At 43.8% G+C, this 57,448-nt stretch carries 65 protein-coding genes (1 of these 65 cut by a window edge); 5 read left to right on the top strand and 60 right to left on the bottom strand.

Annotated elements, in window-relative coordinates:
* The 35 genes from eno to DW205_RS03860 form a co-directional block, all read right to left on the bottom strand.
* On the bottom strand, window positions 1-528 hold the 5' portion of the coding sequence (eno, locus tag DW205_RS04030) for a phosphopyruvate hydratase (protein ID WP_005867129.1). 756 nt of this gene lie to the left of the window's left edge; the window shows 528 of its 1,284 coding nt (coding positions 1-528); the start codon lies at window positions 526-528; its stop codon lies beyond the left edge, outside the window.
* A 180-nt stretch (window positions 529-708) separates the two neighbouring features.
* Window positions 709-1,194, bottom strand: coding sequence for a 50S ribosomal protein L17 (rplQ, locus tag DW205_RS04025; protein WP_005867127.1), 486 nt, complete (start codon window positions 1,192-1,194; stop codon window positions 709-711).
* Window positions 1,195-1,201: 7 nt separating this feature from the next.
* A complete protein-coding gene (locus tag DW205_RS04020) occupies window positions 1,202-2,194 on the bottom strand; it encodes a DNA-directed RNA polymerase subunit alpha (protein ID WP_005867125.1) in 993 nt (330 codons plus the stop codon).
* Between the two features lie 12 nt (window positions 2,195-2,206).
* Window positions 2,207-2,812, bottom strand: a complete 606-nt coding sequence (rpsD, locus tag DW205_RS04015; RefSeq protein ID WP_005867123.1) for a 30S ribosomal protein S4 — start codon at window positions 2,810-2,812, stop codon at window positions 2,207-2,209.
* A 123-nt stretch (window positions 2,813-2,935) separates the two neighbouring features.
* A complete protein-coding gene (rpsK, locus tag DW205_RS04010; protein ID WP_005634781.1) occupies window positions 2,936-3,325 on the bottom strand; it encodes a 30S ribosomal protein S11 in 390 nt (129 codons plus the stop codon).
* A gap of 11 nt (window positions 3,326-3,336) precedes the next feature.
* A complete protein-coding gene (rpsM, locus tag DW205_RS04005) occupies window positions 3,337-3,717 on the bottom strand; it encodes a 30S ribosomal protein S13 (protein WP_005854010.1) in 381 nt (126 codons plus the stop codon).
* Window positions 3,718-3,752: 35 nt separating this feature from the next.
* Entirely contained in the window at window positions 3,753-3,869 is a 117-nt protein-coding gene (gene ykgO / locus DW205_RS04000) for a type B 50S ribosomal protein L36 (protein ID WP_005645768.1), read from the bottom strand.
* 13 nt (window positions 3,870-3,882) lie between these two features.
* Window positions 3,883-4,101: a translation initiation factor IF-1 gene (gene infA, locus DW205_RS03995; protein WP_005854007.1), complete on the bottom strand. Its 219-nt coding sequence runs from the start codon at window positions 4,099-4,101 to the stop codon at window positions 3,883-3,885.
* Window positions 4,102-4,111: 10 nt separating this feature from the next.
* Window positions 4,112-4,897, bottom strand: coding sequence for a type I methionyl aminopeptidase (map, locus tag DW205_RS03990; RefSeq protein ID WP_005867121.1), 786 nt, complete (start codon window positions 4,895-4,897; stop codon window positions 4,112-4,114).
* 4 nt (window positions 4,898-4,901) lie between these two features.
* Window positions 4,902-6,242, bottom strand: coding sequence for a preprotein translocase subunit SecY (gene secY / locus DW205_RS03985; protein ID WP_005854004.1), 1,341 nt, complete (start codon window positions 6,240-6,242; stop codon window positions 4,902-4,904).
* 3 nt (window positions 6,243-6,245) lie between these two features.
* The gene (gene rplO, locus DW205_RS03980) at window positions 6,246-6,692 is read right to left on the bottom strand and encodes a 50S ribosomal protein L15 (protein ID WP_005853999.1); all 447 of its coding nucleotides are present in this window, start codon (window positions 6,690-6,692) and stop codon (window positions 6,246-6,248) included.
* Between the two features lie 29 nt (window positions 6,693-6,721).
* A complete protein-coding gene (gene rpmD, locus DW205_RS03975) occupies window positions 6,722-6,898 on the bottom strand; it encodes a 50S ribosomal protein L30 (RefSeq protein ID WP_005853996.1) in 177 nt (58 codons plus the stop codon).
* 17 nt (window positions 6,899-6,915) lie between these two features.
* Complete coding sequence (rpsE, locus tag DW205_RS03970; RefSeq protein ID WP_008773758.1) at window positions 6,916-7,434, bottom strand: 30S ribosomal protein S5; 519 nt, start codon at window positions 7,432-7,434, stop codon at window positions 6,916-6,918.
* The gene (gene rplR, locus DW205_RS03965) at window positions 7,434-7,778 is read right to left on the bottom strand and encodes a 50S ribosomal protein L18 (RefSeq protein ID WP_005853992.1); all 345 of its coding nucleotides are present in this window, start codon (window positions 7,776-7,778) and stop codon (window positions 7,434-7,436) included. Before rplR ends, rpsE begins: the two co-directional genes overlap by 1 nt.
* A gap of 21 nt (window positions 7,779-7,799) precedes the next feature.
* Window positions 7,800-8,351 (bottom strand): 50S ribosomal protein L6, encoded by a 552-nt coding sequence (gene rplF, locus DW205_RS03960; RefSeq protein ID WP_005853990.1) that lies wholly within the window; start codon window positions 8,349-8,351, stop codon window positions 7,800-7,802.
* A 16-nt stretch (window positions 8,352-8,367) separates the two neighbouring features.
* The gene (rpsH, locus tag DW205_RS03955; RefSeq protein ID WP_005634758.1) at window positions 8,368-8,763 is read right to left on the bottom strand and encodes a 30S ribosomal protein S8; all 396 of its coding nucleotides are present in this window, start codon (window positions 8,761-8,763) and stop codon (window positions 8,368-8,370) included.
* Between the two features lie 58 nt (window positions 8,764-8,821).
* On the bottom strand, window positions 8,822-9,091 hold the full coding sequence (rpsN, locus tag DW205_RS03950) for a 30S ribosomal protein S14 (RefSeq protein ID WP_005853988.1): 270 nt from the start codon (window positions 9,089-9,091) through the stop codon (window positions 8,822-8,824).
* A 6-nt stretch (window positions 9,092-9,097) separates the two neighbouring features.
* On the bottom strand, window positions 9,098-9,655 hold the full coding sequence (rplE, locus tag DW205_RS03945; protein WP_005853986.1) for a 50S ribosomal protein L5: 558 nt from the start codon (window positions 9,653-9,655) through the stop codon (window positions 9,098-9,100).
* On the bottom strand, window positions 9,655-9,975 hold the full coding sequence (rplX, locus tag DW205_RS03940; protein WP_005853984.1) for a 50S ribosomal protein L24: 321 nt from the start codon (window positions 9,973-9,975) through the stop codon (window positions 9,655-9,657). The genes rplE and rplX overlap by 1 nt, the downstream gene beginning before the upstream one ends.
* Window positions 9,976-9,994: 19 nt before the next feature.
* Window positions 9,995-10,360 carry a 50S ribosomal protein L14 gene (gene rplN / locus DW205_RS03935; protein ID WP_005853982.1) on the bottom strand — a complete coding sequence of 122 codons (366 nt, stop codon included), beginning with the start codon at window positions 10,358-10,360 and terminating at the stop codon, window positions 9,995-9,997.
* 1 nt (window position 10,361) lies between these two features.
* Entirely contained in the window at window positions 10,362-10,619 is a 258-nt protein-coding gene (rpsQ, locus tag DW205_RS03930; protein WP_005853980.1) for a 30S ribosomal protein S17, read from the bottom strand.
* 9 nt (window positions 10,620-10,628) lie between these two features.
* Entirely contained in the window at window positions 10,629-10,826 is a 198-nt protein-coding gene (gene rpmC, locus DW205_RS03925; RefSeq protein WP_005853979.1) for a 50S ribosomal protein L29, read from the bottom strand.
* Between the two features lie 5 nt (window positions 10,827-10,831).
* Window positions 10,832-11,266, bottom strand: a complete 435-nt coding sequence (rplP, locus tag DW205_RS03920; RefSeq protein WP_005853976.1) for a 50S ribosomal protein L16 — start codon at window positions 11,264-11,266, stop codon at window positions 10,832-10,834.
* Window positions 11,267-11,286: 20 nt separating this feature from the next.
* Window positions 11,287-12,021: a 30S ribosomal protein S3 gene (rpsC, locus tag DW205_RS03915; RefSeq protein ID WP_005853974.1), complete on the bottom strand. Its 735-nt coding sequence runs from the start codon at window positions 12,019-12,021 to the stop codon at window positions 11,287-11,289.
* A gap of 7 nt (window positions 12,022-12,028) precedes the next feature.
* The gene (rplV, locus tag DW205_RS03910) at window positions 12,029-12,439 is read right to left on the bottom strand and encodes a 50S ribosomal protein L22 (RefSeq protein WP_005853972.1); all 411 of its coding nucleotides are present in this window, start codon (window positions 12,437-12,439) and stop codon (window positions 12,029-12,031) included.
* Window positions 12,440-12,491: 52 nt separating this feature from the next.
* A complete protein-coding gene (gene rpsS, locus DW205_RS03905; RefSeq protein WP_005634738.1) occupies window positions 12,492-12,761 on the bottom strand; it encodes a 30S ribosomal protein S19 in 270 nt (89 codons plus the stop codon).
* Between the two features lie 20 nt (window positions 12,762-12,781).
* Entirely contained in the window at window positions 12,782-13,606 is an 825-nt protein-coding gene (gene rplB, locus DW205_RS03900) for a 50S ribosomal protein L2 (protein ID WP_005853970.1), read from the bottom strand.
* A gap of 8 nt (window positions 13,607-13,614) precedes the next feature.
* Window positions 13,615-13,908, bottom strand: a complete 294-nt coding sequence (gene rplW, locus DW205_RS03895; RefSeq protein WP_005853968.1) for a 50S ribosomal protein L23 — start codon at window positions 13,906-13,908, stop codon at window positions 13,615-13,617.
* An 11-nt stretch (window positions 13,909-13,919) separates the two neighbouring features.
* The gene (gene rplD / locus DW205_RS03890) at window positions 13,920-14,549 is read right to left on the bottom strand and encodes a 50S ribosomal protein L4 (RefSeq protein WP_005853966.1); all 630 of its coding nucleotides are present in this window, start codon (window positions 14,547-14,549) and stop codon (window positions 13,920-13,922) included.
* Window positions 14,549-15,166: a 50S ribosomal protein L3 gene (gene rplC, locus DW205_RS03885; RefSeq protein WP_005853963.1), complete on the bottom strand. Its 618-nt coding sequence runs from the start codon at window positions 15,164-15,166 to the stop codon at window positions 14,549-14,551. The genes rplD and rplC overlap by 1 nt, the downstream gene beginning before the upstream one ends.
* A 19-nt stretch (window positions 15,167-15,185) precedes the next feature.
* Entirely contained in the window at window positions 15,186-15,491 is a 306-nt protein-coding gene (rpsJ, locus tag DW205_RS03880; RefSeq protein WP_005853961.1) for a 30S ribosomal protein S10, read from the bottom strand.
* A gap of 22 nt (window positions 15,492-15,513) precedes the next feature.
* Window positions 15,514-17,640, bottom strand: a complete 2,127-nt coding sequence (gene fusA / locus DW205_RS03875; protein ID WP_005853959.1) for an elongation factor G — start codon at window positions 17,638-17,640, stop codon at window positions 15,514-15,516.
* Window positions 17,641-17,663: 23 nt separating this feature from the next.
* Window positions 17,664-18,140, bottom strand: coding sequence for a 30S ribosomal protein S7 (gene rpsG, locus DW205_RS03870; RefSeq protein ID WP_005853957.1), 477 nt, complete (start codon window positions 18,138-18,140; stop codon window positions 17,664-17,666).
* Window positions 18,141-18,293: 153 nt separating this feature from the next.
* On the bottom strand, window positions 18,294-18,704 hold the full coding sequence (gene rpsL, locus DW205_RS03865) for a 30S ribosomal protein S12 (protein WP_005853956.1): 411 nt from the start codon (window positions 18,702-18,704) through the stop codon (window positions 18,294-18,296).
* Between the two features lie 324 nt (window positions 18,705-19,028).
* Window positions 19,029-19,625 carry an HU family DNA-binding protein gene (locus DW205_RS03860; RefSeq protein ID WP_005867114.1) on the bottom strand — a complete coding sequence of 199 codons (597 nt, stop codon included), beginning with the start codon at window positions 19,623-19,625 and terminating at the stop codon, window positions 19,029-19,031.
* A gap of 314 nt (window positions 19,626-19,939) precedes the next feature.
* Between DW205_RS03860 and DW205_RS22455 the strand changes: the two genes are divergently transcribed.
* Window positions 19,940-20,494, top strand: coding sequence for a hypothetical protein (locus DW205_RS22455; protein WP_005867113.1), 555 nt, complete (start codon window positions 19,940-19,942; stop codon window positions 20,492-20,494).
* Window positions 20,425-21,042, top strand: a complete 618-nt coding sequence (locus DW205_RS22450) for a DUF3874 domain-containing protein (protein WP_229105707.1) — start codon at window positions 20,425-20,427, stop codon at window positions 21,040-21,042. The genes DW205_RS22455 and DW205_RS22450 overlap by 70 nt, the downstream gene beginning before the upstream one ends.
* Window positions 21,043-21,093: 51 nt before the next feature.
* On the opposite strand, the gene mutL is transcribed toward DW205_RS22450, so the two are convergent.
* From mutL to tig, 11 genes are all read right to left on the bottom strand, one after another.
* A complete protein-coding gene (gene mutL / locus DW205_RS03850; RefSeq protein WP_005867111.1) occupies window positions 21,094-22,941 on the bottom strand; it encodes a DNA mismatch repair endonuclease MutL in 1,848 nt (615 codons plus the stop codon).
* On the bottom strand, window positions 22,941-23,243 hold the full coding sequence (locus tag DW205_RS03845) for a hypothetical protein (RefSeq protein ID WP_005867110.1): 303 nt from the start codon (window positions 23,241-23,243) through the stop codon (window positions 22,941-22,943). The genes mutL and DW205_RS03845 overlap by 1 nt, the downstream gene beginning before the upstream one ends.
* 29 nt (window positions 23,244-23,272) lie before the next feature.
* Window positions 23,273-24,874, bottom strand: coding sequence for an OstA-like protein (locus DW205_RS03840; RefSeq protein ID WP_005867109.1), 1,602 nt, complete (start codon window positions 24,872-24,874; stop codon window positions 23,273-23,275).
* A complete protein-coding gene (locus tag DW205_RS03835; protein ID WP_008778716.1) occupies window positions 24,871-26,235 on the bottom strand; it encodes a peptidylprolyl isomerase in 1,365 nt (454 codons plus the stop codon). The genes DW205_RS03840 and DW205_RS03835 overlap by 4 nt, the downstream gene beginning before the upstream one ends.
* A 25-nt stretch (window positions 26,236-26,260) precedes the next feature.
* Entirely contained in the window at window positions 26,261-27,115 is an 855-nt protein-coding gene (locus DW205_RS03830; protein ID WP_005867108.1) for a hypothetical protein, read from the bottom strand.
* A 13-nt stretch (window positions 27,116-27,128) separates the two neighbouring features.
* Window positions 27,129-28,715: a peptidylprolyl isomerase gene (locus DW205_RS03825; protein WP_005867107.1), complete on the bottom strand. Its 1,587-nt coding sequence runs from the start codon at window positions 28,713-28,715 to the stop codon at window positions 27,129-27,131.
* Window positions 28,716-28,823: 108 nt separating this feature from the next.
* Complete coding sequence (guaB, locus tag DW205_RS03820) at window positions 28,824-30,299, bottom strand: IMP dehydrogenase (RefSeq protein ID WP_005853938.1); 1,476 nt, start codon at window positions 30,297-30,299, stop codon at window positions 28,824-28,826.
* 214 nt (window positions 30,300-30,513) lie between these two features.
* A complete protein-coding gene (gene recQ, locus DW205_RS03815) occupies window positions 30,514-32,694 on the bottom strand; it encodes a DNA helicase RecQ (protein WP_005853936.1) in 2,181 nt (726 codons plus the stop codon).
* Between the two features lie 32 nt (window positions 32,695-32,726).
* The gene (clpX, locus tag DW205_RS03810; RefSeq protein ID WP_005867105.1) at window positions 32,727-33,959 is read right to left on the bottom strand and encodes an ATP-dependent Clp protease ATP-binding subunit ClpX; all 1,233 of its coding nucleotides are present in this window, start codon (window positions 33,957-33,959) and stop codon (window positions 32,727-32,729) included.
* 21 nt (window positions 33,960-33,980) lie between these two features.
* Window positions 33,981-34,643, bottom strand: coding sequence for an ATP-dependent Clp endopeptidase proteolytic subunit ClpP (clpP, locus tag DW205_RS03805; RefSeq protein ID WP_005853931.1), 663 nt, complete (start codon window positions 34,641-34,643; stop codon window positions 33,981-33,983).
* A 189-nt stretch (window positions 34,644-34,832) separates the two neighbouring features.
* Window positions 34,833-36,185: a trigger factor gene (gene tig, locus DW205_RS03800; RefSeq protein ID WP_005853929.1), complete on the bottom strand. Its 1,353-nt coding sequence runs from the start codon at window positions 36,183-36,185 to the stop codon at window positions 34,833-34,835.
* A gap of 143 nt (window positions 36,186-36,328) precedes the next feature.
* Here tig and DW205_RS03795 point away from each other — a divergent pair, with 143 nt between their 5' ends.
* Complete coding sequence (locus tag DW205_RS03795) at window positions 36,329-37,216, top strand: CPBP family intramembrane glutamic endopeptidase (protein ID WP_005867102.1); 888 nt, start codon at window positions 36,329-36,331, stop codon at window positions 37,214-37,216.
* Here DW205_RS03795 and lptB read toward each other — a convergent pair.
* Window positions 37,211-37,963 (bottom strand): LPS export ABC transporter ATP-binding protein, encoded by a 753-nt coding sequence (gene lptB, locus DW205_RS03790; RefSeq protein WP_005853924.1) that lies wholly within the window; start codon window positions 37,961-37,963, stop codon window positions 37,211-37,213. The two genes, DW205_RS03795 and lptB, sit on opposite strands and share 6 nt — an antisense overlap.
* 84 nt (window positions 37,964-38,047) lie before the next feature.
* Window positions 38,048-39,163, bottom strand: a complete 1,116-nt coding sequence (locus DW205_RS03785; protein WP_005867100.1) for a glycoside hydrolase family 43 protein — start codon at window positions 39,161-39,163, stop codon at window positions 38,048-38,050.
* 175 nt (window positions 39,164-39,338) lie between these two features.
* On the opposite strand from DW205_RS03785, the gene DW205_RS03780 reads away from it, so the two are divergent.
* Window positions 39,339-40,085 carry an ABC transporter permease gene (locus DW205_RS03780; RefSeq protein ID WP_008773770.1) on the top strand — a complete coding sequence of 249 codons (747 nt, stop codon included), beginning with the start codon at window positions 39,339-39,341 and terminating at the stop codon, window positions 40,083-40,085.
* 2 nt (window positions 40,086-40,087) lie between these two features.
* Window positions 40,088-40,858 (top strand): ABC transporter ATP-binding protein, encoded by a 771-nt coding sequence (locus DW205_RS03775; protein ID WP_005853918.1) that lies wholly within the window; start codon window positions 40,088-40,090, stop codon window positions 40,856-40,858.
* A gap of 114 nt (window positions 40,859-40,972) precedes the next feature.
* Here the strand turns inward: DW205_RS03775 and metK are convergent, their stop codons facing one another.
* From metK to DW205_RS03720, 12 genes are all read right to left on the bottom strand, one after another.
* Window positions 40,973-42,259 (bottom strand): methionine adenosyltransferase, encoded by a 1,287-nt coding sequence (metK, locus tag DW205_RS03770; RefSeq protein WP_005867099.1) that lies wholly within the window; start codon window positions 42,257-42,259, stop codon window positions 40,973-40,975.
* A 188-nt stretch (window positions 42,260-42,447) separates the two neighbouring features.
* Window positions 42,448-42,642, bottom strand: a complete 195-nt coding sequence (locus tag DW205_RS03765; RefSeq protein ID WP_008778718.1) for a hypothetical protein — start codon at window positions 42,640-42,642, stop codon at window positions 42,448-42,450.
* Window positions 42,643-42,672: 30 nt separating this feature from the next.
* Window positions 42,673-43,131: a 2-amino-4-hydroxy-6-hydroxymethyldihydropteridine diphosphokinase gene (folK, locus tag DW205_RS03760; protein WP_005867096.1), complete on the bottom strand. Its 459-nt coding sequence runs from the start codon at window positions 43,129-43,131 to the stop codon at window positions 42,673-42,675.
* Between the two features lie 10 nt (window positions 43,132-43,141).
* Window positions 43,142-44,191: a tRNA preQ1(34) S-adenosylmethionine ribosyltransferase-isomerase QueA gene (gene queA, locus DW205_RS03755; protein WP_005853911.1), complete on the bottom strand. Its 1,050-nt coding sequence runs from the start codon at window positions 44,189-44,191 to the stop codon at window positions 43,142-43,144.
* A 12-nt stretch (window positions 44,192-44,203) separates the two neighbouring features.
* Window positions 44,204-44,911, bottom strand: a complete 708-nt coding sequence (truB, locus tag DW205_RS03750; RefSeq protein WP_005867095.1) for a tRNA pseudouridine(55) synthase TruB — start codon at window positions 44,909-44,911, stop codon at window positions 44,204-44,206.
* A gap of 3 nt (window positions 44,912-44,914) precedes the next feature.
* Complete coding sequence (locus DW205_RS03745; RefSeq protein ID WP_005867094.1) at window positions 44,915-45,715, bottom strand: undecaprenyl-diphosphate phosphatase; 801 nt, start codon at window positions 45,713-45,715, stop codon at window positions 44,915-44,917.
* Window positions 45,712-45,951 (bottom strand): DUF3098 domain-containing protein, encoded by a 240-nt coding sequence (locus DW205_RS03740; protein ID WP_005853907.1) that lies wholly within the window; start codon window positions 45,949-45,951, stop codon window positions 45,712-45,714. The genes DW205_RS03745 and DW205_RS03740 overlap by 4 nt, the downstream gene beginning before the upstream one ends.
* 27 nt (window positions 45,952-45,978) lie before the next feature.
* Window positions 45,979-46,857 (bottom strand): ABC transporter permease, encoded by an 879-nt coding sequence (locus DW205_RS03735; RefSeq protein WP_005853905.1) that lies wholly within the window; start codon window positions 46,855-46,857, stop codon window positions 45,979-45,981.
* A 167-nt stretch (window positions 46,858-47,024) separates the two neighbouring features.
* A complete protein-coding gene (locus DW205_RS03730) occupies window positions 47,025-47,447 on the bottom strand; it encodes a type II toxin-antitoxin system VapC family toxin (protein WP_005867093.1) in 423 nt (140 codons plus the stop codon).
* Window positions 47,448-47,600 (bottom strand): hypothetical protein, encoded by a 153-nt coding sequence (locus DW205_RS22230; protein WP_005853901.1) that lies wholly within the window; start codon window positions 47,598-47,600, stop codon window positions 47,448-47,450.
* Between the two features lie 177 nt (window positions 47,601-47,777).
* On the bottom strand, window positions 47,778-53,123 hold the full coding sequence (locus DW205_RS03725; RefSeq protein WP_005867092.1) for an Ig-like domain-containing protein: 5,346 nt from the start codon (window positions 53,121-53,123) through the stop codon (window positions 47,778-47,780).
* Between the two features lie 20 nt (window positions 53,124-53,143).
* Complete coding sequence (locus tag DW205_RS03720; protein WP_005867091.1) at window positions 53,144-56,731, bottom strand: hypothetical protein; 3,588 nt, start codon at window positions 56,729-56,731, stop codon at window positions 53,144-53,146.
* Between the last annotated feature and the right edge of the window lie 717 nt (window positions 56,732-57,448).

Genomic DNA, 57,448 nt, shown 5'->3' with positions numbered 1-57,448 from the left:
CTCACGGAAACTCTTCGCACCTACCGGACGGATCATGAATTCTTGAAAGGCGATCGGAGCGTCGGAGTGAGAACCTCCATTGATAATGTTCATCATAGGAACCGGCAACACATAAGTATTTGTTCCTCCGATATAACGATATAAAGGCAGATCCAGATAATTAGCCGCTGCCTTCGCTACGGCAAGCGATACACCTAACATAGCGTTAGCTCCTAGATTTGATTTTGTCTTTGTACCATCCAAATCCAGCAACTTATGGTCTATCTCTCTTTGATTCAAGGCGCTCATACCTAAAATGGCGGGAGCGATTACCTTATTTACATTATCCACGGCACGAAGAACACCTTTACCACCGTAACGATTTTTATCGCCATCACGTAACTCGATAGCCTCGTTCTCGCCGGTAGAGGCGCCAGAGGGTACAGCCGCACGACCAAATGCGCCGGAAGCCAAATGTACATCTACTTCTACTGTCGGGTTGCCACGTGAATCAAGGATCTCTCTACCTACTACTTTTACAATTTCCATATTACTATATTTGTTTTATTAGTTGTTCAATGATGTCTTACTTTTCTTTTTCACAAATATAACAATAGCCAAGCAAGGAATGTTCCTTATAACTCATCAAATTTATCAATTCGCTAATAAACAAAAAAAGCGATCCGTGTGATACGAATCGCTTTTCTTATATGATTGTAAAAAACTTGCTTATTCAGCTGCTTTTTCCTCGCTAGCTGCTTCAGCTGCAGGAGCCTCAGTAACCGCTGCTGTTGCTTTTTTACGAGAACGTCTTGTTTTAGGAGCTTTCTTAGCGGCTGTATCCTTCAACATATTTTCGTTATAGTCTACTAACTCAATAAAGCACATAGCTGCGTTGTCACCTAAACGGTTACCAGTCTTGATGATTCTGGTATAACCACCCGGACGATCACCGATCTTCTGAGCAATTTCCTTGAACAACTCTGTTACAGCAAATTTGTCTTGCAAATTGCTAAATACCACACGTCTAGAGTGAGTTGTATCCTCCTTAGACTTCGTGATAAGTGGTTCTACATACTTACGTAGCGCTTTTGCCTTTGCTGTCGTAGTAAAGATTCTCTTATGCTTGATCAAAGAACAAGCCATATTCGAAAGCATTGCGTCACGGTGAGTATTTGTACGACCTAAATGATTGAATTTCTTATTATGTCTCATCGTTTACTTACTCTTTATCTAATTTATATTTTGTGATATCCATACCGAATGAAAGGTTCAAGCTCTCAAGCAGTTCATCAAGTTCAGTGAGCGACTTCTTACCGAAGTTACGGAATTTCAACAAATCATTCTTATTGAACTTAACCAACTCACCTAATGTTTCAACATCTGCGGCCTTTAAGCAATTCAATGCACGAACGGAAAGGTCCATATCAGCCAGCTTGCTCTTAAGCAACTGACGCATATGAAGTACTTCTTCATCGAACTCTTCATTGCCTTCAGTATCCGCTGTCTCGATCGCAATCTTTTCATCTGAGAACAACATGAAATGATGAATCAGAATCTTCGCTGCTTCCTTCAACGCTTCCTTCGGATGAATAGAACCATCTGTGGCTATTTCAAGAACCAACTTCTCGTAGTCCGTCTTCTGTTCAACACGGAAGTTCTCGATTGAATATTTTACGTTACGTATCGGAGTGAAGATAGAGTCGATAGCGATCACATGCATATCTGCGTTCGGGTCTCTGTTCTCATCTGCGGGTACATAACCGCGACCTTTATTAATAGTCAATTCAATCTGGAAACTTGCGGTCGGATCCAAGCGGCAAATAACCAAATCTGGATTCAAGATCTCGAATCCAGTCAGTTGCTTACCAATATCACCGGCTTTGAACACTTCCGAACCCGAAACAGTAATACTCACTTTTTCATTCTCGATGTCGTCTACGATATGCTTGAAACGAACTTGCTTCAGATTCAAGATAATGTTTGTTACATCCTCGATAACACCCGGGATTGTACCAAATTCATGGTCAACCCCGTCGATCTTAATGGATGTAATAGCAAAACCTTCAAGTGACGACAGGAGAATACGACGTAAAGCATTACCTATTGTAATACCATAGCCGGGTTCCAACGGACGAAATTCAAACTTTCCGAAGAAATTGTCCGCTTCCAACATTAATACTTTATCGGGTTTTTGAAATGCTAATATCGCCATGGAAATCAATTATTATTTAGAATACAATTCTACGATCAACTGCTCTTTAATGTTTTCAGGAATGTCAGTTCTTTCCGGCAGATGCAGTAATTTTCCGCTCATTGAAGACTGATCCCACTCAATCCAAGGATACTTGCTGTGGTTGAAGCCTGACAATGCGTCGGCAATAACCTCCATGGATTTAGATTTTTCTCTAACACCAATAACCTGACCGGGTTTTACAGAGTAAGAAGGAATGTTTACAACACTTCCGTCTACTGTAATGTGACGATGAGAAACCAACTGACGAGCTGCGGCTCTTGTCGGGGCCATACCCAAACGATAAACCATATTGTCAAGACGGCCTTCTAACAATTGAAGAAGCACCTCACCGGTAATACCTTTAGAGCGTGAAGCTTTTTCGAATAAGTTTCTAAATTGCTTCTCCAATACGCCATAAGTGTATTTTGCTTTTTGCTTCTCACGAAGCTGGATACCGTATTCAGAAGTCTTTCTTTTTCTGGAGTTACCATGTTGTCCAGGAGGATAGTTCTTCTTAGAAAGAACTTTATCCGCACCGAATATTGCCTCACCAAACTTACGGGCAATTCTTGTTCTTGGTCCAGTATATCTTGCCATTTTTTTATTTTTTTAAATGTTCTGTTTGAATCTGGAACCGTGCAGCCGCGATTACAGAGAGGATAAGGTCAATATGCAATCTATTCACAATTCCGGATTCAATGTTTAAGAAACTATAATTAATTATACTCTTCTCTTTTTCGGAGGACGACATCCGTTATGAGGAAGCGGTGTAACATCAACGATTTCTGTTACCTCGATACCTGCGCCATGGATCGTTCTGATAGCGGACTCACGACCGTTACCCGGACCCTTAACGAATACTTTCACCTTTCTTAAACCAAGATCATAAGCTACTTTAGCGCAATCCTGTGCTGCCATCTGAGCTGCATAAGGAGTATTCTTCTTAGAGCTTCTGAATCCCATCTTACCAGCGGAAGACCAGCTGATTACTTGTCCTTCGCTATTCGCTAAAGACACAATAATGTTGTTAAAAGAAGAATGAATATGAGCTTGACCGTAAGCGTCAACTTTTACGTTTCTCTTCTTTGCTGCGACTGTTTTCTTTGCCATATTAACTCTTATTATTTAGTAGCTTTTTTCTTATTTGCAACAGTTTTCTTCTTACCCTTACGAGTACGAGCGTTGTTCTTCGTGCTTTGGCCTCTCAAAGGCAAACCAAGGCGATGACGAACTCCTCTGTAGCAACCAATATCCATCAGACGCTTGATGTTCAACTGAACTTCTGAACGAAGGTCACCTTCAACCTTGTACTCAGCGCCAATGACTTCACGAACCTTTGCGGCTTGATCGTCTGTCCAATCCTTAACTTTGATATCACGATCAACCCCAGCCTTATCTAATACGGATTTTGCAGCGCTACGACCAATACCATAGATATAAGTCAAAGCGATTTCTCCTCTTTTATTTTGTGGCAAGTCTACACCAACTATTCTTATAGCCATATTACTTACTTAGATTATTTTGCAAAAATAATAAATTATCCTTGACGTTGTTTATACTTAGGATTTTTCTTGTTAATTACGTATAAGCGACCCTTTCTTCTTACTATCTTGCACTCAGGTGTACGCTTCTTTAAAGATGCTCTTACTTTCATATCGTGTTTAATTTTATTTGTATCTAAAAGCAATTCTACCTTTCGATAGATCATACGGAGACATTTCTACTCTTACCTTATCCCCCGGAAGGATCTTAATGTAATGCATACGCATCTTTCCTGAGATATGAGCGGTAATTTCATGTCCGTTCTCCAATTCTACACGAAACATCGCGTTTGACAATGCTTCTACAATTACTCCATCTTTCTCTATTGCTGATTGTTTAGCCATATAAATCCAATTAAATTGCGTTTTCTCCTAGAACTTCCTCTAAAAACTTAAATGAAGATAAGATCTGGGGACCATCCGGACGTATAGCGATACAATGCTCGAAATGAGCAGAAGGCTTTCTGTCCTTTGTGCGAACCGTCCATCCGTCTTTCTCAAATGCAACGTTCTTGCTTCCCATGTTGATCATCGGCTCGATGCAGATACACATTCCGTTACGCAATAACGGTCCGCATCCACGTCTGCCATAATTAGGCACTTCCGGTTCCTCATGCATTTTCCGACCTATACCATGTCCCACCAGCTCTCTTACGACAGAGTAACCTTGAGACTCGCAATAAGTCTGAATCGCATTACTGATATCACCCAAACGGTGACCTTCAACAGCACATTGGATACCTAAATAAAGTGAATCCTTCGTCGCTTTCAACAATTTCTTCACTTCCGGCGCAACCTCACCTACACAGAAAGTGTAAGCGGAGTCACCGACAAAACCATTCAATATCGTCCCACAATCCACAGAGATCACGTCACCCTCTTTCAAGATCATCTTAGAAGAAGGAATACCATGCACCACCTGATCATTCACTGAGGCACATATTGAATTAGGGAAACCACCATATCCCAAAAAAGCCGGAACAGCACCATTATCTCTAATGAACTCTTCCGCAATCTTATCAAGTTGAAGTGTGGAGACTCCGGGGACAATATGCTTAGCTACCTCGCCAAGTGTCTTACCCACCAGTTGATTAGCCTCACGCATCAACTCAATCTCTTCATCTGTCTTTAAATAGATCATTCTATTAATAAGCGGCAACAGAGCCTGTACGGCCTTTAATTCTTCCTGACTTCAACAAACCGTCATAATGACGCATTAGCAAATGACTTTCAACTTGCTGCAATGTATCCAACACCACACCAACCAAAATCAACAAAGATGTACCACCAAAGAATTGGGAGAACTCCATACTTACACCGGCAATTCTAGCGAAAGCGGGCATGATAGCAACCAACGCAAGGAAAAAAGCACCCGGCAAAGTAATACGGTCCATAATGGTATCCAGATAGTCTTTGGTATTCTTACCCGGTTTCACACCCGGAATAAAACCATTGTTTCTCTTCAAATCATCTGACATCTGGGTCGGATTGATCGTGATAGCCGTATAGAAATACGTAAACAGGATAATCAACACCGCAAACACGAAGTTGTACCAAAATCCCGTATTATCCATGAAAGCAGCCCAAAAACCGCTCTGCTCTCCCGTACTAGAGAAACCTACAATTGAGATAGGAATAAACATGATCGCCTGAGCGAAGATGATAGGCATTACGTTAGCGGCATTCACCTTCAAAGGGATATACTGACGTGCGCCACCATATTGTTTATTACCGATAATCCTTTTTGCGTATTGCACGGGGACCTTACGAGTACCTTGTACCAATAAAATCGCACCAGCGATAACAAGCAAAAGGAACAGCATCTCAAATAAGAACATAACCAGACCACCGGTTTTCTCACTTGTTCTAGAAACGAATTCTTGGAACAAAGAGTGCGGCAGACGGGCTATAATACCAACTAAAATGATAAATGAAATACCATTTCCAACACCTTTATCTGTAATTCTTTCACCTAGCCATAAGATAAACATACTTCCCGCAGCCAAGATGATCGTAGATGAGATCGTGAACCAAATACCACCCGGTAAAGCAGCGCCGGCAGCCTTAAGCTGAACGCTTAAATTCACCAAGTAAGTAGGACCTTGGAATAACAAGATCGCTATCGTCAAGTAACGAGTCCACTGATTGATTTTTCTACGGCCACTCTCACCCTCTCTCTGCAATTTTTGGAAAGAAGGAACTGCGATGGCTAACAACTGCATAACAATTGAAGCGGAGATATATGGCATGATTCCCAACGCAAAAATAGATGCGTTAGAAAAGGCTCCACCTGAGAACATATCCAACAGTGCAAGCAATCCGCCTCTTGTCTGCTCCTGTAAAGCGGTCAACGCTTTGGGATCGATACCCGGAAGCACTACATACGTACCAAAACGGTATATAGCCACCAATAAAAGAGTGGTGAGGATCCGATTTCTCAGATCCTCAATCTTCCAGATATTCTTGATTGTTTCAACAGCTCTCATGACTTAGAGTTTAACGACTGTTCCACCTGCGGCTTGGATAGCTGCCTCTGCGCTCTTAGAGAAAGCGTGAGCCTCAACCTCTAACTTAGCGGTCAAGCTACCGTTACCAAGAATTTTAACCACTTGAGAAGAAGAGATGAAACCAGCCTCCATCAATTCATTAATACCAATCTTAGTCAATTGCTTAGCCTCTGCCATTTGTTGCAAAGTATCGATATTAATAGCTTTATATTCTACACGGTTAATATTCTTGAAACCGAATTTAGGCAAACGTCTTTGAATAGGCATCTGACCACCTTCGAAACCAATCTTGTTCTTGTAGCCAGATCTAGACTTGGCACCTTTATGACCTCTTGTTGAAGTTCCGCCTAATCCTGAACCCGGACCACGTCCGATTCTTTTTCTGGTCTTGGTAGATCCTTCAGCCGGTTTTAAATTTGATAAATTCATATCGTATAATTTATTTTTTCAACCAATTATTACTTTTCTACAGAAACCAAATGTTTCACTTTCTCAACCATACCTAAGATCGCCGGATTAGCTTCATGCTCTACAATCTGGTTCATCTTTCTCAGCCCTAGTGCGTCAAGCGTTCTCTTTTGGTCTTTCGGGCATTTAATTCTACTTTTAACTTGCTTTACTTTAATAGTCGCCATAAACTTATCCTCCCTAATTAACCTCTAAATACTTTTTCAACAGCAACACCTCTGTTCTGAGCAACATCGAACGGGCTTCTCAACTCACCTAGCGCAGCGATAGTAGCTTTCACCAAGTTATGAGGGTTGGAAGAACCTTTAGATTTTGCCAAAACGTCTGTAATACCTACGCTCTCCAATACGGCACGCATAGCACCACCAGCCTTAACACCGGTACCGTGAGATGCCGGTCTAATCAGCACTTGAGCACCACCGAATTTAGCTAATTGTTCGTGAGGGATCGTACCTTTGTGTACCGGAACCTTGATCAAGTTCTTCTTAGCTGCTTCTACACCTTTAGCGATAGCTGTCGTTACCTCACCGGCTTTACCTAATCCCCAGCCAACGATACCATCCTCGTTTCCTACTACAACGATAGCAGCAAAACTGAATGTACGTCCACCTTTTGTAACCTTAGTTACACGGTTGATTGCAACCAGTCTGTCCTTCAACTCTAAGTCGTTGGTCGATTTAACTCTATTATTTGCCATCTTCATTAAAATTTAAGGCCGCCGTTACGTGCAGCATCTGCTAATTCTTTAATTCTCCCGTGATACAGGTAACCATTACGGTCGAAAACCACTGTCTGAACGCCAGCTTCCTGAGCGCCTTTAGCGATTAATTCACCAACCTTAGCAGCGATCTCCTTTTTCGGAGCCTTAACATCTAATTTCAAAGATGAAGCAGCGGCTAAAGTCTTGCCTGTAGTATCATCTATCACCTGTGCGTAGATTTGCTTGTTGCTTCTAAACACAGTCAGGCGCGGACGCTCAGTAGTTCCTGAGATTTTGCCGCGTACGCCTGCTTTTATTTTTAATCTTCTTTCTAGCTTCGTTGTCATGATAATTTCAGTTTACGTAGATTACTTACCTGCTGACTTACCAGACTTTCTACGAATCTCTTCACCCACGAACTTAATACCCTTACCTTTATACGGTTCAGGCATTCTGAATGAACGGATCTTCGCGCAAATCTGACCTAATAATTGTTTGTCAGCCGATTCAAGGATAATAAGAGGGTTCTTATTTCTCTCAGACTTCGTCTCAACTTTCACTTCCTTCGGCAACTGCAAATAGATATTGTGAGTATAACCTAAAGAAAGATCCAATAACTGACCTGTATTTGAAACACGGTAACCAACACCTACTAACTCAAGCTCCTTCTTATATCCCTCTGAGCAGCCAACAACCATGTTGTTGATCAAAGAGCGATACAAACCGTGTAACGCACGATGATTCTTATCATCAGTAGGTCTTGTTAAATGGATAACTCCGTCTTCCAAAGTAACGTTAATATCAGGATTCACTTCCTGTACAAGTTCACCTTTAGGGCCTTTAACTGTTACTACATTATCCTTAATTGTAACTGTAACACCAGCCGGTACATGAATTGGTAATTTTCCTATTCTTGACATTCTTCTTCCCTCCTAATTAATAAACGTAACATAATACCTCGCCACCGATCTTCAGATCGCGGGCCTCTTTGTCAGTCATCACACCTTTAGAAGTAGAAAGAACAGCAATACCTAAACCATTCAATACTCTCGGCATTTCTTTGTAACCAGTGTACTTACGCAAACCGGGCGTAGAAACTCTCTCAAGTTTCTTAATCGCATTAACTTTGTTTACTAGGTCATACTTCAAGGCGATCTTGATCGTACCTTGAGGACCATCCTCTACAAACTTAAAATTAAGAATGTAGCCCTTGTCGAAAAGGATCTTAGTGATCTCTTTCTTTAAATTTGACGCCGGCACCTCAACAACTCTGTGCTTCGCTTTGATTGCGTTACGCAATCTTGTCAAATAATCTGCAATAGGATCTGTCATATAAATAATTAATTAAATTGATCCGGCCACCCGGACAATATTTAAACTAAAAAAACTCTTACCAACTTGCTTTCTTTACACCCGGGATTAAACCATTAGATGCCATTTCACGCAATTGGATACGAGAAATACCGAACTGGCGTACATACCCTTTCGGACGTCCTGTAATCTTGCAACGGTTGTGCAAACGTACAGGAGAAGCATTTTTAGGTAAAGCCTGCAAAGCCTCATAGTTACCTTCTGCCTTAAGCTGAGCTCTTTTAGCGGCATACTTAGCAACAAGCTTTGCTCTTTTAACCTCACGGGCCTTCATTGATTCCTTAGCCATAACTACTTAGTCTTTTTTTCCGTTTTTAAAAGGCAATCCAAATTCTCTCAAAAGAGCATAACCTTCTTCGTCTGTTTTCGCAGAGGTCACAAAGGTAATATTCATTCCCAATATTTTGGTAATATTATCGATATTTATTTCAGGAAAAATGATTTGTTCCTGAATACCGAGTGTATAATTGCCTCTTCCGTCTAACTTACTCTCAATTCCCTTGAAGTCGCGGATACGAGGAAGAGCGACACGAACAAGTCTCTCCAAGAACTCGTACATCTGCTCACGACGTAATGTCACCATCACACCGATCGGCATCTTCTTACGCAACTTAAAGTTAGAGATATCCTTTTTAGATACGGTAGCGACAGCTTTTTGACCGGTGATCGTAGACAACTCGCTGATAGCGATATCGATGATCTTCTTATCAGCCGTAGCCATACCTAATCCCTGATTAATCACGATTTTCTTCAAAACAGGTACCTGCATCACGGATTTGTAACCGAACTCCTTCGTTAAGGCAGGAACAATTCTGTCTTGGTATTCTTTCTTAAGACTGGCAGTATTGCTCATTACTTAATTTCCTCCCCTGATTTTTTAGAATAACGCACTAAAGCACCCTTCTCATTCAACTTACGGCCGATACGTGTAGCTTTACCAGATTTCGGGTCAACCACGTTAAGGTTAGAAAGATGAATAGGAGCTTCCTTCTTTTCGATTCCTCCTTGAGGATTCTTCGCATTAGGCTTGGTATGCTTTGATACCACATTAATACCTTCGACAATCGCACGATTATCTTTTACAAGTACCTGTAAAACACGACCTGTCTTACCTTTGTCCTCGCCGGCATTAACAAATACTATATCGCCTTTTTTGATATGTAATTTACTCATTACTTTAAATTTTACGAGATTAAAGCACTTCAGGTGCAAGTGATACAATTTTCATGTTTGTTGCACGAAGCTCTCTGGCAACCGGACCGAAGATACGGCTACCACGGATATCGCCACCGGCATTCAATAATACGCAAGCGTTATCATCGAAACGGATATAAGAACCATCCGGACGGCGGATCTCTTTCTTAGTACGAACGATGATAGCCTTAGAAACAGCACCCTTCTTAACGTCGCTAGCTGGGATTACGCTTTTGATTGCTACTACGATCACATCACCTACAGTGGCATAACGCTTTCTCGTTCCGCCCAAAACACGGATACACAAAGCTTCCTTAGCTCCACTGTTATCTGCTACTACTAGTCTTGATTCTTGTTGTATCATCTTACTTAGCCCTTTCGATTATTTGAACTAATCTCCATCTTTTAGTCTTGCTCAAAGGACGAGTCTCCATAATCTTTACGGTATCGCCAATGTTGCATTCGTTATTTTCGTCGTGAGCATGATATTTCTTCGTCTTATTAACGAACTTTCCATAAATGGGGTGTTTTTCCTTCCATTTAATGGCAACCGTGATGCTTTTATCCATCTTGTTGCTCGTTACCACGCCCGTTCTTTCTTTTCTTAAATTTCTAGTTTCCATCAGGCTCAATTATTTGTTGTTAAGTTCTCTCTGGCGCAATTCTGTTTTCATGCGCGCAATCAATCTGCGTTGCTGTTTAATCTGAGAAGGATTATCCATAGGCGAGATGCTATGGTTAATCTTCTTCTGATCATAGGCCGCAACCTCTGCATCTACTCTCTCTAGCAACTCTTTCGTGCTTAGTTCTCTAATTTCTGCAATCTTCATAACAATTACGCATTTTGATTTTGCATGTCATAATCACGTCTCACAACAAACTTGGTTGTAACCGGAAGTTTTTGTGCGGCAAGGCGCAACGCTTCCTTAGCGATATCAAAGGGAACACCTTCGATCTCGAAAATCAGACGACCCGGAGTAACAGGCGCAACAAATCCCTCAGGATTACCTTTACCTTTACCCATACGAACCTCTGCAGGCTTCTTCGTGATTGGCTTATCCGGGAAGATACGAACCCAAACCTGACCCTGACGTTGCATATAACGTGTAACGGCGATACGGGCAGCCTCGATCTGACGACCGGTAATCCATTTATTCTCTAATGACTTTATTCCAAAAGAACCGAAGGCCAGCTGGTTGCCACGTTGAGCTTCGCCCTTCATGCGACCTTTCTGCTGTCTTCTGAACTTGGTTTTCTTTGGTTGTAACATCTCTACTTAAATTCTAACGTTTAACGATTAGCTCTTTTTCTCTTGAAGTTCTTGTCTCTGTTGCCACCGGCATTGTCGTTTCTACGGCCTGTCTCCTTGGCAGCAGTGAAAGAAGGAGCAAGATCGCGCTTGCCATAAACCTCACCACGACAGATCCAAACCTTAACACCCAGCAAACCAACTTTTGTCAAGGCCTCAGCCAAAGCATAGTCGATATCTGCTCTAAGAGTGTGCAACGGAGTTCTTCCTTCCTTATACATTTCCGAACGAGCCATTTCAGCGCCATTCAAACGACCAGAGATTTGAATCTTTATACCCTCGGCGCCCATTCTCATGGTAGAGGCGATAGCCATCTTTACCGCGCGACGATATGCGATTTTACCTTCAAGCTGACGTGCGATGTTGTTTGCTACGATAACAGCGTCCAATTCAGGTCTCTTCACCTCGAAGATGTTGATCTGCACTTCTTTATCAGTGATCTTCTTCAACTCTTCCTTCAACTTATCAACTTCCTGACCACCTTTACCGATGATGATACCCGGACGTGACGTACAAACAGTGATCGTGATCAACTTAAGCGTACGTTCAATAACGATACGAGATACACTAGCTTTTGCAAGACGGGCATTCAAATATTTACGGATTTTGCTATCTTCCAGCAAAGTATCCCCGTAATTCTTACCGCCATACCAATTGGAATCCCAACCACGGATAATTCCTAAACGATTACTAATCGGATTAACCTTTTGTCCCATCTACAAATTAATTTTGACTATCGTTTTTACTAAGTGTATCAACAAACAGAGTTACGTGGTTCGAGCGTTTACGAATTCTGTAACCTCTTCCTTGAGGAGCCGGACGCATTCTCTTCAACGTAGTAGCGCAATCAACGCTGATTGAAGATACGCATAACTCTCCTGCTTCTGCTTTACGTTCATTTTTCTGTTCCCAGTTTGCGATTGCTGAACGAAGCAATTTTTCTACTCTTGCTGCAGCTTCCTTGTTAGAAAACTTCAAAACACCAAGCGCACGGAATACTTCCATACCGCGAATCATGTCTGCTACCAAACGCATCTTACGAGGAGAGGTAGGAACATTGTTCAACTTCGCGAAATACATGGTCTTTTGGGCTTCTTTTCTTGCTTCAGCTGATATTCTTTTTCTAGCACCCATTTTATTCGATTCTTTTTATTTTCAGATTCCTGAATTCCTGTTACTACCGATATTATTTCTTCTTGTTACCGGCGTGACCGCGGAAAGTACGTGTCGGTGAGAACTCTCCCAACTTGTGACCTACCATATTCTCGGTTACGAAAACAGGAATAAATTTATTTCCATTATGAACTGCAATAGTATGGCCTACGAAATCAGGCGAAATCATTGAAGCTCTTGCCCATGTCTTAACTACGGCTTTCTTTCCTGACTCATTCATTGCCAGAACTTTCTTCTCAAGCTTTACATTAATATACGGGCCTTTTTTTAGCGAACGACTCATAGTTTACTTAATTAATCAGATTATTTCTTTCTTCTTTCAATAATATACTTTGAAGAATGCTTCTTAGGAGCTCTAGTCTTCAAGCCCTTAGCATATAAGCCATTACGGGATCTAGGATGACCTCCGGAAGAACGACCTTCACCACCACCCATTGGGTGATCAACCGGGTTCATAACAACACCACGGTTACGAGGACGACGACCTAACCACCTAGAGCGACCGGCCTTACCTGATTTTTCAAGAGCATGGTCTGAGTTGCCAACTGCGCCAATTGTAGCCTTACAAGCCGCAAGAATCTTTCTAGTTTCACCAGAAGGCATCTTAATAATCGCATAAGCGCCTTCCTTTGAAGTCAGCTGAGCGAATGCACCTGCGGAACGTACCATTTTGGCACCCTGTCCAGGACGAAGCTCAATATTGTGAATAATAGTACCAACGGGAATATTTGCCATAGGCAAAGTATTACCTACCTCAGGAGCGGCGTCGCTACCTGAAACCACTGTTTGGCCAACTTCCAATCCGTTCGGAGCGATGATATAGCTCTTTGCTCCGTCAGCGTAATACAACAAAGCGATACGAGATGAACGGTTAGGATCATACTCGATAGACTTTACTGTCGCAGGAATGCCATCTTTGTTTCTCTTGAAATCGATAATTCTGTACTTTTGTTTGTGACCGCCACCGATATAACGCATTGTCATCTTACCAGTGTTGTTACGTCCACCTGTACTCTTCTTACCTACTACAAGAGACTTCTCTGGTGTACTTGCAGTGATTTTATCAAATGCACCAATAACTTTGTGTCTCTGCCCCGGTGTCGTGGGCTTTAATTTACGTATTCCCATTTCTCTTTTTAGATATTACTAAAGAAATCAATTGTTTCTCCTTCTTTCAACGTTACGATCGCTTTCTTGAAAGCAGCTTGCTTGCCGTTGATGATACCTGATTTTGTATAACGGCTTTTACGCTTTCCAGAGTAGTTGATGGTGTTAACATCAACTACTGTAACACTGTACATGTCCTCTACAGCTTTCTTTATCTCCAATTTGTTGGCATCAGGAGAAACACGAAAACCATAGCGATTCGGAAATTTCTCTGTGATCGCTGTTTGTTTCTCAGTTACTATAGGCTTAATAATAATTCCCATTATTCTACTCCTTATGCTTTAAAATTTTGTTCAACAACAGCGACTGAACTTTCCGTTAAAACCAAATTAACAGCGTTTAACACAGCGTATGTATTTAGTTCAGAAGCAGTTATTACACTTGCCTTCTCTAAATTTCGAGCGGACAAATATACTAAATTATTCTTCTCCGGTAAAACCATAAGTAACTTTTTATCAGCCACTTTCAAGTTTTTAGCAATTGTTATAAATTCTTTAGTCTTAGGAGCTTCCATTGTGAAATCCTCTACGACAACAATCGCATTGTTCTTTGCCTTGTAGCTCAATGCTGACTTACGAGCCAAAGATTTTACTTTCTTGTTCAGCTTGAACTCATAATCACGAGGCTTCGGACCGAATACACGGCCACCACCAACCAACACCGGAGAGTTGATATCACCACGACGTGCGCCACCACCACCTTTCTGACGGATCAGCTTACGTGTACTACCAGATACTTCGCTTCTCTCTTTAGACTTATGCGTTCCCTGACGTTGATTTGCCAAATACTGCTTTACGTCCAAGTAAATAGCATGATCGTTGGGTTCAATGCCGAAGATCGCATCGTTCAAAGTTACCTTTCTTCCGGTATCTTCACCTTTAATATTAAATACGCTCAGTTCCATTACTTTTCAATTAATAAGATTGAACCTTTTGCTCCTGGAACAGATCCCTTTACCAATAAAAGGTTGTGTTCCGGCATTACCTTGATCACTTGAAGATTCTGAACGGTTACACGTTCGTTACCCATCTGGCCGCCCATTCGCATGCCCTTAAATACCTTTGCGGGGTAAGAACAAGCACCGATAGAACCCGGCTTACGAGCACGGTTATGCTGACCGTGAGTAGTCTGACCTACACCACCAAAACCATGACGTTTTACTACACCTTGGAAACCTTTACCCTTTGATGTACCCACTACATCCACGAAACCTGCGTCTTCCAAGAAGTCTACAGTGATCACGTCACCCAACTTGTACTCAGTTTCGAAATTCTTGAACTCGGCCAAGTGTCTTTGAGGTGCTACACCGGCTTTCTTGAAGTGACCCATCTCAGGCTGTGTCGTGTGCTTCTCTTTCTTCTCTTGGAAACCCAACTGTACAGCTTCATAGCCATCTTTCTCCAAAGTCTTGATCTGTGTAACCACACAAGGACCCACTTCGATAACAGTGCATGGAAGATTTTTTCCCTCGGCACTGAAAACGGATGTCATTCCGATTTTTTTTCCTAATAATCCTGGCATTTCACTAATTGTTAAAAACTTACACTTTAATTTCTACTTCTACACCGCTAGGTAATTCTAGCTTCATCAAAGCGTCAACTGTCTTCGCAGTTGAGCTATAGATATCGATTAATCTCTTATAAGAAGAGAGTTCGAACTGCTCACGAGATTTCTTGTTAACGAAAGTAGAGCGGTTCACTGTAAAGATACGTTTGTGCGTAGGAAGAGGTATAGGACCGCTAACGATAGCACCTGTAGCCTTTACCGTCTTTACGATCTTCTCGGCAGACTTGTCTACCAGAGAATAATCGTAAGACTTCAATTTAATTCTGATCTTTTGGCTCATATTTATTATATGTTTCTAAATATTATTTGATCAAATCAACGCGACCTTGCACCTCTGTCAATACTTGCTTAGCGATAGAAGAGGATACTTGAGCGTAGTGTGAGAACTGCATTGAAGATGTAGCACGACCTGAAGTAATCGTACGCAAAGCTGTCACATAACCGAATGTCTCAGCCAATGGAACCTTAGCCTTCACGATACGAGCTCCCGTACGGCTAGTCTCCATACCCTCAACTTGTCCACGACGCTTGTTCAAGTCACCGATAACGTCACCCATGCTCTCTTCTGGAGTAACAACCTCCATCTGCATGATCGGCTCCATCAATACAGGACCTGCCTTAGCGGAAGCGTTCTTGAACGCTTGGATAGCAGCGATCTCGAAAGACAACTGGTCTGAGTCTACCGGGTGGAAAGAACCATCGATCAAAGTCACTTTCAACTTGTCAAGCGGATAACCAGCCAACACACCGTTCTTCATAGCCTTCTCGAAACCTTTCTGTACGGACGGGATGAATTCCTTAGGAATGTTACCACCCTTCACCTCATCGATGAATTGCAAAGTACCCTCGAAGCTCTCGTCTGCCGGCTCCATACGAACGATGATATCTGCGAACTTACCACGACCTCCAGATTGCTTTTTGTAAACCTCGCGAAGCTCAACCGGCTGCGTGATAGCCTCCTTATAAGTAACCTGCGGACGGCCTTGGTTACATTCAACCTTGAACTCACGACGCAAACGGTCGATGATGATATCCAAGTGAAGCTCACCCATACCGCTAATAACGGTCTGACCTGTCTCCTCGTTTGTCTGTACGCGGAAAGTAGGATCCTCCTCGGCCAACTTAGCCAAGCCCATACCCAACTTATCCATGTCTTTCTGAGTCTTAGGCTCTACAGCGATACCGATAACCGGTTCCGGGAATTCCATAGACTCCAATGTGATCGGATGGTTTTCGTCGCAAAGCGTATCACCTGTACGGATATCCTTGAAACCAACACCTGCTCCGATATCACCACAACCAATCACCTCCATCGGGTTCTGCTTGTTAGAGTGCATCTGGAACAAACGCGAGATACGCTCTTTCTTTCCGGAACGAGTGTTCAACACATAAGAACCAGCGTTGATAGAACCTGCGTATACACGGAAGAAGCACAAACGACCTACATACGGGTCGGTAGCGATCTTAAATGCCAACGCCGTCAACGGCTCCTCGAACAAAGGTTTACGAGTGATTATTTTATCAGGATCTGAAGGATCCGTACCCTCGATAGCCGGAGTATCTTCAGGAGAAGGCAAAAACGCGCAAACTGCATCCAATAAAGTCTGTACACCTTTGTTCTTGAAAGAAGAACCACAAGTCATCGGGTTGATCTGCATAGCCAACGTACCCTTGCGGATAGCAACCATGATCTCCTCTTCCGTGATCGTAGAAGGATCATCGAAGTATTTCTCCATGATAGCGTCGTCGCACTCAGCCAAAGCCTCAAGCATCTTATCGCGCCATTCCTCAGCCTCAGCTTGCAAGTCTGCCGGGATCTCTTCAACGCTATACTCGGCACCCATAGTCTCGTCGTGCCAGAAGATAGCCTTCATCTTGATCAAGTCGACAACACCCTTGAAAGTCTCCTCAGCTCCGATAGGGATCTGGATCGGACAAGGATTAGCTCCTAATACGTCCTTCAATTGGCGTACTACCTCATAGTAGTTAGCACCCGAGCGGTCCATCTTATTAACGTAACCGATACGAGGTACATTATATTTATCAGCCTGACGCCATACAGTCTCAGACTGGGGCTCAACACCACCTACGGCACAGAATGTAGCAACAGCACCATCCAATACACGAAGAGAACGTTCAACCTCAACCGTGAAGTCTACGTGTCCCGGAGTGTCAATCAAGTTGATTTTATAACGGTTGCCCAAATAGTTCCAGAATGTAGTCGTAGCAGCGGAAGTAATCGTGATACCACGCTCCTGCTCCTGCGCCATCCAGTCCATTGTAGCAGTACCATCATGAGTCTCACCGATCTTGTGTGTCAAACCTGTGTAAAACAAGATACGTTCAGAAGTCGTTGTCTTACCAGCGTCAATGTGAGCCATGATACCGATGTTCCTAGTGAACATCAATTGCTTATCGTTGTTTGCCATATTCTTTTTATTGCCTTAAAAAATTAAAATCTGAAGTGAGCGAACGCACGGTTAGCCTCAGCCATACGGTGCATATCTTCTTTTCTTTTGAATGCGCCACCTTGGTTATTGAAAGCATCTACAATCTCTGCAGACAACTTATCAGCCATAGTCTTACCTCCACGTTTACGTGCGAAGATAATAAGGTTCTTCATAGAAATTGACTCTTTACGATCCGGGCGGATTTCAGTAGGGACTTGGAATGTAGCACCACCTACACGGCGTGACTTAACTTCGACTTGAGGAGTAATGTTATCAAGCGCAGCTTTCCAAATTTCGAGAGCGGACTTTTCCTCGTTAGGCAATTTGCCCTTAACGGTTTCCAAAGCGGAATAGAAAATTTCGAAGGCAGTATTTTTCTTGCCATCATACATCAAATGGTTAACGAATCTCGTAACCTTTACATCACCGAAAACAGGATCCGGAAGGATCTGTCTTTTCTTTGGTTTTGCTTTTCTCATTTTGTTTTCAAAAATTTGTTCTTGTCGTTGGTTGCCTTTAATTTGTCTTCAACGGTTCCGCTGAACCATTTACTCAACCTTATAGCCTATCCAAATAACTCAAACCTGTTTTAATACTTAAATTTAAATCTCAGTTTGAAGGCATGTAATTAATTACTTCTTCTTACCTTTTGCGGCAGCTGCTGCTTGACCCGGTTTCGGACGCTTAGCTCCATATTTGGAACGTCTTTGCGTACGGCCGTTAACACCCGCTGTATCCAACGTACCACGTACGATGTGATAACGCACACCCGGAAGGTCCTTTACACGACCACCACGTACCAATACGATAGAGTGCTCTTGCAAGTTGTGTCCTTCTCCCGGAATATAGGAGTTAACTTCCTTACCATTTGTCAAACGTACTCTCGCTACTTTACGCATTGCAGAGTTAGGTTTCTTCGGAGTCGTAGTGTAAACACGTACGCAAACGCCACGTCTTTGAGGACAAGCGTCCAATGCGGGTGATTTACCCTTCTCCACCAAAGTTTCCCTTCCTTTTCTAACTAATTGCTGAATTGTAGGCATTTCTTTCTTTTTTTTAAACTTTGAATGTGTTATTATTATTTATCTAATCTTTTCCTATTTCGAGCCGCAAAGTTACGCATTATTTTCGGACAATCAATAAGTTGTGCCTGTTTTTTTCGTATACTCCGCACTAAAAACGGTGCAAAGGTACATATTTGTTCCCGTTTGGCAAGGTAGGCTCTTGTTGTATTTATTAATATTTAACATTTACTATCTCTATTTACCGATAAGTTTCATGCGTCACGGGCTTCACACAAACTCAATCCCCTTAAATCAAACGAGTTCCTGTGAAGCCTGTGAAAGCAATGGGATCGGATCGACGATTTACCTAGCCGCCACGTAAAGCGACTGGTGGCGGGTGCCGATATCACGCAATTTACCCGCCTCGACGAATTGATGCAGACGGCGGCTGGCCGTACTACTCGTCAGTCCGCAAAGCCGCTGGAAAGCAACACGGGTCATATATTCATGCTCGGCAAAATAGCTTGCGAGCAATTGGTCGATGCGCTCAGGCTCCAATTGGCGGGAATGGGATTTGTACTTGGCTCGTTCCAGCGTCATCGTCTTCAAGCTATCTTTCAGCTCTACCTCAGGACGGAAAGCCACGGACTTGAAACGGATGGACTCCGCACGTATCTCGTGCGTGGATTGTACGGCCGGGCATTGCAACGTGACTTGCAAATACCCCAACCCATCGATATGTACACGTTTTCCTTCACGCAAATATTCCGCTGTCACCTCGCTTAAAGAGATAAGCACGGCGGCTACGTCTGCCGGCGTGACGGTACATCGACCATGGATACGTTTGGCCAGATCATCCGTATCGATCGTGCCGGATGATACGATACGTGCGTGAAAACGAGGACGCTTCATGCTATCCTTCGATACCGGAGTCTTGTAAAAGTCATATTTTGCTGCCATATATCTAGTATGAGATTAAAAGGTTATTCATAAGAACATCGTATGCTATTAGTCATTTCACAAGGGTGATATGATCTTTTCACCTATGTGAAACGATCGTTTCATGATTGTGATACGTTCTTTTCACATAGGTGAAAAGATTATAGGCACTTAACAAAGGTATTACATTCATACCACCTAAACAAGAGTTCTTCCTAGTATTTTGGACAAATTACTTTTATTTCAAATGATAATATAAATATTTGGAAAACTTCAAGTTAACAACCTTTCTTCGCAGAAGAAAACGGTAAAAATAACCTCTAAAACATAGTATCATGAAAACTGTATTGGATTTTTTAGGCCAGCTATGGCTTCGCTTCTTAAAACCGAACGGGCCAATCACCATACCACACCAAACCGAAGGTAAAGCCAAACGATTTAGCGACAATAACTCAATCCTTCAAAAGAGTCTGGGGACTTTCCTCCAAGAAATCATCGAGTTCCGTTTCAACTTGTTGAGCGAGGAGACTGAATATCGATACAAACGATCAGAAGCGGATCGCTTCTATCCGGTGACGCAACGCGACCTGAACAGCATTTGCATGGAGGCAAGACGGATGGGGATCGATTGCTGGGATCGGGATGTGAATCGTTTCGTATATTCAAAAGAAGTAAAAGAGTATCATCCTTTCCGGCAATATATGGAACGGTTACCCGAATGGGACGGGAAAGACCGGGTAAGCGATCTGGCACGACGGGTCTCCTCAGAACCGTTATGGGTGGAGGGGTTTCATCGCTGGATGCTCGCCTTGGCCTCGCAATGGATGGGTTCGGACTCATCAACCTCGATGAGTTCGACCGGTTGCCCGACCGTAAAATGGCTTTGCTGAAAAATTGGATGCAGATGGCCGGGATGAACGTACGTAAGGCACACGCCAAGCATTTCCACCCCCTACCCCGCCTAGCCTCATTTATTGGCACTACGAACCAGAAGAACCTATTAAGCGACCCCACGGGAAGCCGCCGTTTCCTATGCGTGGAGGTGCAAAGCAAGATTAATTGCGAAGGTATCGAGCATGATCAAATCTACGCCCAGCTGAAAAACGAGTTACAAAAAGGAGAGCGCCATTGGTTCACCTCCGCAGAGGAGGAGGCGATCATGCGATCGAATGAGGCTTTCTATAAACGTCCGATCGAGGAAGATGTGTTCCACGCCTGCTTCCGGGCCGCATGTCCGGGAGACCTAAATGTACATCCACTATCAGCTGCCTCCATTTTCCAGATATTAAAGGAAAAGAACCCAGCAGCCATGCGCAGTAGCACGGCAAGCAATTTCGGAAAGGTACTGACCGCCCTCCATATAGAGCGTAAACACACCCGCTATGGCAATCTTTATCAAGTAGTGCCGCTCACCCTTCACACGTTTCACAGGATTTAGCTGTAGCACAAGCAAATGCGGCCAATGAAACGTATGTCATCGAAATCATCCCTAGCACTTAAATCTTCTCTCCAGCTCCTCATCTGTCAGCATGGAGATAATCGTCTTTCCATCCGGGGTCAGGTTCGAGTCCGGACAAGAGAATAGGGAGGCGATCAGATGATCCATCTCTTCCGAGGATAAGGATTTGCCGGGACGGATAGCGGCGGCTTTCGCTAAAGACAAGGCGATGGCTTCGCAGATCTTCTCATGCACCTCGCATCCGGTCTCGATCGCCCGGTCCACGATATCCTTTACCAAATTTACCGGATCAAGGTTTTCTATGCCGGCGGGCAGGCCATTGATCGCGTAATTGTCATTTCCCAGATTGCTCAGATCAAAGCCGACGAAGCGCAAATCCTCCAATAAGGAAGGCAGTACAGCCGCCTCGGCAGCGGTAAACTCTACGATCTCCGGGAATAAGACTTGTTGGGATACACCTTGCTGCTGACGGATATTCGACAGGTATTGGTCAAACAAGATACGCACATGCGCACGATGCTGGTCAATAATCGCCAGACCCGATTTCAAGGATGTCACGATATATCGCCCTTTATATTGATAGCAAGGATTACTTACCTCCGTAAACAGGTTTTCCGGGTTCGAAGCCTCGGCCGGCAATTCCTCGATCGGGGCATCCTCGAAACTCTCGGACTCCAGTTGGGCAGCCACTCGATCGTTCTCAAACCCTTGATATAATTTAGACCAATCGAATTCCGGTTTTTTATAGGAAGTAGTGTCAAACGGATTATAACTGGAATCCACTTGCACTTTCGGGGCCTTATAAGTACTAGGCTCACTTTTCTTGACCGGGTTGTAAACAGGAATATCGATCGCATCCTCCACGTCGAAATCAATCGTAGGGATAGCGCTCGATTTAGCCAACGCCTCCCGGGTAGCGGCCATCAGGATCTGCCAGATCGGTTGCTCGTTCTCAAACTTAATCTCTGTCTTCGTCGGATGGATATTGACATCGATCGAAGAGGGGTCCAACGTGAAATAAACGAAATAATTCGGCATATCCCCGGCTGGAATCAATTGCTCATAAGCCTGCATGATCGCCTTATGGAAATAAGGATGCTTCATATAACGGCCATTCACAAAAAAGAACTGCAATGCCCCCCGCTTCTTCGCCGAGTCCGGACGCCCCACGAAACCGGAAATAGTCACCATGGAACTTTGGGCATCCAGAGAGAGCAACTTCTGGTTTAAACTCTTACCATATATATTAATGATGCGCTGACGTAACCCCGACTCGGGCAGATTGAATATCTCCGCGTCATTATGATAAAGAGACATACCCACCTGCGGATTCACCAAGGCGATTCGCTCGAACTCATTGATGATATTCCGGAATTCCGTCTCATTCGACTTCAAGAATTTCCGGCGGGCGGGAACATTAAAGAAAAGATTCTTTACCGAGAAGATACTTCCCTCGTTACAAGCCTCCGGCTCGATACTCTCCAAGTTAGACCCCGCGATGGACAGGCAGGTACCAAGCTCCGCCCCCCTAGCCCGGGTACGCAACTCTATATGGGCGACAGCGGCGATAGAGGCCAATGCCTCACCCCGGAAACCCATCGTATGCAAAGAGAATAAATCCTCGGCCGTAGAAATCTTAGAAGTAGCGTGCCGCTCAAAAGCCATGCGAGCATCCGTCTCGGACATACCTTTCCCGTCATCGATCACCTGTATCAATGTCTTACCCGCATCCTTAATGTTCACTTGGATATTGGAAGCGCCAGCGTCCACCGCATTCTCGACCAACTCTTTAACGACAGAGGCCGGACGTTGAATCACCTCTCCCGCCGCGATTTGATTGGCGATATGATCCGGAAGTAAATGAATGATATCGCTCATTACCAGAACAAATACCAAAAGAAAGCAGCCAAGACAGCCAAGGCTACCGCCAGTTTCACATTCTTATACTTACGAGCCCGGGAATCCTCGCCCCGCCCCACGCTTCTCTTCAAATGTGAGGTGCCTTCAATAAAAGTTCCCTTGATATGCGGCTTATATTCCTCCAACGATTCCTCTACACCCATTTCACGTTTGACCTTACTTATACGTTCCTCCAAGGCTTCCTTATGGGGGTCCCAATAAATAGGCTTATGATCATATTGACGCGGTTTACGCATGTTATAAAACGAGAAAAGTGCCATAGCTTTACCTATTAATTATGAATACGACGCTAATGTACGAATTTATTGCTTCTTTTCGGAGCATCTTGAGCTTTTCTTTTCACGACCTGATAAATATCATCCTTATCTTTCGGACGGATATAATCAAACCAATAAAAGTCTTTCAAGTATTTCTGGTCGGGCTTCAAATCAGGAATAGGGGTCATCGTACCTGTTGGAGTCGGCCAGATCTTCAGTTTATCCAACTTATTGTCTTTTAGCCAGATCGTAAGGAAACCGCTCTTGGTCTCGTTCATGCCGACCATCGAACCGTCCTTCTCCAATGGGAAGAAAATCGATTCGGCGTTGCCCGACACATCGATCTGATTCACGACCTGTCCCTCGAAATAAGCCTTCAAGTCATTTCCCTTTAATTGATTGAACGCAGTAGAATCGATTTGCTGTATCGCGAAAGCGAATTGCTTCACGTGAGCGAAATCGATCGAGCTATCATTCATAAATATCAAGATCGTATCCCCATAGATCTGATACTGTTCATTCCAAACGATAGGGTCCGTATACATATATAATATAGAGTCTCTTGTATTAAACTGCATCGAATCGCAAACACCTTGCATATCCGTCCGATAGAAACGGACGCCGTAATAAGCTTTCACCTCCCGATAAAGGGAATCCACCGTAGTCATCTTCAAGGTATCACCATGCAGAAACAATGTATCCCCTTGGCTGAATTCCAAGAAACGAGCGCTATCCGTAGCGAAAGCATACTCGGTCTTCTCATTGTAAAAGCCATATTGGCCTTCCAGCATGACATGCTGCGCCGTGTCTTGCAGACTCATATTACCGAACGCTTCCCCAAAACCCAGTTCCCGGTTATAGGCGATAGAGTCGCCCGTCAAGATACGGTCGCCGGAAACCACCTGAGAACGATCCAATAGCAAAGAGGTATTATTCACGGTATCGTACCAACCCCTAGAAGAATAGATCGTGCCGCTATCCGACACGATAATGGATGGTCCGAGGATCGTGGCGATCTTCGAGTCCGTATTATAATGCAAGGTATCGGAATACAACGTGAATTGCTCATTCTCCAGACGGACGCTATCATTGAAGATAGCCAATTTCGTACTAGGCGAATATTGCCCGTAAAAAGAAGAGAGCTGATTCAAGGAATCGACAATCAGACCTCCGTCGAAATAATATCCGATATCCGGGATTCGCTCATAGTTCAAGCTATCCGTAAACAAGGTAACCTGCCCATTCTCCATGCGGACATTCTCCCGCAAATAAGCGATCTGGGTATTTCCATCGTAAAACAGGTAATTTCCATACACGAACAAGGTATCCCCTTGTTCCATCCGGACATTACTAAACGCTTCCAAGGAATTGGTCTGCTCAAAGAAATATGCGCTATCGCAATACATATACGAACTATCATGGCGAAAACAAACATCACCATTCAGTACTTGAGCCTCGGCGTTCCTCTCCTTATCGAACGAAAGCGTATTCGCATGTTCCAAAAAGACCTTCGTCTTCTTGGGAGCGACACTATCTTTGGCGGCTACCACCGTGCTATCTTGCGTTTGCGCGAATACGCCAACCGATAAAGCACACGATAAGAGCGCTAGAAATAACCTGTTAATTAGTCTCATTCCTTAATCCAGCCCGGATATTTGAAATCACAATTCCTCCAACCGTCACTAATACGCACGTAGGTTGATTTTTGTTTCTTCGTGATCCAGTCGTTCAATAATTCCTCACGTTTCTTAGCCTCTACGATCGCTTTCAAAGCTTGGAAGTCATCGGCCAAATTCGCCTTATGTCCTTCCGTCCGAGCTTTCAGCTTAACAATAGCTACTACCTCTTTCTGCTTGTTCGTCAACATGGTAAAAGGCTTGGAGATCTCTCCGACTTTCATGCCATATACCACCTTACCGATTTCCTGCGGAAGTTCTTGCATCTCGAACTTAGGGGTTCCCATATTGCTGCTCTCGTAATCTTGGTTTACCATCAAACCCTTATTATTACGTGTATCCTTGTCATAAGAGACGAATGTAGCGGCTTCCTCAAACGTGAACTTATTCGCCTGCAAATCATTGTACAATGAATCCAGACGAGTGGTAGCATCCGCCAACTCCTTATCGGAAACCTTCGGTTTCAATAAGATATGGCGGCAGTTGATACGGTCTCCACGCTTCTCGATCAATTGGATGATATGGTAACCATACTCCGTCTGTACGATCTGGGAGACACGTTTCGGGTCTTTCAAGTTGAATGCGACGTTCGCGAACTCCGGCAACAGCTGTGTCTTGCTCATGAAACCCAGCTCACCACCTCGAGACGCCGAACCCGGATCTTCCGAGTACAAACGGGCCAACGTGGAGAATTCCATCTTGCCGGAATTAACTTGCTCCGTGAAATCACGTAAGCGGGCCTTGATAGCGTCTGTTTCCTCAAACGGAATCTTCGGTTCCAAGGTAACGATTTGCACCTCTACTGTCGTAGGGATGTTCGGCAGGCTATCCTGAGACAACTGGCTGAAATATTTACGCACCTCAGAAGGTGTCAGCTTGATCTCGCCGATCAATTGATGCTGCATCTGTTGCACTACCTGCTGCTCCCGCACCATCTCCTTACGCTCATCCTTGATCTGGGAAAATTTCTTACCGAAATATTCCTCCAATTTCTCGCGAGACCCGATTTGGTTCACAGCCATGTTCATCCATTGATCCACGCTCTGGATCACTTGGTTCTCGTTCACGGTAATACTATCGATCTTAGCTTGATTCAGATATAGTTTCTGTATCGCCATCTGCTCCGGGATCACGCAATACGGGTCGCCATCCAAACGGACCCCCTCGTTTTGATTATACAAACGCTGCGTCTCAATATCCGAACGTAAAATAGCGTCATCTCCTACCACCCACACAATTTCATCGATCACATTGTCTTGCGCCATTACAATGCAAGAACAACAGGCAAGAAAGAATACACTTAAAATCTTTTTCATCATGTCTACCCATTTATAAAATTAGAGATCACGGCTCGGAATGGAATTCCACGTCACCGCTCCGGATCGCATCGTTATATAACTCGTCTTCAAATTTTTTCAAGAATTCAACTTTTCGTTGGTTGACCAGCATTTCCGTGACGTGCGGACTGGCATAATCATATGGCTCCACACTGCCGGAAGGTAAATATTCCTTGATATTCAACAGATAACAATAACTGCTATCCGCCACCTCAACATACTTATTCGCCTTCAGAAACGCATTCGGATTCGACACATGGATCGGTATATTATCCATTACCTCATCGAAATCAACCCATTTGTCGTAAAAGTACTCATAAATCGTGGCATTTTGCACACTATATTTCTCAATTTTTTCTAAAGAGGCCACATCTGTGGATTTGTACCACTTTTTGACGTCGGTAAGTCCCGGGGCATCAACCGGGATTTTCAAGAATAATCCCTTGATCAAGCCTTTATCCAAGATAAACTTTTTCTGGTTTTCCTCGTAATAGTTTAATTTATCACTTTCCCGGATATCAGTTTTCAGCTTCTCCTCCACCAATCGTTCCTGATAACGGTAACGAACCAAGGAACGCCTGTACTCCTCTACCAATTTATCGACCTCCTCTTTCTCATCCCCCAAGTTACGCAAAGCCACATCGTACACCAATACATCCTTTACCCATTTCTTGGTAAAGCTCTCGGCCAGCAACAGACTATCAGCGGAGGAAATCCCCCGGGGTATTAGCTTATTCACCTCCGAACGATTTAGGGTACGTCCTTTCACGCTAACCAAGACATCCGTAGTATCAGCTGGCTGAGAACCTTTACAGGCACCCAACAACACAACGAACGCTAGGAACATGAAGACTATCCTCATATCTATCTTTATTTTATTTCTTTAGTTTCTTCAATAATTTCCAGTTGACAGTCACCGGATATTTTTTATTCAAATCCGCAATCCACTTCGCTTCCAACACCTTCTGCTGGGCGGAGGGTTTGCTCCAGATCTCCCGGTTACTGACCTCAAACAACAGAATCCCATCCCGGTACTCCTGCATCAAATGAGGGATCTCCGGATGTTTTGTCTCCAGATTCTTACGCTCGGCGGTCGTTACGATATCGCGGATAAACAAATCATAGACCTCTTGCATAAAATCACCCGCATACGTTTTTGTCGAGAACGGGCAACGTTGGATATAATAAGCGAACTCCGCTTGCGGGAAATCCTTTCCATCCAATTGCATAAGCGTCTTGTTCATATCCTTCGCTTTCTCATAAAACGCCTCGTCCGTGGGGAAACAATCATTACATAATGCTTGCAGCTCCGCATAGGCTTCCGGATAGAAAACGTATCCGTATTCTTTTTTCATACGATCGTCGAAAGCTTTATATAACTCGAAGTTACGTTCACCCTGCCCCATACGTCTCGACAAGGCTTTTTCCTCTTCCTCAAACGAAGGGCGTCCCTTCTTATCGATCAACTTAATGATATGGTAACCAAAACGAGTTTCCACCACCCCGGATAAATCACCCGGCTTGCTCAACGCAAAAGCGGCTTGCTCAAAAGGCTGGACCATCTCGCCGATCCCGAACCAAGGTAATACCCCCCCTTTTTTAGCGGAAGCCGCATCCCCCGAATACTCTTTCGCCAACTCACCGAAATCCGCACCCTCTTGTACTTGCTTATAGATAGCTTGCGCTTTTGCCAGAAAAGCCGATGAGTCCTGAATAGCGGAATCTTTCGGGAAGGCGATCAAGATATGAGCGACATGTACCCGCCCCGGATTGGGTTTACGACTATGGACTTTTATCAAATGAAATCCTAATTTCGTGCGAACCGGTTCAGACACCACGCCAATCGGCAAGGAATAGGCGGCATCCTCAAACACTTTTAGGGATTGCATCGGGAGCAAGCAACGTACATATTCGCAAGCGACATGCTCCTTATCCTTCTCGGCCAAAGCTTTTCCGACTGTTTCCATATCCTCTCCTTTCTGGAGACGTTCGTATACTCGCATGGCTTCTTGATATACAGCTACCGTATCTTTGGAGACCGTCTTCTCCGGCAAACGGAATAAGATGTAGGTCAACTCTACCGAGTGATCTCCCCGGTCATATACCGCACGAGCAGCCGCTTTCTCACCCTCCTTATCCGACATATAGCTATCGATCAACTGAGCCCGGTATCCATCTAGCTCACTTTTGAATGAGGATGTCTGGTCGATCCCTAAAGATTCCGCCTCCGCTACTTTTAGCTTAAAATTTTTAAATAGCTCGACATAGCTTTTGACGGACTTTGTACTCGATAAATCTACCTCTCCATTCTTCTCCGCGATAAAAATAAATTCAGATAAAGGCACTTGTTTTCCAGCGACCGTCATAACGACCGAATCGGATGCGATTTGAGCGTTAACTGTCACACAAGCGAATACCCCTAATGAAATAAGTAACTTTTTCATCAAAAATTCTTTTACCATAGCACGAATATACATTACAAAAATAACACTAATCTAACGGAGAGCCGACAAGAAAAGTATGCTATCCCATTAAATTAGTGTTTTTTATAAAACGTAAAACTTGTATTACTATTCACCGCGGCTATAATTCGGAGCCTCTTGCGTAATCGCTACGTCATGCGGATGGCTCTCTTGCACACCAGCGTTGGTGATTCGAGTAAAACGAGCTTTATGCAACTCCTCGATATTATGAGCCCCGCAATAACCCATTCCCGCACGTAAACCACCTACCATTTGGTAAATGACCTCATACAAAGAACCCTTAAACGGAACACGGGCAGCGATTCCCTCCGGAACCAGCTTCTTCACGTCATCCTCCACATCTTGGAAATACCGATCCTTGGACCCCTTTTGCATAGCTTCCAACGACCCCATTCCACGGTAAGACTTAAACTTTCGACCATTGAAGATAATCGTATCGCCCGGCGACTCCTCTACACCCGCCAACAGAGATCCCATCATCACGGAAGATCCACCAGCGGCGATCGCCTTCACGATATCACCGGAGTAACGCAAGCCACCGTCGGCGATCAAAGGCACACCAGTTCCTTCCAACGCCTTCGCCACATCGTAAATAGCCGACAACTGGGGAACACCCACACCAGCGATCACACGAGTTGTACAAATCGAACCCGGACCGATACCTACCTTCACGGCGTCCGCCCCGGCTTCCACTAAATATTTAGCAGCCTCGCCCGTAGCGATATTACCGACCACACAATCAATATGCGGATATTGCGCCTTAATCTGTTTCAAGACATCCACCACACCTTTTGAGTGACCATGTGCCGTGTCGATCACCAAAGCATCCACCCCGGCATCCACCAAAGCGGCTACACGCTCGAAGGTATTGAACGTAACGCCTACACCGGCAGCTACACGCAAACGACCTTTCGAATCCTTGCAAGCCTTCGGTTTATCTTTCGCTTTCGTTATATCTTTATAGGTAATCAAGCCGATCAACTTATTATGGCTATCGACCACCGGTAACTTCTCGATCTTATGTTCCTGAAGGATCTGAGCGGCGGCCTCCATATCCGTAGATTGTCCGGTTACGACCAAATTCTCTTTCGTCATCACCTCATCGATAGAGCGGTTCATATCCTTTTCGAAACGCAAGTCACGGTTCGTCACGATACCAACCAAATACCCGCCTTCATCCACCACGGGAATACCGCCAATCTTATATTCAGCCATCATTGCCAAGGCATCCGCCACACGTTTGCCCTTCGTGATAGTCACCGGATCATAGATCATTCCATTCTCCGCACGTTTAACGGTCTGGACCTGCTTTGCCTGCTCGGCGATCGTCATGTTTTTATGAATCACACCAATACCTCCCTCACGGGCGATAGCGATAGCCAACTTGGCCTCGGTAACCGTATCCATAGCGGCCGACACCATCGGTATATTCAATGTGATATTACGTGAAAACTTTGTCGTGAGATCGACATTACGAGGAAGAACTTCCGAATAAGCTGGGATTAACAATACATCGTCAAACGTTAACCCATCCATAACTACCCTGTCTGCAATAAATGACATAGAACTTATGCTTTAAAAATTATTGCGTGCAAATATACGACTTTTCACGCAATAAATCGATACGGGAGAAATTAAAAATTCGATTCGGAAGAAAATAAACTTTCATCCGAACGAAAACAAAATTCCTTCCGAAGGAAAAATAAATCTCTTTCGGAAGGAACAATAAGCTTCTTTATTTGTTTTTTCTTTAGAGTGGAACCGGGCCACCCTTCCATTAGTTTGCCATTTCAGACAAGAACTTGATACGGACCAAGCGAATCTCCTCTTCCGTATAGTCACCGCCTAATTCCTCGATGGCGTCTTCCAGACCGTCGGTCTCCGAATCCTTGAAATACTCGTAAATATCCTCGATATGATCCTCATCCATCACATCATTCAAGAAATAATCGATATTGATACGTGTACCGGAATATACGATCGCCTCGATCTCATCCAAAAGCTCGGTGAACTCAAGTCCGTTAGTCAACGCGATCTCGTCCAGCGCCACCTTACGGTCGATCCGCTGAATGATTGAGACCTTCAACTTGGACTTATTAGCGACCGTACGTACGCGCAAATCCTCCGGACGCTCAATCTCGTTCTCCTCTACATGTTTCTTGATCAACTCAATGAACTCCTTGCCATAACGTTTCGCCTTGCCAGCGCCCACTCCCGGGATATTCTGCAACTCGTCCAACGTGATCGGATAAGTAGTAGCCATAGCCTCCAAAGAGGGATCTTGGAAAATCACGAAAGGCGGAACTTCCAACCGCTTGGATAATTTCTTACGCAAATCCTTCATCATGGAATAAAGAACCGGATCTACCGCACAAGAGGCGCCCCCACGAACCGGAACTTCCTCTTCCTCTTCCTCGAATTCATTGTCCTCGGTAATCTTGAACGATACCGGCTTCTTCATGAACTCCTTACCTTTTTCCGTGATTTTCAGCAAACCATAATTCTCAATATCCTTCGCTAAATAGCCAGCGATTAAAGCCTGACGAATAACGGCGTTCCAAGTTTTATCATCCTCGTCCTGTCCGGAACCGAAGACCTCTAATTCATTGTGCTTGTAATTTTGGATTTCGGAGGTTTCGTTACCTACCAAAATATTTACGATATAATCTGCCTTAAACTTTTCTTTCAACGTACTGATAACCTCCAGTACCGCACTTAACAATTCCTTCGCTTCCACCTGCTTCTTTGGGTTCAAACAATTATCACAATTACCACAATTATCTTCCAGGTATTCCTCACCGAAATAATGCAATAGCACTTTTCTCCGGCAGACGGAAGTCTCGGCATAGGCCGCAGTCTCTAAAAGCAACTGTTTGCCGATTTCCTGTTCGGCCACGGGCTTTCCTTGCATGAATTTCTCCAATTTTTGCAAGTCCTTATAAGCATAGAAAGCGATACATTGGCCTTCTCCGCCATCCCTACCGGCACGACCGGTTTCCTGGTAATAACCTTCTAGGCTCTTCGGGATATCGTAATGAATCACATAACGGACATCCGGCTTGTCGATACCCATACCGAAAGCGATCGTAGCCACGATCACATCCGCCTGTTCCATCAGGAAGGCATCCTGATTGGCGGAACGTACTTGCGAATCCATTCCCGCATGGTAAGGCAACGCCTTTATCCCGTTGGCTTTCAAGATGTCGGCAAATTCCTCCACCTTTTTACGGCTCAAACAATATACGATACCCGATTTACCCTCGTTGGCTTTAATATACTTAATGATCTCGCGGTCTATATTCGTTCCTTTCGGACGAACCTCATAATACAAATTAGAGCGGTTGAAGGATGATTTAAAGACTGTAGCGTCTATCATACCCAGATTCTTCTGGATATCGTGCTGCACCTTAGGTGTGGCGGTAGCGGTCAGAGCGATTAACGGACGTTTACCGATCTCATTGATAATCGGACGGATTCTTCGATATTCCGGACGGAAATCATGTCCCCATTCCGAGATACAATGCGCCTCGTCCACCGCATAGAAAGAGATCTTTACCTGACGCAGAAAATCCACGTTCTCTTCCTTGGTCAAGGACTCCGGTGCTACATACAGCAACTTGGTACGTCCTGATAATATATCCGATTTCACCTGGTCGATAGCCGACTTATTCAAAGAGGAATTGATAAAATGGGCGACCCCATCTTCCTCACTGAAATTCCGCATCGCGTCCACCTGATTCTTCATCAAAGCGATCAACGGAGATATCACGATCGCGGTTCCTTCCATTAGTATGGATGGTAATTGATAACAAAGGGATTTACCTCCCCCCGTCGGCATTAATACAAAAGTATCCTTCCCGGCCAGCACGTTCTCAATAATAGCCTTCTGGTTCCCCTTAAAGGTACCGAAGCCAAAGTGCCGATTTAGCTCTTCTGTTAAATGATCCTTCTTTGCCATACTTCGTATTATTTATAGTAAACCGCCTACGTTTACGCGACCTGTAAACGGTTCACGTCCGATTTTTCAAATTTCTCTTTCGCATACTCCAACGTTACATGGAGTTCCTTTACTTTTTGAGATGGCATACTGTACATAGCGTCCATCATCACGGCCTCTACGATTGAACGTAACCCACGGGCACCCAGCTTAAACTCAAGCGCCTTATCCACGATAAACTCATAGACTTTCTCATCGAACGTCAGCTTAATGCCATCCATCTCGAACAATTTGACATATTGCTTGATAATGGAGTTCTTCGGCTCGGTCAAGATGTTACGAAGCGTATCACGATCCAGCGGATTCAGATACGTGAGGATAGGTAAACGACCGATAATCTCCGGGATCAAGCCAAACGACTTCAAATCAGTCGGGGTGATGTATTTCAGTAAATTATTCCGGTCTACGGTAGCCGTACCCAAACTAGCCGAATAACCGACCACACGGGTATTTAAGCGTTGAGCGATCTTCTTTTCGATTCCATCGAAAGCACCACCGCAAACGAACAGGATATTCTTCGTATCCACCGCGATCATCTTTTGCTCCGGATGCTTACGTCCCCCCTGAGGAGGCACATTCACGATCGATCCTTCTAGAAGTTTCAGCAAACCTTGCTGTACACCCTCACCGCTGACATCCCGAGTGATAGACGGATTATCGCTCTTACGTGCGATCTTATCGATCTCATCGATGAAGACAATACCCCGTTGGGCCGCCTCCACATCATAATCCGCCGCTTGCAATAGCCGGGTCAAGATACTCTCGATATCCTCCCCCACGTAACCTGCCTCGGTAAGTACCGTAGCGTCCACGATAGCGAACGGGACATGCAATAACTTAGCGATCGTACGGGCTAACAAAGTCTTGCCCGTACCGGTAGCGCCCACCATGATAATATTAGATTTCTCAATCTCTACATCATCGGCGGTAACCTTTTGAAGTAAACGCTTGTAATGGTTGTACACCGATACCGACAGATAACGCTTCGCGTCATCCTGCCCGATCACGTACTGATCCAAGAAAGTCTTGATATCTTCCGGTTTAGGCAGATCTTTCTGCTTCAAACCAAAAGAAGTTTTCTTACCTCCTGTCTGCTCCTTTACGATCTCATACGCCTGCCGGGCACAATCATCGCAAATACAACCAGAGATCCCATTGATAAGCAAATTAACATCACGGCTACTCCTGCCGCAAAACGTACATGTATCGCCTGTTGTTTTGGCCATAGTTTCTTATTGTTGTTTTTGTTATTTACGTGTTAAAACATCGTCGATCATGCCATACTTTTTCGCTTCCTCCGCAGTCATCCAGAAATCACGGTCGCCATCGCGCTCGATCTCCTCATAGGGTCTACCTGAATGATCCGAGATTATGGTGTACAGTTCTTTCTTAACCTTCAAGATCTCGCGAGCGGTAATCTCGATGTCTGAGGCCTGTCCTTGTACGCCGCCAAGCGGTTGATGGATCATTACACGGGAGTGCTTCAAGCCGAAACGTTTTCCCTTGGTTCCCGCCACCAATAAGACAGACGCCATAGAGGCGGCCATACCCGTACAAATCGTAGATACGTCGCTGGAAATAAACTGCATCGTGTCGTAAATGCCGTAGCCCGCATATACAGAGCCACCCGGCGAATTGATATAAATAGAGATGTCCTTTCCGGGATCACTGGAATCCAGATACAACAACTGCGCTTGAATCACGTTAGCGGTATAATCATCCACTTGCGTGCCCAAGAAAATAATACGGTCCATCATCAACCGAGAGAAGACATCCATTTGAGCGACATTCAGCTGTCGTTCCTCTATAATTGTCGGGGAGATATAGCTACTGGAGATGTTCATATAACTATCCAGAGCCGTACCACTCATACCTAAATGCTTTGTAGCATACTTTCTAAAATCTTCCATATTTTCTCCTATCTTTTATTTACCGAGAAGACGTAAAAAGGGATTTCCCTCTGTGACTTAACGGAAAAACAAAGTTATAAATAAATTTCTGAAAGAAACAATTTATTTCGCTATCCGCTAAGATATTTTTAGAGAGAAATCCCTTTTTTGATATAAAACAACCTCCTAAGAGGCCGAGTAAAGATCTTTTTATTCAAAAAGTTTGTTGAACTCGTCAGCGGTTACCTCCTTAACATCAAGTTCCACTTGCTCTTTCAACCAAGCAGCCAATTTCTCCTCAACCGCACGGTCGATGATGTTCTGAAGTGTTTGCTTATTTTTCAACATGTCTTTAGCGTAGTTGTCAAGTACATCTTCCGGTACAGACAACATGCCGTATTGAGCGAACTGAGCCTTAGCCACACGTTTAGCGAAGTTCTCGATGTCAGCGTCCTCAACCTTCAAGCCGTTCTTCTTAACCAAGTTCTCCTTGATCAACTGATATTTCAAATCCTGAAGGATCTGAGGGAAGTCCTCGTCGATCTTCTCTTTCGTATTCTTCTCGTTAGCGGCAAGCAACCAGCGTTTCAATAAATCGTCAGCGAAATTCAACTCGCCAGCTCTCTCAACCAACATATCACGAGTGTCTGTCAAGAACTTGAAGTCACTCTGAGGAGCGAATTGCTCAGCCAAAGCTTCCTTGATCTTGTTCTTGAACTCTTCCTCGCTAGTAACCACGTTCTCGCCAAATACCTTGTCGAACAACTCTTGGTTCATCTCAGCATCTTTATGACGGGTGATCTCCTTGATCTCGAAGCTGAAGTCGCCTGTAGTCTCAGCCACTTTCTCCTTATCGATCTTCAAGAAAGAAGCGATCTCTGCCTCAGCACCCTCATAAGCCTTATTCGGGTTGAATACCACTACGGCATTTACTTTAGCACCGATAAACTTAGCTTTTTCTTCCTCATCCTTGATATACATAGGCATCAAGACAGCGTCCTCCACAACGATACCACCTTCTTTCGGGGCACCATTCTCAAGCTCGGCTACCGTACCTTTTACCATATCTTTTTCCTCAACCTCGTCTACCTTGTCGTAAGAACCGAAGTTTGAGCGATAAGCGTTTACTTGGTTATTTAGCATTTCTTCATCGATAGCGACTTGATAGAACGGAAGTTTATCGTTCTTGCTCAACTCGATATTGATCTCCGGAGCCAAAGCCACGTCAAAACAGAATTCGAAATCCTCTTCCTTATCGAAATCCAACGGCTTTTGCTCTGTCTCGTTAGGCATCGGCTCGCCTAAGATATGCAAATCGTTCTCACGGATATACTTGAACAGATTCTCAGAAACTAATTTGTTTATCTCCTCTACCAGCACGTGCTTTCCGTACATTTTTTTAACCATGCCCATAGGAACCATGCCCTTACGGAAACCCGGTACATTGGCTTTCTGACGAAGGCTACGCAGGCTCTTGTCTACCTGATCAGCATAGTCAGCTTTCACTATTTCTAATTTCACGATACCGCTTACGGCATCATTGTTTTTAAGCGAAACGTTCATTCTGAATGATTTATTTAATTAATAGTCGTATCGAATTTTAGGTCGCAAAATTAGACTTATTCTTTTAATCGTGCAAATTTTGATCTGTTTTTATTCTTTTGTTTATATTTGGCGGCAATTATTTACCCTTTGAATGAATCATTATGAGAATAAAAGGAATATATGCTACCCGTCCGGCGGTAATCCAACTTTTGATCCTCCTGCTATTCTTATTGGCTGGAGCCGTTTTATCATCTATTATATCCACGGGCTTATTACTCGCGACCCACGGTTTACAGGCTGATATAACCCAAGACGCTAATTTAATGAGGCTCATTCAGTTCATCTCGGCGATCTGTACCTTTTTGCTACCATCTATCGCCATGGCTTGGACATGTAGTGACAATCCCCGCCATTATCTATCAGTCAAGAAAATCACAGACGGCAGGATCTGGATTCTCACCTTAGTTTGCATGTTCTTATTTTCTCCGGTTATCAATTTGCTAGGATTGCTCAACAAGCAGATGGAGTTACCCGCGTTTATGGCTCCTATCGAGGAATGGATGCGGGCGCAAGAAACCCTCGCCGAACAACTGACGACGATCCTGTTATCCAGCGATAGCGTTTGGGTAATCCTGGCCAACCTTATCGTTATCGCCGTTACGGCCGGGATAACCGAGGAGTTCCTGTTCAGAGGAGCCTTGCAACGAGTGATCGGGAAATGGACCTCCAACCCTCATACGATCATATGGGTCGCCGCCATACTATTTAGCGCCTTCCATTTACAATTTTACGGATTCTTGCCCCGGATGATACTCGGAGCCTATTTCGGCTATCTACTCTATTGGAGCAAAAGCATCTGGATACCGGTGTTCGCCCACTTTGTCAATAATGCTTTCGCCGTAATAGGGATGTCGGACAGTCGTCTCAAGGATAACGAGTTTATCACAGGCAATATTCCCGCCGAGCATCTTTTGGACTTTTGTCTTATCGCCGCCTTATCTTTCCTGCTGTTCATACTGGTAAACAGGCGATTGAAACGGCTGCTATAAGTCTTTCTTACGCAGCACGAAGTCTTTTCCCAAATATTTCTCGCGCACGATCTCGTTCTCGGCTAGTTGTTCGGCGGTTCCTTGGAAAAGGACTTTTCCCTCGAACAAAAGATAGGCCCGGTCACAAATACTCAATGTCTCGTATACATTGTGGTCGGTAATCAAGATTCCGATATTCTTATGTTTCAAGCGAGCCACGATTGTCTGGATATCTTGTACGGCGATCGGGTCTACACCGGCGAAAGGCTCATCCAACATAATGAACTTCGGATCGATCGCCAGACAGCGGGCAATTTCCGCACGACGCCGCTCTCCACCCGAAAGCTGGTCTCCCAAGTTTTTACGAACCTTATTCAAACCGAACTCTGAAATCAAACTTTCCAGTTTCTCTTTTTGGTACTCAACGCTACGTCCCGTCATCTCCAAGACCGAGCGGATATTATCTTCCACCGTCATTTTCCGGAAAATCGAAGCCTCTTGCGCCAGATAGCCAATGCCGTTGCGAGCCCGCTTATAGACCGGGAATTTCGTAATCTCCATGTCATTCAAGAAGATCTTACCCTCGTTAGGAGTGACCAAACCTACTGTCATATAAAAGGTGGTCGTCTTTCCCGCTCCGTTCGGACCAAGCAAACCAACGATCTCCCCTTGTTTCACGTTAATCGATACATGATTCACGACCGTACGAGTCCTATATTTCTTTACCAAGTCCTCCGTACGGAGCACCATTCGTTGTTCGTCTGACATAAGCTACTTAAAAATTTAACGCGAATGTACGTGATAATCCGCAGATCTACATCACATACATTCGCAAAAAAGCGATAAGAGAATTTAATAACTCCACTCAGATTGCCACTCGATCACGGGTTGCTCCCCCTCGAATCGGATAGGAAGCCAGATATAACGTCCGTCTATAGCGTTCTCCGGAGTCCAACGATCTCCCATATAAATAAAGCGATCCGCATGGCCGGGTACAGGCAATACGTACGTGCTCTGAGAATAAAACGACACCTCCGAGTTCTCTCCCCTAAACGGATTTTCCAATTCCTTCCAAGGTCCCCAAATCGAGGAAGCGACGGCCGATCGTCCCGCATTCGGAGCCCAGCCCGTACAGCCGGACATAATCAAATAATATTTCCCCTTCTGTTTGAACAAGGCTGGAGCTTCCATGAAACGCCCCGGGAAGAAACGGGCGTACTTACCGGAATAACTCGTATAATCATCGGTCAGCTGCGATATATGCAAGGTACTATTCTCTTCCGAGGAATAAATATGATAAGCGATGCCATCGTCATCCACGAAAAGGTTCATATCCCTAGCCATTTGTCCGGAGATCTGGTCACGCCCCAATAAATTCAAGCTATCCGGATGGGCTGGTAACTCTCCACCGCTAAAACGTAGATCTGCGGAAAGCGTACAAGGTTGCTTATGTAGTTCCTGTACATTAACCGGCCAAAAACCGGCATTCGGACGGAAAGCGTTTACGAACGAGTAAGGCCCCACCACGTTTTTACTGACAGCCACTCCACTCAATGCTCCCGAATAGCCAGCACCTCTCGGCTCTAAATGAAACCACATTACATATTGATCATTCTTTTTATTATAAATCACTTTCGGACGCTCCAACACGCATCCCTTAGCAATATGGCTCGTCGTATCATCCAGCACGACCGATAAGGCGATTCCCTCGTCTTTCCAATTATATAAATCTTTCGACGAATAGCAATGAACGCCTACTTGAGCCAGATTTCCAGCCGAGCCCTCCGTTTTATGCTCACCAAACCAATAATAAGTATCCCCGATCCGTAGAATACCGCCACCATGAGCGTTTATATGTACCCCTTTATCATCCAGCCAAACTTCCCCCGGCTTAAAAGAAAGATCCTTCCGCTGGCAAGCCACACATAAACACAGCAAGCCGATCACTCCTAAAAGAATTCGCTTCATAAAAGTATTTTTTAGTATTTAAGAAAGCAAACATAGTTAAAAAAGAGGGATGTGGCAAACTTTAATACCATAGGATTTACAAATAAAACCAATCTTGTTTCTAAGATGTTATATGGTTATTAGTGGATTTTACGCTATCTTTGCAAATTGAAATCAGAAATTTATCAAGATAAAAATGAATAAAGCATTACACAGAATGGGTGAGTATACCCTACTGATGATGAAGAGTATAACACTTCCAGACCGGTGGAGTATGTTCTTTAAGCAATTGATCAAAGAGATATACAAGCTAGGCGTGGATTCTCTTTGGATTGTCATAATCATCTCGGTCTTTATCGGTACGGTTATCGCCATCCAGATCTCCTTGAATATCAGTTCCCCCTTGATTCCTAAGTTTACGATCGGCTATACCACCCGTGAGATTATCTTGCTGGAATTCTCTTCCTCTATCATGGCACTAATCCTAGCGGGTAAAGTAGGCAGTAATATCGCCTCCGAGATCGGAACCATGCGAGTCACCGAGCAGATAGACGCCATGGAAATCATGGGTGTTAATTCCGCCAACTTCCTGATCCTTCCGAAAATGCTCGGTTTGATGATCTTTATTCCGGTATTGGTTATCTTCAGTATGTTCACCGGTATCATGGGCGGCATATTCGCCAGTTACTCAACGAGTACGGGAATGACTCCTTCCTCGTTCGAGTACGGTTTACAATTCTACTTCAACGAGTTTTACATTTGGTATTCTATTATCAAATCCGTAGTATATGCGTTCATCATCTCATCCATCGCCGCCTATTTTGGCTATAACGTAAAGGGAGGCGCCCTAGAGGTAGGTAAGGCAAGTACGAATGCCGTGGTCATGAGCAGTATCATGATTTTACTTGCCGACGTAATATTAACCCATTTAATGCTTACTTAAAAATGATCGAAGTTAAGAATATAACGAAGTCTTTCGATGGACGTGTCGTCTTGAAAGATATAAGTACGACGTTCGAGGATGGTAAGACGAATCTGATCATCGGACGAAGCGGTTCGGGTAAAACGGTAATGATCAAGAATATCATCGGGTTAATGAAACCTGATACCGGACAGATATTATACGACGGCAGAGACTTGATCACGATGAACAAGCATGAGTTAAATATGCTGCGTCGGGAAATGGGTATGTTGTTCCAAGGTTCCGCTTTATTCGACAGCATGACGGTAATGGAAAACGTAATGTTTCCTTTAGATATGTTCTCTAAAGACTCAACGAAAGAGCGCAGGAAACGTGCGGAATTCTGTTTGGAACGTGTAAACCTGTCCGAGGCCGGACATCTATATCCTTCCGAGATCAGTGGAGGTATGATGAAACGTGCCGCCATCGCAAGAGCGATCTCCCTAAATCCTAAATACCTGTTCTGCGATGAGCCGAACTCCGGACTAGACCCCAAGACTTCTCTATTGATCGATGATTTGATTCACGACATTACGGTGGAGTACAATATGACGACCGTTATCAATACCCACGACATGAACTCCGTGATGAATATTGGTGATAATATCATCTTTATTAAGGAAGGCGTGAAGGAATGGCAAGGAACAAAAGAGCAGGTAATCACCTCTAATAACCAAGCGTTGAACGATTTCATCTTTGCGTCCGACCTGTTCAGGAAAGTAAAAGAAGTAGAAATGCTCCAAGAGGAAGGGTAAGTTAACATACTTGGCAAAGTATCTTAACTTCATCGGCTAAGTATCTTAACTTAAATGGCAAAGTATCTTAACATACTTCGCCATTTAAGCCAGCTTACTTTTTCCACTTATTTTTTATAGACCAAACACGTCCTTGATCTTATCTGCATAATCCAATTTCTCCCATGTGAATAACTCCACATCACAAGTAACCGGCTTCTGCAAATAACGGGAAGAGAATGTCTTCGTCACCGTCTGGGGTTTGCGTCCCATATGACCATAAGAAGCGGTCTCGAAATAAATCGGGTTACGCAATTTCAAACGCTCCTCGATCGCTTTCGGACGCATATCGAAGATATCCCAGATCTTAGCGGCGATCTCTCCGTCTGTCATATTCACCTTCGCACGGCCAAAAGTATTCACGAAAATATTCATCGGTTTAGCCACACCGATCGCATAAGACACCTGTACCAGCATCTCATCCGCCACACCGGCGGCAACCATATTCTTAGCGATATGACGAGCGGCATAAGCAGCCGAACGGTCTACCTTAGAAGGGTCCTTTCCAGAGAAAGCACCACCGCCATGAGCACCTTTGCCACCGTATGTATCCACGATGATCTTACGGCCGGTCAAACCGGTATCACCGTGAGGACCACCGATCACGAACTTACCGGTCGGGTTCACATGATAAATGATATTATCATTAAACAAAGCCTGTACATGAGCCGGATATTGAGCCTTCACACGAGGTATCAATATCTTCTTCACGTCTAAGGCGATCCTCTTTTGCATAGCCTCATCCGCTTCCTTCTGTGAAATACCTTTCGGACCGATAAACTCATCATGCTGCGTGGATACCACAATCGTATCGATACGCAATGGCTTACCGTTATCATCGTATTCAATCGTAACCTGACTCTTAGCGTCCGGACGTAAATAAGGCATCAAATCCGGTTCTTCCTTACGGATCTTCGCCAATTCCCATAATAAACTATGAGATAAGTCCAACGCCAAAGGCATGTAATTCTCAGTCTCATTAGTAGCATAACCGAACATCATACCTTGGTCGCCGGCACCCTGCTCATAGGGATCCGCACGCTCTACGCCACGGTTGATGTCGCCACTCTGCTCATGGATAGAAGAGAACACACCACATGACTTCGCTTCAAACTGGTACTCGCTTTTCGTGTAACCAATCTTCTCGATCACGCCACGTGCCACTTCCTGCACATCCACATACGCACTCGATTTAACTTCTCCAGCCAAGACAACCTGTCCGGTTGTAACAAGGGTTTCGCAAGCAACTTTCGAATTCTTGTCATACGCCAAGAACTCATCCAGCAAAGCATCCGATATTTGATCGGCTACTTTATCGGGGTGCCCTTCAGACACCGATTCGGAGGTGAATAAATAACTCATCGTTTTAAATTGAAAAGATTACTAATCTACAACTGAATTGAACTTGGAAGGATTTTTCTGCCGGACGGCAACGAAAAGGATATGTTTTTAGCATTTTTTCCCGTGGTTGCAAGCAATACAAATCTATCCACGTCAATTCATTCGCAAAGATACGCAATAATTGAGAATTGAAAGTTGAAAATTGAAAATTATTTCTTCTTTTTGGAATTACGTAAGGCTTTTTTATATTTAAAACCGGCCTTCCATTTCGCTGAATCAGAGCCATGTGTCCCTTTCAAGAAATCAGAGAACTTGATTTTCTTACCATTCGAATCTTCCGCTTCGCCTTTCGCTTTCTTGAAGACGATCCCTTGCGTCATCGCTTTATTAATTTCTTTATTCATAACTCAAATCTCGTAGTTCATAATTAAAACTTATAATTCGGATAAAAGTTCACGCATCGTCTTGCCAAACACAGGATGTTTCACCGACGGAGCTACTTCTGCCAACGGTTCCATTACAAACGACCGTTTGTGCATCAGAGGGTGCGGTAGCGTCAGCCGCTCCGTATGCAGGATTTGCTCATCCACCATTAACAGATCGATATCGATGATACGGTCATGATACGCACCGTCACTTTTTTCGATACGTCCCATCTCGATCTCGATCAAACGGGTAGCGTCTAATAATTCCATAGGGGAAAGTTCCGTCGTCATAACGATCACGGCGTTCAAGAAAGTGTTGTCCGATTCAAATCCCCAAGGCTCCGTCTCATACATATCAGAAAGGGCAAGAACATCTCCCACCCTTTCAGCCAACAGCGCCGCCGCTGTCACCAAATTTCCTCGTTTATTACCTACGTTCGTACCTAATCCAAGGTAAGCTGTCGCCATAGAAACCGGATTAAAGGATTAGCATAGCGTCGCCGTAAGCACCGAAACGATATTTCTCTTTCAAAGCGATATCGTAAGCGTCCATGATCAACTCATAACCACCGAAAGAAGCTGTCATCATCAATAATGTAGACAACGGCATGTGGAAATTTGTCACCATGCTGGTAGCCACGCTGAAATCATACGGAGGGAAGATAAACTTATTCGTCCAGCCCTCGAACTCTTTCAGATGACCATCCGTACTTACGGCCGTCTCGATCGCACGCATCACGGAAGTTCCGACCGCACAAACCTTGTGCCCCTCATCCTTTCCCTTGTTCACGATATCCACTACATCGGCATTTACGACCATTTGCTCAGAATCCATCTTATGCTTTGTCAAATCTTCCACGTCGATCTCACGGAAATTACCCAAGCCCGAATGCAATGTCAAGAAAGCGAACTGGCAATCCTTGATCTCCAAGCGTTTCATCAACTCACGGCTAAAATGCAATCCCGCAGCAGGAGCCACAACCGCACCTTCTTCCGCAGCAAAAATATTCTGATAACGATCCTCGTCTTCCGGTTCCACCTCACGTTCGATATACTTAGGCAGCGGAGTCTCGCCCAAGGCATACAAAGCCTTCTTAAACTCGTCGTGGTTCCCGTCATATAAGAAACGGAGCGTACGACCACGCGAAGTCGTATTATCAATTACCTCCGCGACCATGGAATCATCCTCGCCAAAGTATAACTTATTACCGATACGGATCTTACGAGCCGGATCCACCAATACGTCCCACAAACGTAAGTCCTCGTTCAGCTCGCGCAACAAGAACACCTCGATACGCGCCCCTGTTTTCTCCTTGTTACCGTACAAGCGAGCGGGGAACACTTTCGTGTTATTAAAGATAAACACGTCACCTTTTCCATAATAGTCTAGAATATCCTTGAATTCGCGATGCTCGATCTCACCTGTATCACGATGAACGACCATCAACCTCGACTCATCTCTGTTCTTCGCCGGATGTAAAGCGATTAATTCCGACGGTAAGTTAAATTTGAATTTCGAAAGCTTCATAATGCACTCTATTTATTTTTCTTCTTCTATTTTTACCACATTCTTCTCTAAGAAATCATCGATCTCCTCCGGAGACATACACATATCCAAGGTTACCTCTCCGATGCGAGTCCGTTCCAAGCCAATCAAATGAGCGCCGGAATCCAAGGCCTTCCCGATATCACGAGCCAACGCACGAATATAGGTACCTTTGCTACATACCACCCGTATCTTTATAACAGGCAAATCGCACTCCAGCAACTCCAGTTCGTCTATAACCAATGTCTTGGATTTTAGTTCAACCTCCTCTCCTTTCCGGGCTAGCTCATAAGCACGTTTACCTTCGATTTTGCAAGCGGAGAACACCGGGGGAATCTGTTGGATCGTACCCACGAATGTCTTTAAAACCTCCTCCACGAGCTCACGGGTTATATGTTCCGTGGGATACACGGCGTCTATCTCTTTCTCCAAATCGAAAGACGGGGTAGTCTCTCCCAACTTCAACGTAGCGATATATTCCTTCGTCTGATATTGAAACTCATCGATCCGCTTCGTAGCCCTTCCGGTACAAACGATCATCACACCTGTAGCCAAGGGATCCAGTGTCCCCGCATGTCCAACTTTAATCTTCTTTACCTTCAGTTTCCGACTTAGCTTATAGCGAAATTTATTAACTAGGTCAAAAGAAGTCCACGTTAGCGGTTTATTAAAATATAAAATCTCTCCAGCTATAAAATCCATTCTTTATTTCAGTAATGTACAAGCAATTGTCACCAATCCCGCGATCGCGCAATAGATAGCGAAATAAATCAGTTTCCCCTTTTTCACGATGTTGATCATCCATTTACAGGCCACGCAACCGGAAACAAAAGCGGCCACGAAACCTACCGCTAATGATAATGCGGGAATGCTCCCGGCCACATCTTCACCTTTCACCATCTTCATCACATCCAACAACGCCTCTCCCAAGATCGGAGGTATTACCATCAAGAAAGAGAACTGGGCTAGTTTCGCCTTATTATTTCCCAATAACAAACCGGTAGCGATCGTTGATCCGGAACGTGACAAACCCGGCATCACGGCGCAAGCCTGAGCCAGACCGATAATAAAAGCATCTTTCATCGAGATCGACTCTTTCTGGCGTGGTTTGGCATAATACGAAAATGCCAGCAAAGCCGCCGTCAATAGCAGCATACAACCAACGACCAATAAACCTGATCCAAAGATTTGTTCTACCGTATCTTTAAAGAATACCCCAACGATCCCGATCGGAATCATGGAAATCAAGATATTAATCACATACTTCGTCTCCGCGTTCATCTGAAATTTAAACAAACCACGGAATATCCAATCGATTTCCTTCCATAAAACCACTAACGTACTGAATACGGTCGCCACATGTACGACGATCGTAAACGCAAGATTCTCCTCTCCCTCTATACCAAACAAAGCTGAGCCAATCGCTAAATGACCGCTACTGCTCACCGGCAGATATTCGGTCAATCCCTGTACGATACCCAGTATCAAGGCCTCAAACCAACTCATTCTGTTACTTCTTTATCTTTGCTATTCTTCAAGATTCCAAAAATCATCATCACGAAACCAATAACCGTAACCACCGGAGCTACCACGATACGGCGGGCGCTGAATATATCGGGATTGAACGTATTATCCCCGGAACCTCCACCACTCATCAATATGAAACCAAGCACGATGCAGGCAACCGCTACCGCAATCAGTATAAAATTCTCTTTTCCGAAAGCAAAATCTCTTTTAGCCATCTTTCTCAACTCTTTATTATTCGTACATTAAATATAATACAACTTATCGACCCCCATCCGCAAATATTTATTCACGGCAAAAATGGTCGCGATCACGGACAAGACAATACCTAAAGCAAACACTGCCACATAAACCAATAATAATGTTTGCATATCCAATATCTGGATAAAACCTTTCAATTCATTTTGCAAATAATATAACGCTCCGGTTAGCATCAATATTGCCAAGATAGAGGCGAAAATGCCACTTACTATGTTATATTTCACAAAAGGCCTACGTATAAAGCCGGAAGTAGCCCCCACTAGCTTCATCGTATGAATTAAGAATCGTTTGGAATAAATCAACAGGCGAATCGTATTACTGATCAACACGAACGAGATAATCATCAGTACCGCAGCCAAGGTTAGCAGGATCAAGCCCAACCGCTTCATATTATTATGGACCATCTCCATCATATCCTTTCGGTAAAGCAGCTCCGAGACCGACGTATAGTTTCTAATCTTCTTCTCTATCACTTGGAGGCTATCGGGGTTGGCGTACTCCGAATGCAGTTTCACCTCAATCGAGGCCTGTAAAGGGTTAAAGCCTAAGAAGGTTTCCGGATTCTCGCCCAGTTCTTCTTCCAACTCTTTCGCGGCTTGCTCTTTCGATATATACTCGGTTGATTTTATAAAAGGAAGAGCATCCAAGCTCTTCTGCATTTTCTTTATCTCAGTTTCTTTTTGGTTATCTTTCAGCACGATGGAGAAAGATAAGTTCTCTTTCACATAAACGGAGAGTTTATTACCCAACATCCCTATCAATAGAATGAGTCCTAGCAAGAATAGTACCAAGGAGATACTAATAACAGACGTAAGCCGGGAGTTAAAGAAAGAAACAGAACTAACTTTTTTATTTTCAGCCATCAGACTCTCACTTATTAACGTTAAATAAATTAAGGAGATGCGTACAGAGAACACACCTCCCAATTTTCTTGCAAAAGAACGAATAAAATAAGTAAGCCGAAAGGGTTTTAGAATATTTAACCTCTACAACTCTAACAAAGGCCATTCGTACATATACAATATATAGATTATTTCTGATTGAATACCAAGTCCAACCCTTGACTTCTATAGAATCCGAAACGGGTATCACTTGATATAAGCGGTAGATGTTCCGTTATGGCATGCGCAATAATTACGTGGTCTGAGGGATCTTTGTGTCCCTGCGCCTCATTGATCTCCATATGCGCATACGTTTGCATATGTTCTTTTTTCAATGGCAATATTTTCACATAAAACTCCTTTTCTATGGCGACGATCATCGCTTCTGCCGACTTCCATCGTTTAGAACACAGTCCTTTATTTCGATAAGCGACAATCAGCTCACGTACGGACTCGGCACTTATATAAAGAAGGGTTTCCGGTTCTTGGATAATAGCATCTATATCCCTATTTAGATATTCGGGATCAGATGCCATATATACAAAAATATTCGTGTCAATGAGATATCGCATTTACAGTAAAAATTTAGGGTCATTTACAATCAGACTTCCCTTTAACCGCTGCATAGCTTCCCATGTCTTACTTACCTTTCTTTTTCCAGTCTTCGCCACAGTTGTTTTAGTTTTGGCATTTTCTTCCTTTTTCTTTTCTTCATTTTTTTCCATAAGGCTTTCTGTTTTAATTTTCTATGATACAAAGATAACGTTTTATTTAATTATATCAGAACAAAAACAGATAAAGTAAAGCTTATAGGATAAAAAAGAAGACCGCCGGAACTGAGTATTCCTAGCGGCCTTCCCCAACATTAAAGACTCAAGGGTTAGTTTCTTAAAATAAGGTTGTTAGCGAACGTTTACTTTCACTGTTATACGCTTGCCATTCTCGTTGATCTCTATCAGATAGATTCCTGTCGATACCGGGATGCGGGTAGTTCCGATAATTGAGTCGCCATACAGGCTAACTCCAGTCACCGCTATGATACGGATCGAGATTGGACGGGCCGGATGAATGGTTATAGCACCTCGCTCGCAATAGATTTGATGATCGTTGATGATTTGCTCGATACCTACCGTACCGGAGACAGTTACCACACAAGACGCCGTCTTGTTTCCATCATCGGTAGCCACGGTAATCTTGCAGGTACCGATTTTCAGAGCGGTAACGACACCATCCGCGTCAACAGTAGCCACCGTCTCGTCGCTGCTGCTCCAAGAGACGGTTTTCATAGTGGCGTTATTAGGGGTAACTTTCGCTTGCAAGGCAAAAGATTCACCTACGGCCAATGCCTTGGACGTGATATTCAAGGAAACTCCCGTAACAGCCACATCTGTTCCCGGAGGTGTAGAAACCGGCTTGAACTCTGCCATAATAGCCAAGGACTTATCGACTTCAATCTCTACAGGCGAAGTCATATACTTCTCTTCGCCTATTTGAATAACGGTCAATTCATAATCCGGATTGGCTTCCGCCTCAATGGTTAGCTTAGTCGCTTTCGCCACAGCGGTTCCACTCGTTATCTCGGTCTTCTCGCCCTCACCCTTCAACATATAGACTTTCAAAGAACCATTTTCCGGTTGAGCGAACGTGACAACTAACGCATCCGAACTTTTCACCGTAACCTCCGCTTCCGTAGTCGCATCCTCATAATTCGGATCATACGACGTGAAGATCACTTCCTTTTTCTGGCTATTGCCGGGTTTCAATATAGCTGACGCATCAGCCCATTCAAATTTACCGGATATGGTAGTCCCATCGGCACCTTTCGCAACACCACCGGATAATAGGGATTCCGACAAGGACTGACCTTCCGTGATCGTAGATGCGGTAGGAGCCACTACCTTTACGACCTTCGCTTTCTTTATCACTAATTTCTTGGTTGCCTCGAAAGATCGCCAGTTCTCATCCCCGGTACGTGTTACAGTCACAAGATAAGTACCTGCGTTCAATGGGGTAGCAACCGATCCATCCGTATTTGAATATTTAATATTTACATCTGTCGGATAACTACCGCTCAAAATGTCTTTCAATTCCACAAGCCTTACGGAACCATTATAAACAAACTCCAAATCTGAAGGATTCGCCGTTATTTTAGGTTTATCCACAAAATTCGGGGTGTATGTCGCATCAGCCGCCAAAGTAACCGTTATCTCTGGTTTCTTTCTATCGGCGCTTGAGACATTATCACTCCAAGAATCAAAACGCTGATTCTCGCTAGGAGCTACCGCTCGCAACTTTAAAACCGTATTCTCCGGAACTTCCGAATAATCGCTAATAACCAAGCCTCCATTCGTAACCTCCGTATTTGAGGTACTTAAAGAAAACGTTTTTACTTCACCAATCGGCATTGAATAATCTACCGATTCATAATTACTCTTGTCAAGTGGGGTAAAGCGCAGAATATTTACCTGATCCTTTGTCGGGATTCCGGTCACATTCGCACGAAGCGCCGATTTTTGTGTAGAAGGATTCCATTCCACATCCTCGAAGTCTTGAGTAAGTTTAGCATCAACCTTTTCATAATTATCCCCTCCTATAGTCGGTACTTCCAGCAATGCCATACCAGCCTTCTTGATAATCAGCTCGGCAGTTACATCCACGGCTTTAAATAAATCATCCTCGCCACGGGTAATCCGAACTTTATAAGTTCCGGCCGATTTAGGATTCTCTGTCATTTCTACCCCACTCCGGGAATATGCGACCTTAAAGTCCAAACCGGAATAGCCCGTAATTTTAACCTCGAAATTCCGGTATTGCTTATTATAGACTACCGTTTGCGTCGTCTTATCAATCAGCGAGGCCAAATCTTTCTTCTCCACATAATTAGCGGTAACAACCATAGGGCCGGAAACGGTGAATACATCTCCATCCTTGATCTCGGAAGAGTTCACCATCATATTCATAAAACGATATCCCGTTTCCGTCTCAACAGAAGCGGTCAATTGAGTCATATAAGGAACCTTAGAACCGGAAGCCACCTCTTTACCGGCCTTATCTTTCAATACGACTTTACCCGCATTAGGGATATTCAACGCCGAGGTTATTTGATATTTCACCAATTGGAAACTTGCGCTCACCGTAACATCTCCGGTCCCAACCATAAATGAGCCATCAGCCTCATTATAATTCGCGCCTTCCACTTTCACGGATGCCAGCTCATAGCCATAATCCGCATTTCCTATCACCTTCACTTTCACACCTTCAGAGATAGCCTCACCGGGAGTAACAGGCGCCTTCGTATCCACCTCGATCAGATTAACGCTACCATTCTTCAACTCCCCAACCTTGACCAAATGTTTATCCGGTTCTTTTTGCAGGAAATCGGCCGATATATCAGCGGCTTGTGTCAAAGTATAAGAACCGTTATTCACCAAAGCCCCATTCACTTTCACGGACTGAACCATATAGCCCGCATCCGGAGTCGCCGTGATAGTCAATAAGGTCCCCTGTAAAAATTCAGCACCATTCTTCACCTCCACGCCATTCGCAAAGACCTTCAAGGAACCATTCATCGGATCCGTAAACGTCACGCCATAAAGAACCGGATCGAAACGGGCTACGATATCCAAGTTCGCATTCGCTTGCAACTCCCGTGTAGCCGATGTATTCCCATCACTCCAACCGGCAAACCGGTAATTCTTATCTGCGACGGCTGTCGCTTTCAAAACCGAGCCTCTCGCATATTTATCATTTGCGGTACGCCCCTCCAAGATGACAGTACCGAAATTACCGGCGGTAACATTCATAGAATAAACAGGAATTACGTTCAAGGTTATAAACGTGTCTTTAGCCGCATAGTGAACAGGATCATTCGGTTCGAATATCAAGTCGTACTTTTTCTTATCCGGAGAAGCGATCTCGTTCGGAGTTTTCCAGATAAATGATCCGGAAGAAGTTCCATCGATCAAGGTACACGCCGATAAAGCCTGTCCTTCCTCAATACGACCCGGAGTAGGTAACACCAAACTCTCCACCTCTTTTTTGCTCTCCACCACTAACGTAACCGTATCAGAGAGGCTACGGTATGTCAAGTCCTCCGCACGGCTCAAACGGGCCTTATAAGAACCCACAGCCAGCGTGGAAGGCAATGTCGTAACCCAAGCCGTACCGCTCAATTGATATTCGATCTTGATATCCCCGACAGCGCTTGTTACCGTGACCGGCTTGATGGAGCCGACCGTCTGGACAAGGTTGTTAGCCACGAACCTCACCGTATCCTTGGAGACGAACGCAAAAGTATAGCTATCGCCACTCATCAGATTAGGAGTCGTGTACGTGTAAGAGGTATTTCCATTAGCATACGTTCCCTTGATCTTCGAGATATCCACGTCCGAAGAGGCTTGCTTAATAGCCCCTAGCCTATAGTTGGCATTTGATACGATCGAGAAAATGACGGGCTTACCGTAAGCGATCTCACCACCGCTCATGATGTCCTTGTTGTTCATCTTGGCGGTAACCGTACCCTGTCCACCATCGACAGCGTAAGCCAAGGTATTGGCATTACGGATCGTAAACGTTTTAGAGGAATCTTCTAATGCGGCATACTCCATGGTCTCCGGACTAAATAAGACAATCTTATAAGCTCCGACTATCTGCGGTAACGTGGAAGTCTCCGAACCATCGGCCGCACGATATCGAACCGCTTGTCCCGCTATTTCCGGCGTAAACTTAATAACCGGCAAATTCTTCCCGGCCACGATCTCGTCTTTTGTCGCCGAAGAACCTGTTACACTCACGGAAATCGTTTTCTTCGCGGCGAAACCTACCGACAAGGTCGTAGAGGCGGTTAACGAGGCGGTCGTATAGGTATAAGAGATGGTGTTATCCTTATTAAGCGCACCTTTTGGCAAGGCTGATACCGCAGTTCCATTCACAACAATCTTATTCAATAGAAATCCGGGGTTAGCGATAATTGTAAATACGGCAGGTTGCCCGTTAATGATCTCGCTACCGCTTGCCATGTCCGTAGAGCCCATCTTGGCGGTAACCGTACCTTGTCCGGCCGTTTCCACGTTATAATTTAATACATTCGCTTTAGATACCGTGAACTTCATGTTCTCATCCTTCAAGGCGGCATATTCCGCGGTCTCGGGACTGGTCGCGACGACCGTGTAAACACCATCCGCCGCAGGAAGTTTATCGGATAAAGCTCCGGAAGCGTTCTTATATTGAACCTTCTGCCCCGCTATCGTATTGGGGGAAAATGTAATAACCGGAAGATTCTTACCAGCCAAAACCTCATCCTTCGTGGCAGATAATGGATTGGCTGTTACAGATACGGTTTTCTTCGCGGCAAATCGCACGTCAATAACCGTAGAAGCGGTCAACGCCGATGTCGTATAATCCGCGTAGGAAGTCTCATTCGTAGAAGAATTAAAAGTTCCTTTCGGCAAAGTCACCTCATTATTATCTACGGTAAGTCTACTCAACACATAACCGGGCTTGGAGGCAATCTTCAATACGGCTGGCTTATTATAAACGATCTCATCACCACTGGCGATAATGGAGCCATCCATAGAAGCGGTTACAGATCCTTGCGCCTCCTCAAACGAGTAGGAAAGCGTATGGGGCGGTTGTACCTTGAATAGAATCTCCTTGTTTATGGCGGCTTGCGTATCAGTCTCCGACTTGGTTACGACAACATAATAAAGTCCAGCCTTTTCGGGTAGCTCATCCATCAAAGCAGCAGAGCCATCCTCCCTGTATTGTACTTTATACCCCGTAATAACCGGGTCAAAAGTAACCTTGGGCAAATTCACCTTCGCTCTTATCTCATCCAAGGTGGCATACTCAGGAGAGATCGTGACCGTCACCTGCTCTTTCGCCTTGAACACCGCCTTGATTTCCGTACTACCGGTTAAAGCGGTGGAAGTATAGGAATAAGTGGTCGTATTATCATTTTGAAAAGTACCGCTCGGCAACGTGCCAATAGTAGCCGTATTCATCGTTATATCCGACAGGACATATCCGGGCTTCGCCGTGATCGTGAAAACGGGTTTACTATTATATGCCACCTTGGAACCTGTGGCTACCGTACTGGTTATGGTTCCTTGATCCGTATTCGCCGAGCTATAATTCAATGTCACCTTGAACGTCGGAAGATCCGGGGCGGAACGTAAATCTGAATCTTGCGCATGTACCTGTGCCATCGCGATGACAGCAAGGAATATCGCTAATATACTCTTTTTCATGTTTATCTTTGTTTTAATCGTTATTTAACCCTTACTAATTGACCGTTCACGGCATAGATGCCCGAAGAAACCATGATCCGCTGTCCGTCCGTAACCTCGCCACGATAAGCGACCTTGCCATTCATTCTGATAACCACCACGTCCATAGGCTCCGGCGTGTGGATCACGATAGCACCACGATCGGTAGTCACGTAATAACCATCTACCGGCTCGATCGTCTGGTTACCCGTAACCACGCCATCGCCGATACGTAAAGAGCGAAGCGTACTCAATGTCTTGGCGTCTGTCAAGACAAAGCTTTGGAAAGGCTTGATCTCCGGGTTTGCCTCTTGCTCGAAAGAGGTTCCATCCGCTGTCAATATATAAGCGGATTGTTTCAAGGTAATCGTAAATGTATTCGGATTCGAGCACATCAAGAAAGTACCTGTTTCAGTTGGAGCGGCAGGTTCTTCCAAGGTCTTGAATTCAAAAGCTCCTTCGGAAGAGATCGTATAGGTATCGCCATTAGCCGCCCAAAGACCAGCCATGCCAAAAGCACTCTCATCCACCACGAACTCCGGAGTCTTGTTATCCTTCAGCCTAGCGAACCAGATACCATTATCAACATTTTGAGTACTTGGAGCCGAGATCTCCTCCTCCGTAGAGTTCTTGATCACGGCAGAGGTAAATGGCATTCCAAACGCCTTCCATCCCGTAGCAGACAAAAGTGGAGCGAAACGAAGAGACCGAGCCGTCAACTTCCCTTCCGTAGCGGTAAATACCACTTGTGCATCCTCTTCCATCATCACTGTATCTAAAGCCATAGGCACCGAGACAGTCAGTGTCGCTCCATTTAGAATATTCACCTGTCGATCTTGAAAAGATGTGGCCCACGTAGTATCACTTTTTATGTCAATGGCTACTACACATTCTTTTATAGAAAATGACTGCGCACCTTGATTCAACCAATAAACCCTTTTAAATGGATTAGCAATAGCATATGCTTTAGCTGTATTTTCCTCTATTACTAAACGACCATCCTTGCAATTAAAAATAACACCATCCGGGATAGTATAAGGCTCCCATGTGTCCACATCCGGAAAGAAATTAGGCTTTGCCGCATTTAAAGAATTAAGCGTTTCTGCCATAGTCGTATCAGGAATCAGTATTATATCTCCCGCATAGGCAATGCCTTCATGGTAATATGTACTCCCATACAATTCTCCAAAATCGATTGCTGTTACTATAGAGACCGCCGCATTCCTAAATGAACCATCCGGTTTATTAATAATCACACAAGGCTTCCCGTTTTGGTCTTGAAATTGCACATCAGTGCCTTCCACCATGATTACATTATTATATTCATCAGGATTCATACCATAACCCACTATAGTTGGGTTCTTTATGTTATCAGTAGTTGAGACAATTGTTTTTCCTTTCAATATAATCTTATTATCACAAGGAGTAGGAGTAAAACTACCATTTATTTTAATCGGAGTCATTGCCATTGTCTCTTGTTCATCAAACTTATTCCCGATATAAGAATCTTCAATCACAATCTCGTTATTGGAAGCTCCCACTGTAGAATTATTTGTTGATATCGCTATAGCCGCAAAACTATCGGAAACACCCTTATTTTTTGTCTTACCAGTTAAGGTACTCCCTCCCGAAACATGAACGTTCATATCTGAGGTCTCATACAAATAGAGAGCACCATACCCTACGATGTTCGATTTATTCTTTATTGTCAATTTTTGATCGCCGGCGTTATTAGCATAAATACAATAATGGTTATTTAGCAAGATTGTCGTACTATCTACCGTCACTGGCGTTTTTTTATGGTGAATATATACACCAAATTGATTCGAACCGTTCACCTGTCCCTCAATCTTTGTATTAACAAGAGAGACATCCGTCAGTTCTCCATCAATAAGAACTCCAGATTGTGCGTTAGCCGCCAAATTTATTGTAGTATTTTCAACACGTACAGTCCCCTTTGCCGTTGCTCCCAGAAGAATCGCATTTTGTAATGCTTCCGCAGGATTTGGGTTCTTACGATCACCATAGCCTTGTGTATTATTATTCATAATACAATTATCTATCAACAAATCCGCATTACCGGTTACCTCTATAATTGGAGTACATTTTCCAGAGGTAACTTTCGTTGGCGTATAATCGATACTCAATCCTTTTATTTTAACATCGGTAGCAGTATTATTGGCAGAGCCATTAACCAAGATCGCACCTTTTATAATAGTCTTGTCCTGCCCAGCTCCTTGAATTGTGATAGATTTATCTAATGGTAGAGTCATTGGTAAAGTATATTCTCCTTCCGGGAAAACGATACGATTTTGATCTGTCAAATCTACCTCAGAAAGTAGACCAGACATATCGCAAGCCGCATTACGTAATGAACCATCTTGGTTGAATACAGTAATCGCTGATTTCTCATCCGCGATCTGGTACTTAACCGTATTGTCGCAATTAAAAGTATTCGTTTTATAGTCCTGTATCAAAACCCCTACATTATTTTTATTCACTTTCAGTACAGAGCCCTCACCAATATTAAATGTATTACCCGTACTACGAACAGAAATAGGATATTGCAGAGCTGTACTTTCCATAAAAGCAAACAAATTAGTATTTTTTATATCAAAGGAATTGTTAATCGCATTGTCTTCTTCATCTTTATTTAATACAATCGTAGCAAAATCATTTGATCCTTTAAGTTGATAGTTATGAGACTCCAATGTTGAATTAGCTATCTTAAACTTATTATTAGATGACCAAATATTGAGTGCCGCCCATGAATCTATTTTTGAATCTACAATTGAAATCGAAAGATTATCATTTAGCGCTGTTACATTTATTGCATAATAAAATCCTTTGATAGTACTATTATTTTTCATTTCTATGGACGATCCATTCATATTTGAGAAACTTATTCCTCTACTATAAGTACCATTCTTCGGATATACCGCAGAAAGAATATGAGAATTATCCAATACAATAGTATTTTTCACCTTAGTCGTATTTCCAAACGAAGAGAACCCTCGATTGTAAGACCCTTCTAAATAAATACAAGAATTCGTAAGAGATACATTCACATTATCACAAATACTATTAGAATCATAGCTTTTTCCCAGATTAACAATGCCCATAGAACTTTTACCCCAACCATCACCACTACCTGCTGTTAGTTGATGAAGATGGACCCCAGACAAATTCAAATTCACATTCTTAGACATCACATTAATAAGGCCTTGGCTTAATGTTGTAGCTTTTGTAATCTGTAAATTCCGCAAATTGACATTGATTACGCTCTCTTCCTCATCCCGTTGAATATCTAGCTGCCCTTCTATAATACAATTTGTCGAATCACTGCCAATAATTGTAATAGACTTTGGAATAACAATAGGTGAAACTTGGGGATAAATTCCCTCTGCCACACGAATGGTAGCCCCATCTGCGGCTTTTTCAATCGCTTTCGCAATTGTAGCCAAAGGAGCTTCCACACCACCTCCGTTACCATCAGAACCCGAAGTGCTGACATACAAATCCGTCTGTCCCCACCCCACACTCGTTGCCACCATAAACACGGCGAACAAGAAAAGTAGTCTTCTTTTCATACGATTAATTTTTATAAGTTAGTAATATTCAATTATTTAAAACATTTACCCTATATTCATAAACTCTGTAGTTTCCAGCACATCAGTCTTCTCATAATCATCATTTACAAGCAGTTATGCGAAATCATCGGTTATAAAACGACTAGTCTAAACGATCATTTTATTCTGGCGTTTTATTGAATTCAACACATAAGCGTCCATATTTACGTTTATGCGTTGATAATCAATTTTTAAAAGTTTCTCTGGATTTTGTTTTATTCAAAAATATAGCCTATCTTTAACGCCTAGAATAAACGATCGTTTAGACTAGGCGTTTTTATCTATTACAGAATACTTATAGATCAAAGATTTTTACGTAAAAAATTTTTCTACTCTAAAAACTTCATATCATCACAAGCTATAAGATTCTCTTCTTAAAGCATGTGGAATAGCATAACTAACCAAATATCAGACTGCAACTATACATAATTGAGATAAAAGGAATTCTACAATATTGATTTTATGAAAACATCTACAATATCTACCACTACGCCATGTATGCTTTATAAATCAAAGCATTACATATAGGTTGTAGATAGCCTGACATCTACAATTATCATTCAACATCTACCACTTATACTTGACATTGATACTTTTTCTTTGCATTGGATAAGAAAACGTGTTATTTTTGAAAGACATTTTGTCTTATGCTGATATAGGTAGACACATTCAATAACA

It is taken from the genome of Parabacteroides sp. AM17-47 (assembly GCF_003434625.1).
Taxonomy (GTDB): domain Bacteria; phylum Bacteroidota; class Bacteroidia; order Bacteroidales; family Tannerellaceae; genus Parabacteroides; species Parabacteroides distasonis.
This window is presented reverse-complemented; position numbering and strand designations above follow the sequence as displayed.

Excerpts from the sequence above, each read along its gene's own strand:
- DW205_RS03840 (WP_005867109.1), bottom strand. The coding sequence starts at position 24,874 with ATGAGACTAATTAACAGGTTATTTCTAGCGCTCTTATCGTGTGCTTTA.
- rpsC (WP_005853974.1), bottom strand. The coding sequence starts at position 12,021 with ATGGGACAAAAGGTTAATCCGATTAGTAATCGTTTAGGAATTATCCGT.
- DW205_RS22455 (WP_005867113.1), top strand. The coding sequence starts at position 19,940 with ATGAAAACTGTATTGGATTTTTTAGGCCAGCTATGGCTTCGCTTCTTA.
- rpsK (WP_005634781.1), bottom strand. The coding sequence starts at position 3,325 with ATGGCAAAGAAAACAGTCGCAGCAAAGAAGAGAAACGTAAAAGTTGAC.
- rplV (WP_005853972.1), bottom strand. The coding sequence starts at position 12,439 with ATGGGTGCTAGAAAAAGAATATCAGCTGAAGCAAGAAAAGAAGCCCAA.
- folK (WP_005867096.1), bottom strand. The coding sequence starts at position 43,131 with ATGGCGACAGCTTACCTTGGATTAGGTACGAACGTAGGTAATAAACGA.
- tig (WP_005853929.1), bottom strand. The coding sequence starts at position 36,185 with ATGAACGTTTCGCTTAAAAACAATGATGCCGTAAGCGGTATCGTGAAA.
- rplP (WP_005853976.1), bottom strand. The coding sequence starts at position 11,266 with ATGTTACAACCAAAGAAAACCAAGTTCAGAAGACAGCAGAAAGGTCGC.
- rplB (WP_005853970.1), bottom strand. The coding sequence starts at position 13,606 with ATGGGAATACGTAAATTAAAGCCCACGACACCGGGGCAGAGACACAAA.
- rpsM (WP_005854010.1), bottom strand. The coding sequence starts at position 3,717 with ATGGCTATAAGAATAGTTGGTGTAGACTTGCCACAAAATAAAAGAGGA.
- DW205_RS03735 (WP_005853905.1), bottom strand. The coding sequence starts at position 46,857 with ATGGCTGAAAATAAAAAAGTTAGTTCTGTTTCTTTCTTTAACTCCCGG.
- queA (WP_005853911.1), bottom strand. The coding sequence starts at position 44,191 with ATGAAGCTTTCGAAATTCAAATTTAACTTACCGTCGGAATTAATCGCT.
- rpsN (WP_005853988.1), bottom strand. The coding sequence starts at position 9,091 with ATGGCTAAGGAATCAATGAAGGCCCGTGAGGTTAAAAGAGCAAAGCTT.
- recQ (WP_005853936.1), bottom strand. The coding sequence starts at position 32,694 with ATGGCAAAGAAGGATCATTTAACAGAAGAGCTAAATCGGCACTTTGGC.
- DW205_RS03720 (WP_005867091.1), bottom strand. The coding sequence starts at position 56,731 with ATGAAAAGAAGACTACTTTTCTTGTTCGCCGTGTTTATGGTGGCAACG.
- rplO (WP_005853999.1), bottom strand. The coding sequence starts at position 6,692 with ATGAATTTATCAAATTTAAAACCGGCTGAAGGATCTACCAAGACCAGA.
- rplE (WP_005853986.1), bottom strand. The coding sequence starts at position 9,655 with ATGAGCAATACTGCCAGTCTTAAGAAAGAATACCAAGACAGAATTGTT.
- DW205_RS22450 (WP_229105707.1), top strand. The coding sequence starts at position 20,425 with ATGGATGGGTTCGGACTCATCAACCTCGATGAGTTCGACCGGTTGCCC.
- DW205_RS03780 (WP_008773770.1), top strand. The coding sequence starts at position 39,339 with ATGAATAAAGCATTACACAGAATGGGTGAGTATACCCTACTGATGATG.
- DW205_RS03835 (WP_008778716.1), bottom strand. The coding sequence starts at position 26,235 with ATGATGAAAAAGATTTTAAGTGTATTCTTTCTTGCCTGTTGTTCTTGC.
- rplW (WP_005853968.1), bottom strand. The coding sequence starts at position 13,908 with ATGGGAATTATTATTAAGCCTATAGTAACTGAGAAACAAACAGCGATC.
- rpmD (WP_005853996.1), bottom strand. The coding sequence starts at position 6,898 with ATGGCGACTATTAAAGTAAAGCAAGTTAAAAGTAGAATTAAATGCCCG.
- rplF (WP_005853990.1), bottom strand. The coding sequence starts at position 8,351 with ATGTCAAGAATAGGAAAATTACCAATTCATGTACCGGCTGGTGTTACA.
- DW205_RS03830 (WP_005867108.1), bottom strand. The coding sequence starts at position 27,115 with ATGAGGATAGTCTTCATGTTCCTAGCGTTCGTTGTGTTGTTGGGTGCC.
- fusA (WP_005853959.1), bottom strand. The coding sequence starts at position 17,640 with ATGGCAAACAACGATAAGCAATTGATGTTCACTAGGAACATCGGTATC.
- infA (WP_005854007.1), bottom strand. The coding sequence starts at position 4,101 with ATGGCTAAACAATCAGCAATAGAGAAAGATGGAGTAATTGTAGAAGCA.
- rpsQ (WP_005853980.1), bottom strand. The coding sequence starts at position 10,619 with ATGGAAACTAGAAATTTAAGAAAAGAAAGAACGGGCGTGGTAACGAGC.
- rplX (WP_005853984.1), bottom strand. The coding sequence starts at position 9,975 with ATGAGTAAATTACATATCAAAAAAGGCGATATAGTATTTGTTAATGCC.
- rpsH (WP_005634758.1), bottom strand. The coding sequence starts at position 8,763 with ATGACAGATCCTATTGCAGATTATTTGACAAGATTGCGTAACGCAATC.
- secY (WP_005854004.1), bottom strand. The coding sequence starts at position 6,242 with ATGAGAGCTGTTGAAACAATCAAGAATATCTGGAAGATTGAGGATCTG.
- clpP (WP_005853931.1), bottom strand. The coding sequence starts at position 34,643 with ATGGAAGATTTTAGAAAGTATGCTACAAAGCATTTAGGTATGAGTGGT.
- rpsD (WP_005867123.1), bottom strand. The coding sequence starts at position 2,812 with ATGGCAAGATATACTGGACCAAGAACAAGAATTGCCCGTAAGTTTGGT.
- DW205_RS03730 (WP_005867093.1), bottom strand. The coding sequence starts at position 47,447 with ATGCGATATCTCATTGACACGAATATTTTTGTATATATGGCATCTGAT.
- rpmC (WP_005853979.1), bottom strand. The coding sequence starts at position 10,826 with ATGAAGATTGCAGAAATTAGAGAACTAAGCACGAAAGAGTTGCTAGAG.
- metK (WP_005867099.1), bottom strand. The coding sequence starts at position 42,259 with ATGAGTTATTTATTCACCTCCGAATCGGTGTCTGAAGGGCACCCCGAT.
- map (WP_005867121.1), bottom strand. The coding sequence starts at position 4,897 with ATGATCTATTTAAAGACAGATGAAGAGATTGAGTTGATGCGTGAGGCT.
- rpsE (WP_008773758.1), bottom strand. The coding sequence starts at position 7,434 with ATGAAGATGGCAAATAATAGAGTTAAATCGACCAACGACTTAGAGTTG.
- DW205_RS03765 (WP_008778718.1), bottom strand. The coding sequence starts at position 42,642 with ATGAATAAAGAAATTAATAAAGCGATGACGCAAGGGATCGTCTTCAAG.
- DW205_RS03845 (WP_005867110.1), bottom strand. The coding sequence starts at position 23,243 with ATGGCACTTTTCTCGTTTTATAACATGCGTAAACCGCGTCAATATGAT.
- DW205_RS22230 (WP_005853901.1), bottom strand. The coding sequence starts at position 47,600 with ATGGAAAAAAATGAAGAAAAGAAAAAGGAAGAAAATGCCAAAACTAAA.
- DW205_RS03785 (WP_005867100.1), bottom strand. The coding sequence starts at position 39,163 with ATGAAGCGAATTCTTTTAGGAGTGATCGGCTTGCTGTGTTTATGTGTG.
- rplR (WP_005853992.1), bottom strand. The coding sequence starts at position 7,778 with ATGACAACGAAGCTAGAAAGAAGATTAAAAATAAAAGCAGGCGTACGC.
- rpsL (WP_005853956.1), bottom strand. The coding sequence starts at position 18,704 with ATGCCTACAATTCAGCAATTAGTTAGAAAAGGAAGGGAAACTTTGGTG.
- DW205_RS03775 (WP_005853918.1), top strand. The coding sequence starts at position 40,088 with ATGATCGAAGTTAAGAATATAACGAAGTCTTTCGATGGACGTGTCGTC.
- DW205_RS03860 (WP_005867114.1), bottom strand. The coding sequence starts at position 19,625 with ATGGCAGCAAAATATGACTTTTACAAGACTCCGGTATCGAAGGATAGC.
- DW205_RS04020 (WP_005867125.1), bottom strand. The coding sequence starts at position 2,194 with ATGGCGATATTAGCATTTCAAAAACCCGATAAAGTATTAATGTTGGAA.
- rplD (WP_005853966.1), bottom strand. The coding sequence starts at position 14,549 with ATGGAACTGAGCGTATTTAATATTAAAGGTGAAGATACCGGAAGAAAG.
- DW205_RS03725 (WP_005867092.1), bottom strand. The coding sequence starts at position 53,123 with ATGAAAAAGAGTATATTAGCGATATTCCTTGCTGTCATCGCGATGGCA.
- clpX (WP_005867105.1), bottom strand. The coding sequence starts at position 33,959 with ATGGCCAAAACAACAGGCGATACATGTACGTTTTGCGGCAGGAGTAGC.
- rplQ (WP_005867127.1), bottom strand. The coding sequence starts at position 1,194 with ATGAGACATAATAAGAAATTCAATCATTTAGGTCGTACAAATACTCAC.
- rpsG (WP_005853957.1), bottom strand. The coding sequence starts at position 18,140 with ATGAGAAAAGCAAAACCAAAGAAAAGACAGATCCTTCCGGATCCTGTT.
- lptB (WP_005853924.1), bottom strand. The coding sequence starts at position 37,963 with ATGTCAGACGAACAACGAATGGTGCTCCGTACGGAGGACTTGGTAAAG.
- rpsJ (WP_005853961.1), bottom strand. The coding sequence starts at position 15,491 with ATGAGCCAAAAGATCAGAATTAAATTGAAGTCTTACGATTATTCTCTG.
- ykgO (WP_005645768.1), bottom strand. The coding sequence starts at position 3,869 with ATGAAAGTAAGAGCATCTTTAAAGAAGCGTACACCTGAGTGCAAGATA.
- DW205_RS03745 (WP_005867094.1), bottom strand. The coding sequence starts at position 45,715 with ATGAGTTGGTTTGAGGCCTTGATACTGGGTATCGTACAGGGATTGACC.
- rplC (WP_005853963.1), bottom strand. The coding sequence starts at position 15,166 with ATGCCAGGATTATTAGGAAAAAAAATCGGAATGACATCCGTTTTCAGT.
- truB (WP_005867095.1), bottom strand. The coding sequence starts at position 44,911 with ATGGATTTTATAGCTGGAGAGATTTTATATTTTAATAAACCGCTAACG.
- guaB (WP_005853938.1), bottom strand. The coding sequence starts at position 30,299 with ATGTCATTTATTGCAGACAGGGTAGTTATGGATGGGTTAACGTTTGAC.
- DW205_RS03740 (WP_005853907.1), bottom strand. The coding sequence starts at position 45,951 with ATGGCTAAAAGAGATTTTGCTTTCGGAAAAGAGAATTTTATACTGATT.
- DW205_RS03795 (WP_005867102.1), top strand. The coding sequence starts at position 36,329 with ATGAGAATAAAAGGAATATATGCTACCCGTCCGGCGGTAATCCAACTT.
- mutL (WP_005867111.1), bottom strand. The coding sequence starts at position 22,941 with ATGAGCGATATCATTCATTTACTTCCGGATCATATCGCCAATCAAATC.
- DW205_RS03825 (WP_005867107.1), bottom strand. The coding sequence starts at position 28,715 with ATGGTAAAAGAATTTTTGATGAAAAAGTTACTTATTTCATTAGGGGTA.
- rplN (WP_005853982.1), bottom strand. The coding sequence starts at position 10,360 with ATGATACAACAAGAATCAAGACTAGTAGTAGCAGATAACAGTGGAGCT.
- rpsS (WP_005634738.1), bottom strand. The coding sequence starts at position 12,761 with ATGAGTCGTTCGCTAAAAAAAGGCCCGTATATTAATGTAAAGCTTGAG.